This is a genomic window from Paraburkholderia silviterrae (assembly GCF_004353915.1).
GTDB classification, from domain to species: Bacteria; Pseudomonadota; Gammaproteobacteria; order Burkholderiales; family Burkholderiaceae; genus Paraburkholderia; species Paraburkholderia silviterrae.
The window spans coordinates 317,294-374,964 of sequence record NZ_SMRP01000005.1; the positions used below are offsets into that span (position 1 = coordinate 317,294).

46 protein-coding genes (1 of these 46 cut by a window edge) are annotated in these 57,671 nt (G+C 66.5%); 31 read left to right on the top strand and 15 right to left on the bottom strand.

The features are described from left to right. Positions 1 to 355, top strand: a 355-nt coding sequence (locus tag EYW47_RS41790) for a 4Fe-4S dicluster domain-containing protein (protein WP_240763672.1), incomplete at its 5' end; no start/stop codon positions are given. Between the two features lie 87 nt (positions 356 to 442). On the opposite strand, the gene EYW47_RS13685 is transcribed toward EYW47_RS41790, so the two are convergent. The 4 genes from EYW47_RS13685 to EYW47_RS13700 form a co-directional block, all read right to left on the bottom strand. Further along, positions 443 to 1,933 carry a glycosyltransferase family 9 protein gene (locus EYW47_RS13685; RefSeq protein WP_240763673.1) on the bottom strand — a complete coding sequence of 497 codons (1,491 nt, stop codon included), beginning with the start codon at positions 1,931 to 1,933 and terminating at the stop codon, positions 443 to 445. A gap of 23 nt (positions 1,934 to 1,956) precedes the next feature. Continuing rightward, a complete protein-coding gene (gene aroC / locus EYW47_RS13690; protein ID WP_133195359.1) occupies positions 1,957 to 3,057 on the bottom strand; it encodes a chorismate synthase in 1,101 nt (366 codons plus the stop codon). Positions 3,058 to 3,151: 94 nt separating this feature from the next. Continuing rightward, positions 3,152 to 5,128 carry an MFS transporter gene (locus EYW47_RS13695; protein WP_133195360.1) on the bottom strand — a complete coding sequence of 659 codons (1,977 nt, stop codon included), beginning with the start codon at positions 5,126 to 5,128 and terminating at the stop codon, positions 3,152 to 3,154. Between the two features lie 142 nt (positions 5,129 to 5,270). Continuing rightward, the gene (locus EYW47_RS13700) at positions 5,271 to 5,726 is read right to left on the bottom strand and encodes a CBS domain-containing protein (RefSeq protein ID WP_133195361.1); all 456 of its coding nucleotides are present in this window, start codon (positions 5,724 to 5,726) and stop codon (positions 5,271 to 5,273) included. Positions 5,727 to 6,159: 433 nt separating this feature from the next. Between EYW47_RS13700 and EYW47_RS13705 the strand changes: the two genes are divergently transcribed. The 3 genes from EYW47_RS13705 to EYW47_RS13715 all read left to right on the top strand — a co-directional run bounded on the left by EYW47_RS13705 (position 6,160) and on the right by EYW47_RS13715 (position 8,853). Beyond that, entirely contained in the window at positions 6,160 to 7,485 is a 1,326-nt protein-coding gene (locus EYW47_RS13705; protein WP_133195362.1) for an O-acetylhomoserine aminocarboxypropyltransferase, read from the top strand. Beyond that, the gene (locus tag EYW47_RS13710; protein WP_133195363.1) at positions 7,482 to 8,321 is read left to right on the top strand and encodes an alpha/beta fold hydrolase; all 840 of its coding nucleotides are present in this window, start codon (positions 7,482 to 7,484) and stop codon (positions 8,319 to 8,321) included. The genes EYW47_RS13705 and EYW47_RS13710 overlap by 4 nt, the downstream gene beginning before the upstream one ends. Positions 8,322 to 8,532: 211 nt before the next feature. After that, positions 8,533 to 8,853: an Mpo1-like protein gene (locus tag EYW47_RS13715; RefSeq protein ID WP_133195364.1), complete on the top strand. Its 321-nt coding sequence runs from the start codon at positions 8,533 to 8,535 to the stop codon at positions 8,851 to 8,853. A gap of 59 nt (positions 8,854 to 8,912) precedes the next feature. On the opposite strand, the gene EYW47_RS13720 is transcribed toward EYW47_RS13715, so the two are convergent. After that, complete coding sequence (locus EYW47_RS13720; RefSeq protein ID WP_205710068.1) at positions 8,913 to 10,220, bottom strand: YihY family inner membrane protein; 1,308 nt, start codon at positions 10,218 to 10,220, stop codon at positions 8,913 to 8,915. A gap of 102 nt (positions 10,221 to 10,322) precedes the next feature. On the opposite strand from EYW47_RS13720, the gene wrbA reads away from it, so the two are divergent. From wrbA to EYW47_RS13740, 4 genes are all read left to right on the top strand, one after another. Further along, positions 10,323 to 10,931 carry an NAD(P)H:quinone oxidoreductase gene (wrbA, locus tag EYW47_RS13725; protein WP_133195365.1) on the top strand — a complete coding sequence of 203 codons (609 nt, stop codon included), beginning with the start codon at positions 10,323 to 10,325 and terminating at the stop codon, positions 10,929 to 10,931. Positions 10,932 to 11,149: 218 nt separating this feature from the next. After that, positions 11,150 to 11,533 (top strand): DUF2069 domain-containing protein, encoded by a 384-nt coding sequence (locus EYW47_RS13730; protein ID WP_133195366.1) that lies wholly within the window; start codon positions 11,150 to 11,152, stop codon positions 11,531 to 11,533. Between the two features lie 343 nt (positions 11,534 to 11,876). Beyond that, the gene (locus EYW47_RS13735) at positions 11,877 to 13,313 is read left to right on the top strand and encodes an FAD-binding oxidoreductase (RefSeq protein WP_133195367.1); all 1,437 of its coding nucleotides are present in this window, start codon (positions 11,877 to 11,879) and stop codon (positions 13,311 to 13,313) included. A gap of 17 nt (positions 13,314 to 13,330) precedes the next feature. Next, a complete protein-coding gene (locus tag EYW47_RS13740) occupies positions 13,331 to 14,137 on the top strand; it encodes a metallophosphoesterase (RefSeq protein WP_133195368.1) in 807 nt (268 codons plus the stop codon). 86 nt (positions 14,138 to 14,223) lie between these two features. Here EYW47_RS13740 and EYW47_RS40855 read toward each other — a convergent pair whose 3' ends face one another. Further along, positions 14,224 to 14,376 (bottom strand): hypothetical protein, encoded by a 153-nt coding sequence (locus EYW47_RS40855; RefSeq protein WP_165976550.1) that lies wholly within the window; start codon positions 14,374 to 14,376, stop codon positions 14,224 to 14,226. Positions 14,377 to 14,521: 145 nt separating this feature from the next. Continuing rightward, on the bottom strand, positions 14,522 to 15,460 hold the full coding sequence (locus tag EYW47_RS13745; protein ID WP_133195369.1) for a LysR family transcriptional regulator: 939 nt from the start codon (positions 15,458 to 15,460) through the stop codon (positions 14,522 to 14,524). 155 nt (positions 15,461 to 15,615) lie between these two features. Here EYW47_RS13745 and EYW47_RS13750 point away from each other — a divergent pair, with 155 nt between their 5' ends. The 6 genes from EYW47_RS13750 (at position 15,616) to EYW47_RS13775 (ending at position 23,758) form a co-directional block, all read left to right on the top strand. Continuing rightward, positions 15,616 to 17,292 (top strand): efflux transporter outer membrane subunit, encoded by a 1,677-nt coding sequence (locus EYW47_RS13750; protein WP_133195370.1) that lies wholly within the window; start codon positions 15,616 to 15,618, stop codon positions 17,290 to 17,292. 11 nt (positions 17,293 to 17,303) lie between these two features. Further along, positions 17,304 to 19,634 (top strand): FUSC family protein, encoded by a 2,331-nt coding sequence (locus tag EYW47_RS13755; RefSeq protein WP_133195371.1) that lies wholly within the window; start codon positions 17,304 to 17,306, stop codon positions 19,632 to 19,634. Then, positions 19,624 to 19,824: a DUF1656 domain-containing protein gene (locus EYW47_RS13760; RefSeq protein ID WP_133195372.1), complete on the top strand. Its 201-nt coding sequence runs from the start codon at positions 19,624 to 19,626 to the stop codon at positions 19,822 to 19,824. The genes EYW47_RS13755 and EYW47_RS13760 overlap by 11 nt, the downstream gene beginning before the upstream one ends. 50 nt (positions 19,825 to 19,874) lie before the next feature. Further along, the gene (locus tag EYW47_RS13765; protein WP_133195373.1) at positions 19,875 to 20,738 is read left to right on the top strand and encodes an efflux RND transporter periplasmic adaptor subunit; all 864 of its coding nucleotides are present in this window, start codon (positions 19,875 to 19,877) and stop codon (positions 20,736 to 20,738) included. 302 nt (positions 20,739 to 21,040) lie between these two features. Further along, a complete protein-coding gene (locus tag EYW47_RS13770) occupies positions 21,041 to 21,676 on the top strand; it encodes a HyaD/HybD family hydrogenase maturation endopeptidase (protein ID WP_240763674.1) in 636 nt (211 codons plus the stop codon). 177 nt (positions 21,677 to 21,853) lie between these two features. Beyond that, on the top strand, positions 21,854 to 23,758 hold the full coding sequence (locus tag EYW47_RS13775) for a propionate--CoA ligase (RefSeq protein WP_133195374.1): 1,905 nt from the start codon (positions 21,854 to 21,856) through the stop codon (positions 23,756 to 23,758). A gap of 61 nt (positions 23,759 to 23,819) precedes the next feature. Here EYW47_RS13775 and EYW47_RS13780 read toward each other — a convergent pair whose 3' ends face one another. From EYW47_RS13780 to EYW47_RS13790, 3 genes are all read right to left on the bottom strand, one after another. Continuing rightward, complete coding sequence (locus tag EYW47_RS13780) at positions 23,820 to 25,256, bottom strand: MFS transporter (RefSeq protein ID WP_205710069.1); 1,437 nt, start codon at positions 25,254 to 25,256, stop codon at positions 23,820 to 23,822. 267 nt (positions 25,257 to 25,523) lie between these two features. Continuing rightward, a complete protein-coding gene (locus EYW47_RS13785) occupies positions 25,524 to 26,354 on the bottom strand; it encodes a 5'-methylthioadenosine/adenosylhomocysteine nucleosidase (RefSeq protein WP_133195375.1) in 831 nt (276 codons plus the stop codon). A 115-nt stretch (positions 26,355 to 26,469) separates the two neighbouring features. Continuing rightward, complete coding sequence (locus EYW47_RS13790; RefSeq protein WP_133195376.1) at positions 26,470 to 28,848, bottom strand: UvrD-helicase domain-containing protein; 2,379 nt, start codon at positions 28,846 to 28,848, stop codon at positions 26,470 to 26,472. 182 nt (positions 28,849 to 29,030) lie between these two features. Between EYW47_RS13790 and EYW47_RS13795 the strand changes: the two genes are divergently transcribed. Both EYW47_RS13795 and galU read left to right on the top strand, forming a co-directional pair. Beyond that, on the top strand, positions 29,031 to 31,898 hold the full coding sequence (locus EYW47_RS13795) for a valine--tRNA ligase (protein WP_133195377.1): 2,868 nt from the start codon (positions 29,031 to 29,033) through the stop codon (positions 31,896 to 31,898). Positions 31,899 to 31,956: 58 nt separating this feature from the next. Continuing rightward, positions 31,957 to 32,838: a UTP--glucose-1-phosphate uridylyltransferase GalU gene (gene galU, locus EYW47_RS13800; protein WP_133195378.1), complete on the top strand. Its 882-nt coding sequence runs from the start codon at positions 31,957 to 31,959 to the stop codon at positions 32,836 to 32,838. 153 nt (positions 32,839 to 32,991) lie between these two features. On the opposite strand, the gene EYW47_RS13805 is transcribed toward galU, so the two are convergent. The 4 genes from EYW47_RS13805 to EYW47_RS13820 form a co-directional block, all read right to left on the bottom strand. Continuing rightward, positions 32,992 to 33,219 carry a sulfurtransferase TusA family protein gene (locus EYW47_RS13805; protein ID WP_028208042.1) on the bottom strand — a complete coding sequence of 76 codons (228 nt, stop codon included), beginning with the start codon at positions 33,217 to 33,219 and terminating at the stop codon, positions 32,992 to 32,994. Between the two features lie 170 nt (positions 33,220 to 33,389). Further along, positions 33,390 to 34,454, bottom strand: coding sequence for a Gfo/Idh/MocA family oxidoreductase (locus tag EYW47_RS13810; protein ID WP_133195379.1), 1,065 nt, complete (start codon positions 34,452 to 34,454; stop codon positions 33,390 to 33,392). Positions 34,455 to 34,549: 95 nt separating this feature from the next. Further along, a complete protein-coding gene (iolG, locus tag EYW47_RS13815; RefSeq protein ID WP_133195380.1) occupies positions 34,550 to 35,557 on the bottom strand; it encodes an inositol 2-dehydrogenase in 1,008 nt (335 codons plus the stop codon). Then, entirely contained in the window at positions 35,550 to 36,440 is an 891-nt protein-coding gene (locus EYW47_RS13820; protein ID WP_133195381.1) for a MurR/RpiR family transcriptional regulator, read from the bottom strand. Before EYW47_RS13820 ends, iolG begins: the two co-directional genes overlap by 8 nt. A 271-nt stretch (positions 36,441 to 36,711) precedes the next feature. Here EYW47_RS13820 and EYW47_RS13825 point away from each other — a divergent pair, with 271 nt between their 5' ends. From EYW47_RS13825 to iolB, 7 genes are all read left to right on the top strand, one after another. Beyond that, on the top strand, positions 36,712 to 37,773 hold the full coding sequence (locus EYW47_RS13825; RefSeq protein WP_133195382.1) for a sugar ABC transporter substrate-binding protein: 1,062 nt from the start codon (positions 36,712 to 36,714) through the stop codon (positions 37,771 to 37,773). Positions 37,774 to 37,927: 154 nt separating this feature from the next. Then, positions 37,928 to 39,103, top strand: coding sequence for an ABC transporter permease (locus EYW47_RS13830; RefSeq protein WP_133195383.1), 1,176 nt, complete (start codon positions 37,928 to 37,930; stop codon positions 39,101 to 39,103). A 13-nt stretch (positions 39,104 to 39,116) separates the two neighbouring features. Then, positions 39,117 to 39,977: an ATP-binding cassette domain-containing protein gene (locus EYW47_RS13835; RefSeq protein ID WP_377784910.1), complete on the top strand. Its 861-nt coding sequence runs from the start codon at positions 39,117 to 39,119 to the stop codon at positions 39,975 to 39,977. Positions 39,978 to 40,058: 81 nt separating this feature from the next. Then, entirely contained in the window at positions 40,059 to 42,074 is a 2,016-nt protein-coding gene (locus EYW47_RS13840) for a bifunctional 5-dehydro-2-deoxygluconokinase/5-dehydro-2-deoxyphosphogluconate aldolase (protein WP_240763675.1), read from the top strand. Continuing rightward, positions 42,071 to 44,110, top strand: a complete 2,040-nt coding sequence (iolD, locus tag EYW47_RS13845; protein WP_133195385.1) for a 3D-(3,5/4)-trihydroxycyclohexane-1,2-dione acylhydrolase (decyclizing) — start codon at positions 42,071 to 42,073, stop codon at positions 44,108 to 44,110. The genes EYW47_RS13840 and iolD overlap by 4 nt, the downstream gene beginning before the upstream one ends. A 34-nt stretch (positions 44,111 to 44,144) precedes the next feature. Further along, complete coding sequence (gene iolE, locus EYW47_RS13850; protein WP_133195386.1) at positions 44,145 to 45,068, top strand: myo-inosose-2 dehydratase; 924 nt, start codon at positions 44,145 to 44,147, stop codon at positions 45,066 to 45,068. Continuing rightward, complete coding sequence (gene iolB / locus EYW47_RS13855; protein WP_133195387.1) at positions 45,065 to 45,868, top strand: 5-deoxy-glucuronate isomerase; 804 nt, start codon at positions 45,065 to 45,067, stop codon at positions 45,866 to 45,868. Before iolE ends, iolB begins: the two co-directional genes overlap by 4 nt. A gap of 81 nt (positions 45,869 to 45,949) precedes the next feature. Here iolB and EYW47_RS13860 read toward each other — a convergent pair whose 3' ends face one another. Next, a complete protein-coding gene (locus EYW47_RS13860; RefSeq protein ID WP_133195388.1) occupies positions 45,950 to 47,632 on the bottom strand; it encodes a methyl-accepting chemotaxis protein in 1,683 nt (560 codons plus the stop codon). Positions 47,633 to 48,254: 622 nt separating this feature from the next. On the opposite strand from EYW47_RS13860, the gene tssA reads away from it, so the two are divergent. The 8 genes from tssA to EYW47_RS13900 all read left to right on the top strand — a co-directional run. After that, entirely contained in the window at positions 48,255 to 49,331 is a 1,077-nt protein-coding gene (gene tssA, locus EYW47_RS13865) for a type VI secretion system protein TssA (protein WP_133195389.1), read from the top strand. Between the two features lie 60 nt (positions 49,332 to 49,391). Then, positions 49,392 to 49,943: a type VI secretion system contractile sheath small subunit gene (gene tssB, locus EYW47_RS13870; protein ID WP_133195390.1), complete on the top strand. Its 552-nt coding sequence runs from the start codon at positions 49,392 to 49,394 to the stop codon at positions 49,941 to 49,943. Positions 49,944 to 49,993: 50 nt separating this feature from the next. Continuing rightward, a complete protein-coding gene (tssC, locus tag EYW47_RS13875) occupies positions 49,994 to 51,496 on the top strand; it encodes a type VI secretion system contractile sheath large subunit (protein WP_133195391.1) in 1,503 nt (500 codons plus the stop codon). 41 nt (positions 51,497 to 51,537) lie between these two features. Further along, the gene (locus EYW47_RS13880) at positions 51,538 to 52,020 is read left to right on the top strand and encodes an Hcp family type VI secretion system effector (protein ID WP_133195392.1); all 483 of its coding nucleotides are present in this window, start codon (positions 51,538 to 51,540) and stop codon (positions 52,018 to 52,020) included. A 92-nt stretch (positions 52,021 to 52,112) separates the two neighbouring features. Then, complete coding sequence (gene tssE / locus EYW47_RS13885; RefSeq protein ID WP_133195393.1) at positions 52,113 to 52,634, top strand: type VI secretion system baseplate subunit TssE; 522 nt, start codon at positions 52,113 to 52,115, stop codon at positions 52,632 to 52,634. Then, entirely contained in the window at positions 52,631 to 54,508 is a 1,878-nt protein-coding gene (gene tssF, locus EYW47_RS13890; RefSeq protein ID WP_133195394.1) for a type VI secretion system baseplate subunit TssF, read from the top strand. Before tssE ends, tssF begins: the two co-directional genes overlap by 4 nt. Continuing rightward, entirely contained in the window at positions 54,505 to 55,620 is a 1,116-nt protein-coding gene (gene tssG / locus EYW47_RS13895; protein ID WP_133195395.1) for a type VI secretion system baseplate subunit TssG, read from the top strand. Before tssF ends, tssG begins: the two co-directional genes overlap by 4 nt. A 36-nt stretch (positions 55,621 to 55,656) precedes the next feature. Next, positions 55,657 to 57,671 carry the 5' portion of a type VI secretion system Vgr family protein gene (locus EYW47_RS13900; protein ID WP_133195396.1) on the top strand. The gene runs 25 nt beyond the window's last position, so the window shows 2,015 of its 2,040 coding nt (coding positions 1-2,015); it begins with the start codon at positions 55,657 to 55,659; its stop codon lies beyond the right edge, outside the window.

The window sequence follows — 57,671 nt, forward strand, 5'->3', positions numbered from 1 at the left end:
CTCGCAGTGCAAGCCGATCGAGTATCCGAAGCCCGACGGCAAGCTCACGTTCGACCGCCTCTCTTCCGTGTTCATTTCCAATACGAATCACGAAGAGAACCAGCCCGCGCATCTGACGCTGAAAGACGAAAGCGTGCCGGTAAACGTGAATCTGCGCACCTATGCAGGCCCTGAAGGGCGCTTCTGCCCTGCCGCCGTCTACGAATTCGTGAAGAACGACGACGGCAGCGATCGCTTGCAGATCAACGCGCAGAACTGCGTGCACTGCAAGACCTGCGACATCAAGGACCCGACGCAGAACATCGTGTGGGTCACGCCGGAAGGTGGCGGCGGGCCGAACTATCCGAACATGTAAGCCCGGAAATCGACAAAAAACCGCCCCTCGGGGCGGTTTTTCCGTTTCATGCGTCCGTGATACGCACTGCGCAAGGCAGGCGTGCGATCAGCTTGCAGCCAACGCCTCCAGCCGCGCCCTCACGCGCGCGAGAGCCGGCCCCCAGTCGCCCACCGCCGGCTGCCGGAACAGTTCGATCGAATCGTACCAGGGCGTACGCGCCATTTCGCTGCCCCAGAACCACGCGGAAACACGGTCGATGAGCAGACTCGTCGGCGCCCCGAGCGCACCGGCCAGATGCGCCGGGCCGCTGTCGATCGTCACCACGTGGTCGACGCTCGCGATCAACGCCGCCACGTCGTCGAAACCGGCGTCGAACTGCCCGGTCGGGTCGACGAAATTCGCGCCGCGCGCGCGCCATGCCTCGACGGCCGCGCCGCGCCCCGGCGACAACGCGAAGAATGTGACGCCCGGCACCGAAAGCAGCGCGCCGAGTTCGGCGTCCGGAATCGAGCGGCGCGCGTCGCGCACATGCGCTGGATTGCCGTTCCAGACCAGCGCGACCGAGCGCGCGCCAGCGGGCGTGGCTTGCGCGACGCGCGCACGCCAGGTTTGAACGCGCGCCGGGTCGGCGCGCAAATACGGCGCGCCCCACCCCGCCGGATCGAACACGCCCAGCCGCAACGGCAGGCTCATCAGGCCGCAGTGGTAGTCGGGATGCGTGATCAGCGCGGCTTCCAGCGCCACATCCGGCGGCAGCATGCGCTCGAACAGATGCCGCATCGGCCCGGCATAGCCGAGAACCACGCGCCCGCCTTCGCGGCGCGCGCGTTCGGCAAGCGGCGCGAGGAAACGGAACGCCCACAGGCAATCGCCGTTGCCCTGCTCGCCGTAGACCACGAGCGTGCGGCCCGCCAGCGACTCTCCCCGCCACGGCGCGCCAATCGAGGCAAGCGCGGTGCGTGCGCCGTTGCCGTCGCCCTCGAGTTCGAGGCGCGCCTCGTAGTGCTCCCAGCCTTGGGCATAACGCCCCGAGCGCATCTCCAGCTCCGATAGATCGAAGCGCGCGTGCGAACTCTCTGGCTTGAGCGCGAGCACCTCGCGCAACAGCGCCTCGCCTTCGGCAAAGCGCGTCTGCTCCTTCACGCAGAGCGCGAGCTTGTGCAGGACGACGGGATGATTCGGCACGATGCGCGCCGCGGCGCGCAATAGTTGCTCGGCAGCCGCAAAGTCGTTGCGCGCCTGCGCGGCCGCCGAGCGCCAGACGAGCGCATTCACGTCGTGCGGATCGCGCTTGAGCAGCACCGCGCACGACGCCTCCGCGAGCGGCCACTCGCGCGTGACGAAAGCCGTCTGCGCGAGCTCATGCATGAGTTTCGGATCGACAAAGGGGTCGAGTTGCGCGGCGCGCGTGAGGGCCAGCAGCGCCGCGCGCATGCCGTCGATAGCGCCGCCGGCCCGCGCATGCAAGGCGCGGCCGAGCGCGAGCCAATCGGTTGCGCGCGCATCGGCCCGCGCAACGCGGGCTAGTAGCGGCGCGAGCGGATCGTCGGCCGAAGCCGGCGACGGCAGCCTCACACCCGCGGGAAGCGCAAGCACCGGGTTTGCCTCCCGCGCGGCAATCAGACGTCGCTGGCCGGAATTTTCGGCGTCGTCACGACAACGTCGCCGTTCTGCGCGCGATGGCGCAGCGCATGGTCGATCAGCACGAGCGCGAGCATCGCCTCGGCGATGGGCGTCGCGCGGATGCCCACGCATGGGTCGTGGCGGCCAAAGGTCTCGACCGTCGCCGGCTCGCCCGTCTTGTCGATCGAGCGGCGCGCCGTGCGGATGCTCGACGTCGGCTTGATGGCGATCGAAACGGTGATGTCCTGCCCCGTCGAAATGCCGCCGAGCACACCGCCCGCGTGATTGCTGTGAAAGCCGCCGGGCGTGAGCTCGTCGCCGTGCTCCGAGCCGCGCTGCGCCACGCTGGCGAAGCCCGCGCCGATCTCGACGCCCTTTACGGCATTGATGCCCATCATGGCGTGCGCGATGTCGGCGTCGAGGCGGTCGAACAGCGGTTCGCCCCAGCCCACCGGCACGCCGCTTGCCACCACGTCGATGCGCGCACCGATCGAGTCGCCGTCCTTACGCAGCGCGTCCATATAGGTTTCGAGCTGCGGCACGACATCTGCATTCGGGGCAAAGAACGGGTTTTCGGGCACGTGCTTCCAGTCGACGAACGGCACGTCGATCTCGCCGAGCGCGCTCATGCAGCCGCGCACCTCCACGCCAAAGCGCTCGCGCAGCCACTTCTTCGCGACGGCACCCGCCGCGACCGTGGGCGCCGTCAGACGCGCCGACGAACGGCCGCCGCCGCGATAGTCGCGGATGCCGTACTTCTGCCAGTAGGTGTAGTCGGCGTGGCCCGGACGGAAAGTCTCTACGATATTGCCGTAGTCCTTGCTGCGCTGGTCGGTGTTGCGGATCAGGAGCGCGATGGGCGTGCCCGTCGTCACGCCCTCGAACACGCCCGAGAGAATCTCGACCTTGTCCTCCTCCTGGCGCTGCGTGACGTGGCGCGAGGTGCCCGGACGGCGGCGGTCCAGGTCGATCTGGATGTCGGCTTCGGTGAGCGCCATGCCGGGCGGGCAGCCGTCGATGACACAGCCGATGGCCGGGCCGTGGGATTCGCCGAAGGTGGTGACGGTGAAAAGCGTACCGAGCGTGTTGCCGGACATGGCGGTCGTCCAAAGTGAATCGGGGAATCCAGCATTATGCCAGCCCGCGCAGCGGCCCGCCCGGCTCGACCGTGCGCGGCACGTCCCGCTGCGCTCAGCGCCGCGCGCCCCGCAGCTCGGCCACCGTCCGCTGCAACTCGTCGACCTTCACGTCGCCGGGCGCCACCGGCTCGCCCACCGCCAGCGTGAGCCGGCTCGTCAGCCCGCGCCGCACCGGCCGCTCCTGGCCCGAGGCCGCATGCCGCGAGAACACGCTGCCCCACAGGCCGCGCAGTGCCATCGGCACGACCGGCGCGGGGTGGCGCTCGAGGATCTGCGTCACGCCGTGGCGGAACGGATTCATGTCGCCGGTTTTCGTCAGCTTGCCTTCGGGAAAGATGCAAACGAGATCGCCCTCGGCGAGCGCTTCGGCGCAACTGTCGTAGGCCGCCGCGAGCATCGCCGCGTCCTCGTGCGCGGGCGCGATCGGGATCGCCTTCGCGTGCCGGAACAACCAGCCGAGCAGCGGCGAGCGGAAGATCTGGTGATCCATCACGAAGCGGATCGGCCGCGGGCTCTCGGCCATGATGACCACGGCATCGACGTAGCTCACGTGATTGCAGACCAGCACCGCCGCGCCCTCGGCCGGAATGCGCTCGGCATGGACGAGCCGCACGCGATAGACGGTATGCACGAGCACCCACGCCGCGAAGCGCAGCAGAAACTCGGGCACCAGCGTGTAGATGTAGGCGGCCACGACGATGTTGAGCAGCGCGGTCGTGAGAAAGATGCCTGGAATGCCGACGCCCGCGGCCGTCAGCGCCATCGCCATGAGCGCCGAGACGATCATGAAGAGCGAGTTGAGAATGTTGTTCGCGGCGATGATGCGCGCGCGATGACTAGGCGCGCTGCGGCTCTGGATCAGCGCGTAGAGCGGCACGCTGTAGAAGCCGCCGAACATCGCGAGCAAGAACAGATCGGCCAGCACGCGCCAGTGAGCGGGCGTGCGCACGAACTCGCCCACCGAAAGCAGATGCGGCGCCGTGGGCAGCGCATGGCTCGCGAAGAACAGGTCGATGCCAAACACGCTCATGCCGATCGAGCCGAGCGGCACGAGACCGATCTCGATGCGCCGCCGCGAAAGCCGCTCGCATAGCAGCGAGCCGAAGCCGATGCCGAGCGAGAACATGGCGAGCAGCAAGGTCACGACGTCGGGATCGGCCGACAGCACGTCCTTCGCGAAGTTGAAGAACGAGGCCAGAAAGGTCGCGCCGACGAACCACAGCCACGAAATCCCTAGCAGACTCAGGAACACGGTGCGGTTGCCATGCGCGAGGCGCAGGTTGCGCCAGGTCTCGGAAAACGGATTCCAGTTGATCTGCAGCTCCGGCTGCGGCGGCGCGCAGGGCGGCACGAACGCGCTGGCCACGCGGCCGATCAGCGCGATGCCGATGCACATGCCGCCGAGCCACCACGCGCCCACCGGCGGCCCGGCCAGGGCCTGAGCGGAAGCGCCATCGGACGCACCGATGCCGGCCGCGATGCCACCCACGATCGTCCCGATCAGGATCGCCACGAAGGTGCCCATCTCCACGAGCCCGTTGCCGCCGACGAGTTCGTCTTCCGCGAGTTTTTGCGGCAGATACGCGTATTTGACGGGCCCGAACACGGTGGAATGCACGCCCATCAGGAAGGTGCACAGATAGAGCAGCGGCGCGCTGTGCATCCAGAAGCCCGCAGCGCCGATCAGCATCACCGCGATCTCGAAGGTCTTGACCCAGCGCGTGAGCACGGCCTTGTCGAACTTGTCGGCGATCTGCCCCGACGTGGCGGAAAAGAGCACGAACGGCGCGATAAAGATGGCCGAGATCAGGAACGCCACCGTCTTCGGATCGACGCCCGAAAAGCGTGCCGCCTGATAGGTCACGAGCGACGTGAAGCCGATCTTGAAGAGGTTGTCGTTCATCGCGCCGAGGAACTGCGTCCAGAAGAACGGCGCGAAGCGGCGCTGGCGCAGCAGCGCGAACTGCGAGCCATGACTGCTCGCTTCACGGGCCGCGCGCTGCGCGACGGGCATCGGACTTTCGCTCATTGAATCGGATTTATGCCGTAGGAATTGGATGCCAGACGTGAAAAAGCGCGCTTCACGCGCGCTTTTCAAGCGGGTTTATGCGGGCTCGTGCGGCTGTGCCTCGCTGTGCGCCTCGCGCGTGATTGCGCGCGCAGCACCGGGATCAACGCCCCGAATGTTGTTCCTCTTCGGGCCAGTCGCGAATATAGGCCTTGAGCAGCTTGTTTTCGAAGCCCTGTGCCTCCACCACCGCCTTCGCGACGTCGTAGAACGAGATCACGCCCATGAGCGAGCGGCTTTCCATGACGGGCAGATAGCGCACGTGATGCTCGAGCATCATGCGGCGCACTTCGTCGACCTCGGTTTCGGGCGTGCAGGTAATGGGATGGTCGTCCATGACCTTGCGGATCGTGGTGGTGCCGACGCTGCCGCCGTTCGTGCGCAGCGTGAGAATGATTTCGCGGAACGTGAGCATGCCGACGAGGTCGCCATACTCCATGACCACGAGCGAGCCGATATCGTGCTCGGCCATGGTGTTCACCGCGTCATGCAGCGACGTGTCGGGCGTAACGGTGTAGAGCGTATTGCCCTTGACTTTGAGAATGTCGCTCACACGCATGATGTGTCTCCTGTGCCGATGGGCCCGGTAGTTAAGTGCCGGACCTCATCGCATGCAAAAAATGTTGTCGGCGATATCGCCAATCGTTGGGGGACATGCTGAAAAGAAATTCCTGCCTCTTTTCGATGCTATCGGAAAGGCCTGCAAAAGGAAAGACGCGCCAAAGCCGGCCGAAAGGCGCAAATCCGGCCAGAAACGCCCTGCTCCAGTGCTCAAACTGGCGGAATTTTCGCGAACCGGGCAGTGTCTTGCCGGCCATTTACCCTATGTCTTGTGGCCAGCAAGCGACGCTCCCGAGCGCCCGCGCGCCGCGGCCGGCAAGCCGGCGCCCCCCGCCGCCCGCCCTCGCGATGCGTCCCCGGCGGGCACTGGCCGATGTTACGATGCCAGCACCTTTCACCCGACGCCGGTTCGCGCCGGCCGTGCTGCCACGATGTCCGACCCACGCTTCGACACGCTCGCGCTGCATGCCGGCGCCGCGCCCGACCCCGTTACCGGCGCCCGCGCGACGCCGATTTATCAGACCACGTCGTTCGCGTTTCGCGACACCGACCACGCCGCGGCGCTCTTCAACATGGAGCGCGCGGGCCACGTGTACTCGCGCATCTCGAACCCCACGGTCGCCGTGTTCGAAGAGCGCGTCGCCGCGCTCGAAGGCGGCGCGGGCGCGATCGGCACCGCGAGCGGCCAGGCGGCGCTGCATCTGGCGATCGCCACGCTGATGGGCGCGGGCGCGCATATCGTGGCGTCCACGGCGCTCTACGGCGGCTCGCACAACCTGCTCGACTACACGCTGCGCCGCTTCGGCATCGAAACGACCTTCGTGAAGCCAGGCGACCTGGACGCCTGGCGCGCTGCGCTGCGCCCCAACACGCGCCTGCTGTTCGGCGAGACGCTGGGCAATCCGGGGCTCGATGTGCTCGATATCGCCCGCGTCGCGCAAATCGCTCACGAGCACCGCGTCCCGCTGCTCGTCGACTCGACCTTCACGACGCCGTATCTGCTGCGCCCGTTCGAGCACGGCGCCGATTTCGTCTACCACTCGGCCACGAAATTCCTGGGCGGCCACGGCACGACCATCGGCGGCGTGCTGGTGGACGGCGGCACCTTCGACTTCGAAGCCTCCGGCCGCTTTCCCGAATTCACCGAGCCCTACGCGGGCTTTCACGGCATGGTGTTCAGCGAGGAAAGCAGCGTCGCGCCGCTCCTCCTGCGCGCGCGCCGCGAAGGCCTGCGCGACTTCGGCGCGTGCCTGCATCCGCAGGCCGCGTGGCAGCTCCTGCAAGGCATCGAGACGCTGCCGCTGCGCATGGAGCGGCATGTGGCGAACACGCGGCGCATCGTCGAATTTCTCGATGCACACGACGCCGTACAGTCGGTGGCCTGGCCCGAGCTGCCGCAGCATCCCGACCACGCGCTCGCCAAGCGCCTGCTGCCGCGCGGCGCGGGCGCCGTGTTCAGTTTCGACCTGGCGGGCGGCCGCGCGGCGGGCAAGCGCTTCATCGAGTCGCTCTCGCTCTTCTCGCATCTGGCGAACGTGGGCGACGCGCGCTCGCTCGTGATCCACCCCGCCTCCACCACGCACTTCCACATGGACGAGGCCGCACTCGCCGCGGCGGGCATTGGCGCGGGCACGATCCGCCTTTCGATCGGCCTCGAAGACCCCGACGACCTGATCGACGATCTCAAGCGCGCGCTCAAGGCGTCGCAGAAAGCGGCCACCGCCGCCAAAGCCGCAGCGGGCAAGGAGGCGTCATGATCGTCGACGTAGCGGGCCTTGCCGTCTACGCCTACACGGGCGGGCGCCCATTCGATCCGGCCCGGCCGGTGGCGGTGTTCGTCCACGGGGCGCAGCACGATCACAGCGTGTGGGCGCTGCAGTCGCGCTATTTCGCCCATCACGGCTTCAGCGTGCTGGCCGTTGACTTGCCGGGCCATATGCGCAGCGCGGGTCCGGCGCTCACGAGCATCGGCGCACTCGCCGACTGGCTCGACGCCTTGCTTGCGGCGCTGAAGGTCGATGCGGCGTTCGTCGCCGGGCACAGCATGGGCTCGCTCGTGGCGCTCGAATTCGCCGCGCGCCACCCCGAGCGCGCCGCGGCCATCGCGCTGCTCGCCACCGCCATTCCGATGGCCGTCTCTCCCGCGCTGCTCGAGGCCGCGCGCGAGCGCGAGCCGGAAGCCATTGCGCTCGTGAACGCGTGGTCCCATTCGACGCTCGCGGCCAAGCCTTCGAACCCCGGCCCCGGCTTCTGGCTGCGCGGCATGAACCGGCGGCTGATGGAGCGCGTCGCGGCGTCAGGCGAGCCACAGCTCTTTCATACCGACTTCGCGGCCTGCAACGCCTACGAGGACGGCCTCGCGAGCGCGGCCAAGGTGCGTTGCCCGGTGCGCCTGATTGTCGGCCAGCGCGACATGATGACCCCGCCGCGCGCGGCCGGCGCGCTCGCGAAGGCGCTCGCGCAGGCGGGCGTCGCGGTCGATACGGTCACGCTGGACGCAGGGCACGCGCTGATGACGGAGCAACCCGACGCAACGCTCGACGCGCTCTACGGTTTTGCTGTGCAACAAGGGCCACGGGTGGGGAACGGCTGACTGGACTATTGCAGAGCCGGCCGGCAAGCGCCGCACGCATGAGCACCTGATTCTGCCGCCCAAGCCGGCGGGTCTGTCCTGCGGCCCGGCTGGCGACAACGCGATTGCCCCCACCCGTGTCGGCCCGGGTTGCACGGTCGTTCGGAACGCCGCAGAATAGGCCGATGAGCGACCCTTGCGCAGCAGCACGCACCGCGCAAAGGAGGAGACGATGAGTCACCCCACCCATACCGAGCACTTCGCGAATTTCGCGCAGTTCTATCCGTTCTATCTGAGCGAGCACAGCAACCTCATGTCGCGGCGGCTGCATTTCATCGGCTCGCTGGGCGTGATCGGCTGTGTCGCCATGGCGATCGCCACGGGCGACTGGCTCTGGCTGCCCGCCGCCGTGCTATGCGGCTATGGGTTTGCCTGGATTGGCCATTTCGCGTTCGAGAAGAACCGCCCGGCCACCTTCCGCCATCCCATCTACAGCCTGATGGGCGACTGGGTCATGTTCTCGGATATCTGCCGCGGCAAGATAACGATCTAGCCGATCGTTACGTCTAATGGCCGCCGCCCGGCTGGATGACGGGCGGCGCCCGATTCCCTTCAAGCCGCCGGGTGTGGCAGCGCCGGCGATTCGCCACCCGCCTCTGCACGACGAACCAGCTCGCGCCGCGCCGCCAGCAGCGAGGCGAGCGAGATCGAGAGTTTGTCGTTTTCGAGCGCGCCGAGCAGCGTGGCCGCGTCGATATCGCTCGATTTGAGTTGATACGCCAGCTCCTTGCGATCGATCACGAAGCGCGCGTAAATGCGCTCCACCGAGATCCGTGCGGGGTTTGCAACGAGCACGTAGTGCGGCTTCTCGCCGTCCTTTTCCAGCCGCCCGATCAGTTCGTCCTCTTCCAGATCCGCCACGATCCGCGTGACGGTCGCGAGCTCGCGCCGCAGCAGTTGCGCGAGCTGCTCGGCGGTGCTGCCCGGCTGGCCCGCATCGCGCGCATCCGCGAGCCCCGCGAGCAACTCGAGCGCGTCGAGCAGATCGCTGCCCGGAAAGCGCGGCCGGTTGAAGCGTCCGGTGCGGATCTCAGGCAACGCCGAGGTGATCATCGCGCCCACGAGCGTGATGAACCAGCTCAGATACATCCATAACAGGAACATGGGCGCCGCCGCGAACGCGCCGTACACCGCCGTATAAGTGGGGATGCGCCGCACGTACAGGCCGAAGCCCCGCTTGGCCAGCTCGAACGCGACAGCCGCCGCAACGCCGCCCACCACCGCGTCGCGCCACTCCACGCGGCAGTTGGGCAGATAGACGTAGAGCATCGTGAACGCGAGCGCCGTAAGCGGCACCGAAGCGCTGATGAGCAGCCAGTCGAACAACATCGACACATGCTGCTCGGTGGCAAGCGCGGCCGAGCGCGTGAACAGGTACGACGAGATCGAGAGGCTCACGCCGATCAGGATCGGCCCGAGCGTGAGAATGGCCCAGTACACCAGCACGCGCTGCGCGAACGGGCGCGCCTTGCGCACGCGCCAGATCACGTTGAAGGCCGACTCGACCGTCATCATGGTCATGACGGAGGTGACGAACAACACGATCATGCCCATCGTCGTGAGGCCCTTGGCCTTCGACGCGAACTGATTGAGGTACATGAAGATCTGGCTGTTGATCTGCGCCGGCATCAGGTGGTCGGCGAGAAAGCCCTGCAGCGAGTTCTGGAACGACGCGAAGATGGGAAATGCGGTGAACAGCGCGAACGCGACCGTGGCGAGCGGCACGAGCGAGAGCAAGGTGGTGAACGTGAGGCTGCCCGCCACTTGCGGAATGCGGTCTTCGCGGCTGCGCCGCGCGGCGAAGCGCGCGAGCCGCTTCACGATATCCAGATCGATCCGTAGTGTCGACAACACGTCCATTGGCCTGCCTTCTCCAGACGGCGCGCCACATTTCCGGCAAAACTCGCGGAAAACTGGCGGCGAACCCAACCCCTATAATATCCCGTCCACCGACGAGGCCCGATGAAACCGATTCTTGTGCTCTACTACAGCCGCCATGGCGCCACCCGCGAGCTCGCACGCGCCATCGCCCAGGGCATCGACAGCGTGCCGGGCTCCGAAGCGCGCGTGCGCACGGTGCCGCCCGTATCCACGGTCTGCGAGTCCAGCGCGCCCGACATCCCCGACGACGGCCCGCCCTACGTGGAGCTGCGCGATCTCGAGGAGTGCGCCGGCCTCGCGCTCGGCTCGCCCACGCGCTTCGGCAACATGGCCGCGCCGCTGAAGTATTTCCTCGACGGCACCACGCCGCAATGGCTCTCGGGCGCGCTCGCCGGCAAGCCCGCTTGCGTCTTCACGTCCACCGGCAGCCTGCATGGCGGCCAGGAAAGCACGCTGCTCTCGATGATGCTGCCGCTCCTGCATCACGGCATGTTGCTCGTGGGCATTCCCTACACCGAAAGCGCACTCACCTCGACGCAAAGCGGCGGCACGCCCTACGGCGCGTCGCATCACGCGCGCGCGGACGGCCGCAGCCACGGCCTCACCGCCGACGAAAAGACGCTTGCCGTAGCGCTCGGGGTACGGCTCGCGCGTGCCTCGCTGGCGCTCTCGCAAAGCGAGCGGCCGTGACGGACAGCCCGCGCGACGCGCACAGCGAAACCCGCGGCGCGGGCGCCGGGCGTATGGGTCCGGTGTCGCACGCATCGAGTGCGCCGCACGTAGTGCACCCTGCGCGCGGCGCACGGCCGCGCACTTTACCGCCATCGGGACATTTGCGGCACGAAAACGCGCCCGACAACGCCACCGAGCCGCCAATGCCAACGTCAACATCAACTTCGCCGGCACGCATGCCAGCCGACATCGCCGGGCGCCGCCCCGCCGCTTTAGGCGCGTTCGTCACGCTCGCCGCGCTCACGCTCCTGTGCATCGCGTGGGAATGGCGGCTCGCGCCGCTGCGTCCCGGCGGCAGCGCGCTGATACTCAAGGCGCTGCCGCTTGCCGCCGCGCTGCCCGGCGTGCTGCGGCGCCGCCTCTACACGCTGCAATGGGCGTCGATGCTGGTGCTGCTCTACTTCGCCGAAGGCATCGTGCGCGGCATGACCGACCCCGCGCCCGGCAACCTGCTCGGCTGGATCGAAGTCGCGCTGGCACTCGGGTTCTTCGGATGCGCGCTCGCCTATGTCGCGCCCTTCAAGCGCGCCGCACGGCGCGCCAGGCGCGAAGGCGCATGACACGTTGATGCAAGCGCCGCGCGAAAGCGCTTCGCCGCACGGTTCGACTTGGGGTCATTTGTGCCCGACTTGGGGTCTGGCGTTGGCGTTCGACTTGGGGTCTGCCGCTCGTGTTCGATTCAGGGTCTGCCGCTTGTTCCAGCAAATCGAGTCGACTCGAATCGGCAACGCATCACCGGCCTGGCCGCCCGCGCCCACCCGCAGCCCCTGCCCGCGTCTGCCCCACCCCTTTCCCCCGGCGTGTCAAACTAACTGTTTAGCCAGAAATCCTGTCCGCGTCCCGGCTGCCGAGTGCAGGCACGCTCTCGCACCGCCGCCTCGCCCCGGAGACGACTCACCCGCCATGACCGCAAGCACCGCACTCGCCCCGCAAATCTTCCTCGACGCCTGCGCCGCCGCCATCGGCGCGCAGCACGTGCTGACCGACGCCCACGACACCGCGCCCTACCTTGCCGACTGGCGCAAGCGCTACCAGGGCGCCGCGTGCGCCGTGCTATGTCCCGCGAGTGCCGAAGAAGTCGCCGCCATCGTGAAGCTCGCGCACGAACATCGCATCGCGCTCGTGCCGCAGGGCGGCAACACCGGCCTCGCGGGCGGCGCGACGCCCGACACGAGCGGCCGCGAGGCGGTGCTCAGCCTGCGCCGCCTGAACCGCGTGCGCGAGATCGATGCGCACAACAACACGATCACCGTCGAAGCGGGCGTGATTCTCGCGGAGATCCAGGCGCGCGCCGCCGAGGCCGGGCGCCTGTTCCCGCTCTCGCTCGCCGCCGAAGGCAGTTGCACGATCGGCGGCAATCTCTCGACCAATGCGGGCGGCACCGGCGTGCTGCGCTACGGCAACACGCGCGAGCTATGCCTCGGCCTCGAAGTCGTGACGCCGCAAGGCGAGCTCTGGGACGGGCTGCGCGGCCTGCGCAAGGACAACACGGGCTACGATCTGCGCGACCTCTTTATCGGCGCGGAGGGCACGCTCGGCATCATCACCGCCGCCGTCATGAAGCTGCATCCGCAGCCGGCCGCGCGCGTCACGGCGCTCGCGGGACTCGCATCCGCCCACGCCGCGCTCGACTTCCTCGCGCTTGCGCAGCGCTTTGCCGGCCCGCTCCTCACCGGCTTCGAGCTGATGTCGGACTTCTGCATGCAACTGGTCGGCCGGCATTTCCCGCAGCTGCGCTACCCGTTCCAGCAGCGCCACGCACAAGTCGTGCTGCTCGAACTTTCCGATAACGAGAGCGAGGAACACGGGCGCGCGCTCTTCGAGCGCCTCATGGAAGCGGCGCTCGAAGAAGGCCTCGTGGAGGACGCCGTCGTCGCGGAAAGCCTCGCTCAGTCGCAGGCGTTCTGGAACATCCGTGAGCACATTCCGCTCGCGCAGGCGCAGGAGGGGTTGAACATCAAGCACGACATCGGCGTGCCGATCTCGCGCATCGGCCATTTCATCGAGGAAACCGACGCCGAGATCGCGCACACGGTGCCGGGCGCCCGCATGGTCACGTTCGGCCACCTCGGCGACGGCAATCTGCACTACAACGTGCAGGCGCCCGAGGGTGGCGACCCGCAGCGTTTTCTCGCGGAACACGAGAAGACCCTGAACCGCATCGTCTACGACAGCGTCGCGCGCCACCGCGGCACGATCAGCGCGGAGCACGGCCTCGGCCAATTGAAGGTCGACGAGAGCGCGCACTACAAGAGCGAAGTCGAGCTCGCGCTGATGCGCGCGGTGAAGACCGCGCTCGATCCGCTGAATCTGATGAATCCGGGCAAGGTATTGCGCTGAACGCGCGGGGAGGCGAAGTGAAGGTCCGTGTGCTATCCGACCTGCATCTGGAATACGACGAGCCGGACACGATCCCGCACGCGCAGGCCGACCTCGTCGTGCTCGCGGGCGACATCCACAATCACGGGCTCGGCTTGCGCTGGGCGGCTGAAACGTTCGACCCGCAGGTGCCCGTGATCTATGTGCCGGGCAATCACGAGTACTACGACGGCGAACTCGGCGCGCTCGAAGCGGCCATGCGCGACGCCGCCGCGACGCTCGACAACGTGCACTACCTGAACAACGGGACTTATGTCGATCCGGCGGGCCGCTTTCGTGTGCTCGGCACGACGCTGTGGGCGGATTTCACGCTCTTCGGCGCCGACGATCCGGCGCGCGATGCTGCGATCGAGGCGGCGAGGCGCGTGATGCTCGACTTTCGCGGGCTGATTCAGGTCTCGTGGCCCGCGAGCCCCGAGGCCGCCGCGCGCGACTTCACGCCCGCGGACTCGATCGCCCTGTACGCGCAGGCACGGGCATGGCTCGAAGCGGAGCTGGCGAGGCCGTTTGCCGGCAAGACGGTCGTCGTCACGCATCATGCGCCGCATCGGCTGAGCCTCGCGGCGCGCTATGCGGACGATCTGGTGTCGGCGGGTTTCGTGAGCGATCTGGGCGCGCTGATGGGCCCACCCGCCGCGCTCTGGGTGCACGGCCACACGCATACGTGCTTCGACTACACAGTGGGCGGCACACGCGTGGTGTGCAACCCGCGCGGCTATCGCGACCGGCGTACCGGCCAGCCGGAGAATCCGGCCTTCGCGTGGGACAAGGTCGTGGAAATTTGAGCGCCGCGCCGCCCGGTGGAAACGGGCCTGGCAGGCGCAGCGGGCACGGCCGGTGGCAGCGCCCGCTCGAGACTTTCAGCGGACGATCAGCGCTGGCCGCGCGCGCGGTCGGCGGCGCGCTGGGCGCGCAGTGTGACGGGCTGAAGCTGGGCGCGGCGCATGCGCAGCAAGTCGCGTGATGCGGCGATGCCGATCAGGCCAATCATCACGGCGATGCCGAACATCAGATGCGTATCCATGGAAAACCTCGGGTTCTGGCGGATTGACGTTTCAGATCCGCTACCTTATCAAGCCGTCGCGTTGGCGTGCGTAAGGAAGTGTTGCCATAACCCGAAGCTGTAACAGGCTGTCACCGCGCGCTGTCAGCCTTGCATTCGCCGTCGATCAGGTCCGCGCGAACTGCCGCAATTCGGCCTGATCTTCGGCCAGCGTCGCGGGCAGTTTCTCGCGCAGCAACTCGACCCATGTGCGGATCTTCGCGTCGAGATACTGGCGCGACGGATACATCGCGTAGACATTCATCTCCTGCGATTTGTATTCGGGCAGGATCCACACGAGCTCGCCGCTGCGCAGCCCGCTGATGGCCGAATAGATCGGCAGCAGCCCGACGCCCATCCCCTCGCGCACCGCCACTGCCAGCGCTTCGGCGACATTCACCTTGAACGTGGCGGCGCCGAGGTCGATCGTTTCGTCGCCGCCTGGCCCCGTGAAATCCCATTGCGACGCCGGAAACACCGGCGTCACCATCTGCAGGCAGCGATGCTTCGCGAGGTCGCGCGGCGTCTGCGGCACGCCGTGGCGCTCGAGGTAGGCCGGCGACGCGCACGCAATGCTGAACGCGCTCGTCAAGCGCTGCGAGACGAAGCCCGAATCCGGCAGATCGGTGGCCAGCACGAGCGCGACGTCGTAGCCCTCGTCGAGGAGGTCCGGCATGCGCTGGGCGAGCGTGAGGTCTACGTACACGTCCGGATACCGCTGTTGATACTGCCCCACTGCCGGCACCACGTAGTGCTGGCCGAAGCTCGTCATGGCATGGACCTTGAGCTTGCCGGAGGGACGCGCATGCGCGTCGCCAGCTTCGGCCTCGGCCTGGTCCACATAGGCCAGGATCTGCTCGCAACGCTGCAGATAGCGCTCGCCGGCCTCGGTCAGCGCGATGCGGCGCGTCGTGCGGTTCAGGAGCCGCGTGCGCAGATGAGCCTCCAGATCGGAGACCGCGCGCGACGCGTAAGCCGTGGTCGTATTCAGGTACTGGGCGGCGCCGGTGAAGCTGCCGGCCTCGACCACCCGCACGAATACCCGCATGTTCTGAAGCGTATCCATAACAATCCTTTAGCTGACTGACGAATTGTTACACATTTCGCAAAGGCTATTATCTCATATCTCGTAAGAATGCCTTGCATCCTTACCGGTTATTCGCCAATCAAGCAAAAAATATAATGTCGTACGTCAATCTACGCATGGAAAAGGAGTAAATCGTGCAGTCTCCGGTACCGAAAGGACTAGTCGCACTCACGGTTCTTACGTTCTCGTTGATAATCGCGGGCTGCGCCAGTACCGGGGGAATCGCACCGCAAGCGAAGCACACGGATGCCTCCGAGCTCGACGCCGGCTCGGCCATCCGCGCCGCCAACACGGACGCGCAATGGCCCGCCAGCGACTGGTGGCGCGGCTACAACGACCCGCAGCTGAACGCATGGATCGAAACCTCGATCGCAGGTAACCCGTCGCTCGCGGCCGCGCAGGCACGCGTGCGCGAAGCGCGTTCGATGGCCGGTGTGGCGCAAGCGGGGCTCCTGCCCCAGATTAACGGCAGCATGTCCGTGCAGCGCCAGCAATGGGCCGACAACGTCTATTACGGGCCGGGCCCGCTCGCCGGCGCGAACACGTGGAACAACACGGCCACGCTCGGCCTCTCGTACCACCTCGACCTCTGGGGCCAGGACAAGAACAACGCCGAGCGCGCGCTCGACATGGCGCATGCGAGCGCTGCCGATGCGCGCGCCGCGCAACTCGAGCTCGAAGTGAACGTGACGCGCGCGTATATCGACCTCTCGATGAACTACGCGCTGCTCGATATCGCCAAACAGACGCTCGGCGAGCAGCAGAAGATTCTGGCGCTCGCGCAAAAGCGCCTCGCGGGCGGTATCGGCACGCAGCTCGAAGTGAGCCAGGCCGAAACGCCGCTGCCGGAATACGAGCGCCAGATCGACGCGCTCGAAGAAGCCATCGCGCTCGGCAAGAACCAGCTCGCGGCGCTCGCGGGCATGGGCCCCGGCGCGGGCGAGTCGATCCAGCGCCCGGCGCTCTCGCTCGCCGCTCCTGCGGGCCTGCCCTCGGCGCTGCCGGCCGAGCTGATCGGCCATCGCCCCGACGTGGTCGCGGCGCGCTGGACCGTCGCCGCGCAGGCGCGCGGCATCGACGTCGCGAAGGCCGACTTCTACCCGAACATCAATCTGCTCGTCTCGATGGGCGGCTATGCGGCGGGCGGCCCGCTGTTCCAGTTCCTCAAGTCGATGAGCGGCAGCTACGCGGGCGGCCCCGCCGTCTCGCTGCCGATCTTCGACGGCGGGCGCCTGCGCGCGCAGCTCGGCGCGCAATCGGCCGCCTACGACATCGCCGTCGAGCAGTACAACCAGACGCTCGTGACCGCGCTCAAGGAAATCGCCGACCAGGTCGTGCGCATGCGCTCGCTCGCCACCCAGGAGGACGACGCGCATCGCTCGGTCGCGGCCGCGCAGCGCAACTACGACCTCTCCGAGGCCGGCTTTCGCCGCGGGCTCACCGATTACGTCAACGTGCTGATTGCGCAGACCCAGCTTCTGCGCGCGCAGGAAGGTGTCGCGCACATCCAGGCCGAGCGCCTCGTCGCCCATGCGACGCTGGAAGCGGCGCTGGGCGGAGGCATGATCGACCCGGCGGGCGATCCCGCAACGGCGGGACCGACGCCAGCCGAGCAACTGCCCGCGCACGGCAAGAAGACGCGCGACGTGCCGCTCATGCCCGCCGCGCTGCTCGCGCCGAAGTTGCCTGATGTGGATGCGGCCGTGGATGCGTCCAAGGCGGTCAATGCTGCCAACGCGCCGCAAGCTGGCGCGGATCGCGCAGCGGCCGGCACAGGCGCCCCGGCCACCGCCGCGGCCACCGCGCACTGAGGCACGCGAAGATGCAAGCGTCCTCTCCCCCCTCAGCGCAATCGGGCGCACAACGCCTGTTTCAGGCGTTCGCCGACTGGGCGCGCACCGACGGCCTCGTCTGGATCTATCTCATCAAGACGATCGCTGCCGCTTTGCTCGCGCTCGGCGTTGCGATGAAGCTCGATCTGCCCGGGCCGCGCACGGCCATGACGACCGTGTTCATCGTGATGCAGCCGCAAAGCGGCCCGGTGTTTGCGAAGAGCTTCTACCGGCTCTGCGGCACGCTGGTCGGCCTCGTGGTCATGCTCGCGCTGATCGGCCTGTTCGCCCAGCAGCCCGAGCTCTTCATCGCCAGCACGGCGCTGTGGGTCGGCATCTGCACGGCGGGTGCCGCGCGCAACCGCAACTTCCGCTCGTACGGCTTCGTGCTCGCGGGCTATACGGCGGCGCTGATCGGCATTCCGGCCTCGCAGCACCCCGACGGCGCCTTCATGTCGGCCATGACGCGCGTGGCCGAGATCTCGATCGGCATCCTCGCCTCGGGCTTCGTGAGCGCCGTGGCGTTTCCTCAATTCACCGGCGAGGTGCTGCGCTCGACCGTGCGCCGCCGCTTCTCGTCGTTCGTCGACTACGTGTCGGCGGCACTCGGTGGCCGCGTCGATCGTTCGCAGATCGAAGCGACCAACGCGCGCTTCGTGGTCGATATCGTCGGCCTCGAGGCAAGCCGCAGCAACGCCGTGTTCGAGACGCCCGACTCGCGCATGCGCTCGGGGCGTGTCGCGCGCCTGAACACCGAGTTCATGGCCGCATCGACACGCTTTCACGCGCTGCATCAGTTGATGAACCGCCTGCGCGACCATGGCTCGACGGTCACGGTCGACGCGCTCGAACCGTACTTCCGGGAGATCGCGCCGCTCTTCGACAAGGCAGGCGAGCCCGTGCTCACCGCAGCCGATGCGGCGCATGTTTCGAAGCAGCTCGAGGACTATCGCGCGACGCTCCCGAAGCGCGTGCGCGAGACGCGCGTGCAGCTCGAAGCCGATCTCGACAGGCAAGGCAAAGACGCGGTCATCCGCGCCGCGCGCCTGCTCGACTTCGACACGGCCACCGAGCTCCTTTACCGCTTCGTGGCGGATATGAACGAGTACACGGCGACCTACGCCTCGCTCGCCGTCGACACGCATGCGCGCGAGAAGTGGGTCGCGCGCTACGTGCCGAAGACCGACCTGATCGCGGCCGGCGTGGCGGGCCTGCGCGCGGCTATCGTCATCGGCCTGCTCGGCGCGTTCTGGATCGCCACCGCGTGGCCGAGCGGCACGACACTCGTGCTCACCGCCGCGGCCACCTGCGCGCTCGCCTCCTCCTCGCCGCAACCCGCGCGCATGGCGGCCCAGATGGCGGGCGGCACGGCGCTCGCGACGCTCGTCGGCCTGCTCCTCACGTTCGGCGTGTTCCCGCACATCGACGGCTTCCCGCTGCTGTGCGTCGCGCTCGCCCCGGCGCTGGCGTTCGGCGTGTTCCTCACGACGCGCCCCGCGTACGCGGGCTACGGCCTGGGCTACTGCATCTTCCTGTGCTTTCTCGCAGGCCCGGACAACGTCGTGCAGTACAACCCGATCAGCTTCATGAATGATGCGCTCGCGCTCGTGCTCTCGATGATCGTCACGGCACTCGCGTTCGCCGCGCTGCTGCCGCCGTCTGCGCCGTGGCTGCGCAAGCGCCTGCTCGCGAGTCTGCGCGGCCAGGCCGTGCACGCATGCCGCGCTCGCCTCACCGGCCTCGCGGGCCTGCGCAACCGCTTCGAGAGCGGCGCGCGCGACCTGGTGTTCCAGTTGCACGCGCTCGCCGGCAACGATCAGGCCATGCGCCAGGACACGCTGCGCTGGATGTTCGCGACGCTCGAGATCGGCAATGCCGCGATCGATCTGCGCGAAGAGCTTGCCGCGGTATCGGCAGAAGCGGCACATGCGGCACAAGCGGCACGACCCGCCGCGCATGCACGCACGACGGACCCGCTCGCGGCGAGCACGCCATGGCGCGACGCCACCACGGCGACGCTCACGGCCGTAAGCGCGCTGTTCGCGCGCCCCGACGCGAACCGCTACACCACCGCGCTCGCCGCGACTCGCGCGGCCATCGCGGCCTGCCAGCGCGTGCTCGAACAGATCGTGCACGACGACGCGCCGCGCGAAACGCGCCATCGGCTGCAGCGCATCCTGAGCCATCTGCATTTCATCCGCACCGCGCTGATCGACCCGCAATCGCCGTTCGCGGCGTATGTGGACCCGCGCGCGGGCCACGATGCCAACAACCATCCCGGCCATCCCGACAACACGCAAGGAGCGAACCATGCCGCGTGACGTTGCGTTTCTCGACGCCTACATTCCGGCGATCGTCCTGCTCTTCATCCTGGGCGCGGCGCTCACCTGGGTGCTCGATTCCGTGCTGGCCCGCACCGGCCTCTACCGGATCGTGTGGCACCCTTCCCTCTTTCGCGTGAGCCTGCTCGTGGTCGTGTGCTGCGTGCTGGGGCTCGCCATATACCGCTGAAACACGCTGACATAGCGCTGAAAAAACGCTGAACCGGATTCAAACGAATCATGACTATCCGAAACATCATTGGCTTTATCGCGACGGCCATCATCTTCGTCGTCGCCATTCTGGTCGGTCGCGTCCTGTGGGTGCACTACATGGACGAGCCGTGGACCCGCGACGGCCGCGTGCGCGCCGAAGTGGTGAACATCGCGCCCGATGTCTCGGGCGCCGTGGTCGAGCTGCCCGTGCATGACAACCAGTTCGTGCACAAGGGCGACCTGCTGATGCAGATCGACCCGTCGCACTACCAGATCGCCGTGGAGCAGGCGCAAGCGGCCGTGGCCGCGCGCAAGGCCGAGCTGACCATGCGCCAGGACGACGCGCGCCGCCGCGCCGACCTGGACAGCCAGGTCGTTTCGCAGGAAAGCCGCGAAAACGCCTCGCACACCGCGAATTCGGCACAGGCGCAGTACGAGCAGGCGCAAGCCGCGCTCGACGCCGCGAAGCTCAACCTCGAGCGCACCCGCGTGATCTCGCCGGTGGACGGCTACATCACCAACCTGCAGGTTTTCCAGGGCGACTACGCGACGGCGGGCCAGGCCAAGCTCGCGGTGGTGGACAGCCACTCGTTCTGGGTCTACGGCTACTTCGAGGAGACCAAGCTGCCGCGCGTGAAGGTGGGCAACAAGGCCGACATCAAGCTGATGAGCGGCGGCACGCTCGAAGGCCATGTGGAAAGCATCTCGCGCGGCATCTACGACCGCGACAATCCGCAAAGCCGCGAACTGCTCGCCGACGTGAACCCCACCTTCAACTGGGTGCGGCTCGCGCAACGCGTGCCGGTGCGCATTCACATCGACAAGGTGCCGGACGGCATGATCCTCTCGGCGGGCACGACCTGCACCGTGGTCGTGAAGCCGGGCGCATGAGGCCCACAAGGTCCATAAGGCCGGCCGTTTGGCGGGACTACAGACCGCTGCGCCGACGACTGGCTCAAAGGCAAACGTGACTGAGAAAGAGCGCCCAGGTGGCGCTCTTTCTCATTGGCGCGTCTAAACATCGCTTGAGACTTTTAACCCTATACCAGGCATTGCCCGACAGCGAATCTCTTGAACCTGCAAAGCTTATCCCTGCGCCAGGACAAATTCCTACTACATTGACACACCTCAACACAAAAATGCGCAACACCTAAGAGTATTCTGAGTTTTGTCTCCTTCACAAAGTCATTCGCGTGAGCTTTCTCTACGAACATGTCCCGTTTATCTTCGCGCGCTCCCATGCAGTGCCGACTCATGCCGCCGCGCGCACACCCGTGCCGCCGCGCATCGTCGTACTGGGAATTGGCAACGTGCAATGGGGCGACGCTGGCTTCGGCATGCGCGCAATCGAGCGGCTCAAAGCCGGCTGGCAGTGTGCGTCGCATGTGGAGCTCGTGGCGGGCGGCATGCAGGGGCTCGCGCTCCTGCCGCTCGTGGAATCGGCGCAACGCATGATCGTCTTCAACTCGGCCGACTTTGGACGCGAGCCCGGCACGCTGTGCGTGCGCGAAGGCGACGATGCCGCAAAGCATCTGCATACGCGCCCCGTGAGTCTGCATCAGATGGATCTCGCCGACGCGCTCGCCTGCGCGCAGCTCAAAGGCCACTATCCGCGCGAGCTGGTGCTGATCGGCGTGCAGCCGCTCGCGCGCGACGATTACGGCACGGGTCTCGGCCCCGCGGTGAGCGCGCAGCTCGACCCCGCGGTCGCAATCGCATGCCGCTGGCTGCGGCGCTGGCATGCGCAACCGCGTCCGCTCGCGCAGCCCGATGCCGAGCACGAAGCGCCGGTGCGCTCCGGCTCGCACACGGACGTCCCGCGCGGTTGATGCGCCCGATGCGCCCGATGCGCCTGCCCCGCGGGCGCGCCGGCGCATAGTGGTGAACCCGCGTTGCCCGCGCCCGTTGCGCTGCACTATCCTCGACCCTTCAGAGCCGGATCCGGCCGCCACGCAGGCCCTGCCCAACGCGCAGCGCCCGCGACACCGCACGGGAGGATGGACGTCATGCGCCGTTACCGCGAGTTCCACCGCGAGTCGATCGATCGACCCGAAGACTTCTGGAGACGCGAAGCCACGCGCATCCATTGGGAGACGCCGTTCACCGAGGTGCTCGACCGCTCGAATCCGCCCTTCGCGCGCTGGTTCGCGGGCGGGCGCACGAACCTGTGCTTCAACGCCGTCGACCGGCATCTCGCCACCCGCGCCCAGCAAAACGCGCTCGTCTACGTGTCGACCGAAACCGGCATCGAGCGGCGCTACACCTATGCCGATCTGCACGCCGAAGTGAACCGCATGGCCGCTGTGATGCGCTCGCTCGGCGTGAAGCGTGGCGATCGGGTGCTGATCTATCTGCCGATGATTCCCGAGGCCGTGTTCGCGGTGCTCGCCTGCGCGCGCCTGGGCGCGATTCATTCGGTCGTGTTCGGCGGGTTCGCGGCGCCCAGCCTCGCCGCCCGCATCGACGACGCCAGGCCCGCGCTAATCGTGAGCGCCGACGCCGGCGCGCGCGGCGGCAAGGTGATCGACTACACGCCGCTCGTCGACGAGGCCATGGCGCGCGCCGAACATGCGCCGCCGCGCGTGCTGCTGATCGACCGCCAGCTCGCGCCCGAGCGCCTGAACGCGCCATATCTGGTCGACTACAAACCGTTGCGCGAGCAGCATTACGACGCGCAAGTGCCCTGCGAATGGCTCGAATCGAACGAGCCCTCGTACGTCCTCTACACCTCGGGCACGACCGGCAAGCCCAAAGGCGTGCAGCGCGACGTGGGCGGCTACGCCGTCGCGCTCGCCGCCTCGATGGACTACATCTTCGAGGGCCGCGCCGGCGACACCATGTTCACGGCGTCGGATATCGGCTGGGTCGTGGGCCACAGCTACATCATCTACGCGCCGCTCATCGCGGGCATGACCACGGTGATGTACGAAGGCACGCCCGTGCGGCCCGACGCAGGCATCTGGTGGCGCCTCGTCGAGCAGCACCGCATCAATCTCATGTTCACCGCGCCCACTGCGATCCGCGTGCTCAAGAAGCAGGACCCGGCGCTGCTGCGCGCCGCCGACCTTTCGAGCCTGCGCACGCTCTTTCTCGCGGGCGAGCCGCTCGACGAGCCCACGGCCGTCTGGATCGCGGACGCGCTCGGCAAGCCCGTGGTCGACAACTACTGGCAGACCGAGACCGGCTGGCCGATGCTCGCGATCCAGCGCGGGGTGGAAGCGCTGCCGCAGAAGGTCGGCTCGCCTGGCGTGCCGTGCTACGGCTACGATCTCGTGCTGCGCAACGAGCACACGGGCGAGCCATGCGCGCAAGGCGAGAAAGGCGTGATCACGCTCTCCTGGCCGCTGCCGCCGGGCTGCATGCAGACGGTCTGGGGCGACGACGCGCGTTTCGTGAAGACGTACTGGGAGAGCGTGCCGGGCCACCAGGTGTATTCGACCTTCGACTGGGGCGTGCAGGACGAGAACGGCTACGTGACGATCCTCGGCCGCACCGACGACGTCATCAACGTGGCGGGCCACCGGCTCGGCACGCGAGAAATCGAAGAGGCGATCTCGTCGCACGCGGCGGTCGCTGAAGTGGCCGTCGTAGGCGTGAACGACGCGGTGAAGGGGCAGGCCGCGCTCGCGTTCGTGGTGCTGCGCGACGCAGCCGCGGCAGCGGACCCCGCCGCGGCGGACAAGCTCGCCGCCGCGATCGCCGCGACCGTGGATCGCCAGCTAGGCGCGATCGGGCGGCCCGCGCGCGTGCACTTCGTCTCGATGCTGCCGAAGACGCGCTCGGGCAAGCTGCTGCGCCGCGCGATCGCGGCGCTCGCCGAAGGGCGCGATCCGGGCGAGCTGCCGACCATCGAGGACGCGGCGGCGCTGCAGCAGATCCGCGAAGCGGTGGCGCTGGCCGGCAAGGCGTGACGCGGCGACGTCTATCGGATCAGGGCGCAGCGCTGCGATCGGCGGCGCGAGCCCACCGCCTTCAGGAAAGCTGGGCGCCGCGATCGGTGGCGTCGCGCGCCCGGGCGTAGTCCTGGTCCTGGTCCTGGTCCTGGTCCTGGTCCTGGTCCTGGTCCTGGTCCTGGTCCTGGGCCTGGGCCGCCCCGCCGCCCTCGCCCGCCTCAATGTCCGCCTCGACGCGCGCACGCGAGGGCAATGCCGCGACCGCCAGCGCCGCCACGAGCCCCGTCACCGCAAAGGCCACGAAATTCCACGACCAGTCCGCGCCGACGCTCGCGATATAGCCGCCCATGAGCGGCCCGCACATCGCCCCGAAACGCGCGAAGGACAGCGCCCAGCCCGTGGCCGCGCCGCGCGCATGCGCCGGGTAGAAGTGCGTCAGATGCCCGGTGAGGATCAGCGAAGCAGAGATGCTGCCGATGCCCGCGAGCGCCACGAGCGCATAGCTCACGAAGAGCGCGTTGCGCGTCATCAGCGCGGCGATCGCGAGCGCACCGATGGCATAGGCCAGCACGACCGTTGCGCGCACGCCGAAGCGGTCGGCGAGCTTGCCGAGCAGCACGCCGCCGCACGCGGAAGTCAGGCTGAACACGAACAGGAAGGCGAGGCTCGAGCCGAGGGCGTAACCTTGCTTGCGCATGATCATCGGCAGCCAGGTGTTCAGGCCGTAGACCAGCAACATGCCGCAGAACAGCGCGATCCAGAAGCAGGCCGTCGCGCGCAGGCGCCGCCGCGCGAAGATCGCCGTCACGACGTCGCGCAGGCTGGCCCGTTGGTGGGACCCGGAGCCCTGAGCTACGGTGAGTTCGCCCGTCACGCCGAGCCGGGCGGCGAGCGCCCTCGCCTCGTCGACGCGCCCGCGCGCGGCCAGATATTCGAGCGACTCGGGCAAGGCGCGCGCCATCGGCACCAGCGCGAGGAACGGCAGCGCGCCCACCGCCATCACGCCGCGCCAGCCCCATGCGGGCAAGAGCGCCATCGCCACGAGCGCCGCGCACAGGATGCCGAGCGAGTAGCCCGAGTACATCATCCCGTAGTTGAAGCTGCGCCGCGCCGGCGGCGAATACTCGATGGTGAGCGCGGCGGCCACCGGAATCACGCCGCCGAGTCCAAGGCCGCCGAGGAAGCGGCACAGGCCGAACCAGAACGGCGTGGGCGCGAGCGCGGCGCCGGCCATCGTAAGCGAGAACAGCGCCACGCAGCCCAGCAGCATGCGCCGCCGCCCGAGCAGGTCGCCGAGCGTGCCGATCGCCAGGCCACCGAAGAACATGCCCGCGAGCGCGTAGCTGCCGAGCGCGCCGAGCTCCATCGGCGTGAGGCTCCAGTGGCGGTCGGCGGCGAGCGCGGGCAGCACCGCGCCGAGGCTGCCGACGTCGTAGCCTTCAAAGAGCACGGACAAGCCGCAGATGAACAGGACGGCGCGCGTCGTGCGCGCGGGGATGGAGCGGGCATCGGACATGGGCAGGCACGGCGCCTTCCCGCCCTGGCATGTCCAGACGCCAGGTGTCTTAAGGCGCAGGCACGGGCTTTCGGGCGCGGTCGGTCAAGGGTGGTTGAACGGCTTTGCGGTCGAACGGCTCGCGCCAGATTACTTTAGATGTAAATAATTTCACAGTCATTGTTAACCCGTGCCCGCGGGTTGCTTGCCGCTTGACTGCCTGCTTGGCTGCCTGCTTGATTGCCTATTACCCGCCGCTCGACCGCGGGCAGGCCGGACTGGCGCCGCTCAACGCTGCGCCGGCGTCCAGGACGCAAGAAAACGCCGCAGAATGCCCGTCGAATACGTCCCGGCAATCTCGGTGAGGAACGACGAGAACGAAGTGCTCGCGTGCTCGTCGGCGGTATCGGAGATGGTGCGCACGACGGCGCACGGCACGTCGTACTCGTAGCAGACCTGGGCAATCGCGGCGCCTTCCATCTCCACCGCGAGCGCGTCGGGCAAGGCCGCGCGCAAGTCGCCCACGGCCGCGGCGCTCGCCACGAACTGGTCGCCACTGATCACGAGCCCGCGATGCACGCGCGGCAGCGCGGTTTCGAAGCGCGGCAACGCGGCGCTGAAGCGCTCGGCCAGCGCCGTGCCCTCTTCCTCGATGAAGCGTTCGCACGCGGCGGCCAGCGCGGCGGCCAGCGCACGGTCGGCGTCGAAGCGCGAGCGCGCGAGCAGCGGGATCTCGTGGCGCGGGAACAGCGGCTCGGCGTTCATGTCGTGCTGGAGCAGCGTCTCGCCGACCACCACGTCGCCGACATGCACGTCCGGTCCCACACCGCCCGCGACGCCCGTGAACACCACCGCTTCCACGTCGAATACGTGGATCAGCGCGCTGACCGTGGCCGCCGCGGCCACCTTGCCGACGCGCGCGAGCGTCACCACGCAGGGCACGCCGTGCACCGTGCCGATGTGATAGTCGCGCCGCCCGAGCGTGCGCGTCGTCACGCCCGATTCGGCCTGCATCGCGGCGATCAGGTCGCCGAGTTCCTGGGGAAGCGCGGCGAGCACGCCAAGCGGGCGCGCCGCGGTTTGGCCGGCGGCGCCGGACTGAAGGGACGATGAGTTCATGGCTTCGATGGCTTGCCGAGTTGCGTCGAGGGATTACGTTGCGGTGCTGCGTTCACAAGTTGCGTCGATGAGGTCCATCAACGCGTTGCGTCGATTCGTGGGGGCGTTACGGCCTTCAGTCCACCGCCTGCAGCTTCGCCACCGCCAGCGCGAGCCACTTCTCGCCGTGGCGCTTGAAGCGCACCTGCGCCTTGGCGTCGGTGCCGCTGCCTTCGAGCGCCGTGACCGTGCCTTCGCCGAACTTCGTGTGGAACACGGCCTGGCCCACGCGGAAGCCCGCCTCGGCCGCGCGCTGCTCGTTGGCGAACGCGGGCGCCGGGCTCTTGTCCGCGATATAGGCATCGCGCTCGCGGCGGCCACCGCCACCGTTGCCCTCGCCACCGCCCGGACGCGAGAACCAGTCGCGGCCCCAGGCGGCGTTGTCGGAACGGCCGCCCCAGCGCGAGCCCGCTTCGACTTTGGGCGTGAGCCACTTGAGCGATTCCTGCGGCAGCTCGTCGAAGAAGCGCGAGCGCACGTTGTAGCGCGTCTGGCCGTGCAGCAAACGGCTTTGCGCAAACGAGATATAGAGCCGCTCCTTCGCGCGCGTGATCGCCACGTACATCAGGCGCCGCTCTTCTTCGAGGCCATCGGCCTCCATCGCGCTGTTCTCGTGCGGGAACAGCCCCTCTTCGAGGCCGGTGATGAACACCGCCGTGAATTCGAGGCCCTTCGCGGCGTGCACGGTCATCAGTTGCACGGCGTCCTGACCGGCCTGCGCCTGGTTGTCGCCCGCCTCGAGCGACGCGTGCGAGAGGAAACCGGCGAGCGGCGTCATGACGTCGGGGTTCTGCGCGGGATCCGTGATCGCGGGCGCGTCCAGCACTTCGATCTCCCCGTCCTGCGAAACGATCTCCGGCGCCTTGCTCGCGCCCGGACGCAGCGGAATCGAGCGCGCGGGCGTGTCCATGCCGTAGCCTTCCTCGCTCACGAACGCGGTGGCCGCGGTCACGAGTTCCTGCAAGTTCTCCAGGCGGTCCTGGCCCTCGCGCTCGTTCTGATAGAACTCGGCCAGACCGCTCATGCGCACCGTATATTCGACGGTTTCAGGCAGGCTCATCTGCGCGGTTTCGGCGCGCATCTTCGCGACCAGATTCGCAAACGAACCGAGGCTCGTGCCCGCCTTGCCCGTGACGTACGGAATCGCCGCCGCCATCGAGCAGTTGTAGAGGCGCGCCGCATCCGCGAGCTGCTCGATCGAGCGCGCGCCGATGCCGCGTGTCGGGAAGTTCACGACGCGCGCGAACGCGGTGTCGTCGTTCGGATTGTCGATCAGGCGCAGATACGCGAGCGCGTGCTTCACTTCCTGGCGCTCGAAGAAGCGCAGGCCGCCATACACCTTGTACGGCACGCCCGCGTTCACGAGCGTGTGCTCGATCGTGCGCGACTGCGCGTTGCTGCGGTAGAGAATCGCGATCTCGTTGCGCGCGAGGCCCTGATTGATGAGCGCGCGCACTTCCTCGACGATCCAGCCCGCTTCCTGCGAGTCCGTGGCCGCCTCGTAGACGCGCACCGGCTCGCCGTGGCCCGCATCGGTGCGCAGGTTCTTGCCGAGGCGACGCGAGTTATGCGCAATCAGATAGTTCGCGGCATCGAGAATATGCCCGTGCGAGCGGTAGTTCTGCTCGAGCTTGATCATGTGCTTCACGCGGAATTCGTTCTCGAAGTCGCGCATGTTGCCCACGTTCGCGCCGCGGAACGCATAGATCGACTGGTCGTCGTCGCCCACGGCGAAGATCGCGTTGCCCGCACCCGCGAGCAGCTTGAGCCACGCGTACTGGAGCTTGTTGGTGTCCTGGAACTCGTCGACGAGGATGTCGCGAAAGCGCGCCTGATAATGCGCGCGCAGCGGCGGGTTGTACGCGAGCAGCTCGTAGCAGCGCAGCAGCAGCTCGGCGAAGTCGACCACGCCTTCGCGCTGGCATTGCTGGTCGTAGGCTTCGTAGAGCTCGACGAACTTGCGGTTGAAGTTGTCCGTGACATCGACGTCCTTCGGCCGCAGGCCCTGCTCCTTCGCGTTGTTGATGAAGTACTGCAGGTTCTTCGGCGGGTACTTCTCGTCGTCGATGTTCAGGCCCTTCATCAGACGCTTGATGGCCGAGAGCTGGTCGGCCGTGTCGAGGATCTGGAAGGTCTGCGGCAGGCCGGCGTCGCGGTAATGCGCGCGCAGCATGCGGTTGCACAGGCCGTGGAACGTGCCGATCCACATGCCGCGCGTGTCGATGGGCAGCATCGCCTGAAGGCGGCTCATCATTTCGCGCGCGGCCTTGTTCGTGAAGGTCACGGCGAGGATCGTCATCGGCGAGGCGAGGCCCTGCTGGATCAGCCACGCAATGCGCGTGATCAGCACGCGCGTCTTGCCGCTGCCGGCCCCGGCCAGAATGAGCGCCGGTTCGTTCGGCAACGTGACGGCGGCGTGTTGTTCGGGGTTCAGGTTGGCGAGCAGTTCGGGCATGAGATGAGGGGCGCAAAGAAGGCCGCAAACATGGGCACAGCAGGGCCACAGGCGCGGCGGGCTTCGAGGTAGACCGTCATTATAAAGGCCATGCCGGCCATAGACGGGCGGGCGCCCCGGCCTGACGGCGCTTCCCCTTATAATCGAAGGTTTTCAGCATCTTTTTTCGGCAGATTCCACCCATGAGCGACAGCACGCTAGCGAAAAGCTTCGAGCCGCAGACGATCGAAGCCCACTGGGGCCCCGAATGGGAGCGCCGCGGCTACGCCGCCGCGACCTTCACGCCCGGCCGCGCCAACTTCTCGATCCAGTTGCCGCCGCCCAACGTCACCGGCACGTTGCACATGGGGCACGCGTTCAACCAGACGATCATGGACGGCTTGACGCGCTACCACCGCATGCTCGGCGAGAACACCCTGTGGGTGCCGGGCACGGACCACGCGGGCATCGCCACGCAGATCGTGGTCGAGCGCCAGCTCGACGCGCAGAAGATCTCGCGCCACGACCTCGGCCGCGAGAAGTTCGTCGAGCGCGTGTGGGAATGGAAGCAGCAGTCGGGCTCGACCATCACGGGCCAGGTGCGCCGTCTGGGCGCCTCGATCGACTGGTCGCGCGAATACTTCACGATGGACGACAAGATGTCGGCCGCCGTGCGCGACGTGTTCGTGCGCCTCTATGAACAGGGCCTGATCTATCGCGGCAAGCGCCTCGTGAACTGGGATCCGGTGCTGCTCACCGCCGTTTCGGACCTCGAAGTGGCGAGCGAAGAGGAAAGCGGCCATCTCTGGCACCTGAGCTACCCGCTCGCGGACGGCTCGGGCCACCTCACGGTCGCCACCACGCGCCCGGAAACCATGCTCGGCGACACCGCCGTGATGGTCCACCCGGAAGACGAGCGCTACGCGCACCTGATTGGCAAGATGGTGAAGCTGCCGCTCACGGAGCGCGAGATCCCCATCATCGCCGACGAATACGTGGACCGCGAGTTCGGCACGGGCGTCGTGAAGGTCACGCCCGCGCACGACTTCAACGACTACCAGGTGGGCCAGCGCCACGGCCTGCCGATGATCGAGATCCTCACGCTCGACGCGAAGATCAACGAGAACGCGCCTGAAAAGTACCGCGGCCTCGACCGTTTCGAGGCGCGCAAGCAAGTGGTGGCCGACTTCGAGGCGCTGGGCCTGCTCGAATCGGTGCAGCCGCACAAGCTCATGGTGCCGCGCGGCGACCGCACGGGCGTCGTGATCGAGCCGATGCTCACCGACCAGTGGTTCGTGGCCATGAGCAAGCCGGCCCCGGAAGGCACGTTCAACCCCGGCAAGTCGATCACCGAAGTCGCGCTCGAAGTGGTGCGCAACGGCCAGATCAAGCTCGTGCCGGAAAACTGGACGACCACGTACAACCAGTGGCTCGAAAACATTCAGGACTGGTGCATTTCGCGCCAGCTCTGGTGGGGCCATCAGATCCCGGCCTGGTACGGCGAGAGCGGCGAGATCTTCGTCGCGAAGAGCGAGGAAGAGGCGCGCGCGCAAGCCGACGCCCAGGGCTACAAGGGCGCACTCAAGCGCGACGAGGACGTGCTCGACACGTGGTTCTCCTCGGCGCTCGTGCCGTTCTCGTCGCTCGGCTGGCCTGCCGAGACGCCTGAGCTCAAGGCCTTCCTGCCCTCCTCGGTGCTGGTGACGGGCTTCGACATCATCTTCTTCTGGGTGGCGCGCATGGTCATGATGACCACGCACTTCACCGGCAAGGTGCCCTTCGACACGGTCTACGTGCACGGCCTCGTGCGCGACGCCGAAGGCCAGAAGATGTCCAAGAGCAAGGGCAATACGCTCGACCCGATCGACATCGTCGACGGCATCGAGCTCGAGGCGCTCGTTGCCAAGCGCACGACGGGCCTCATGAATCCCAAGCAGGCCGCGAGCATCGAGAAGAAGACGCGCAAGGAGTTCCCGGACGGCATTCCCGCCTTCGGCACCGACGCGCTGCGCTTCACGATGGCCTCGATGGCCACGCTCGGGCGCAACGTGAACTTCGACCTCGCGCGCTGCGAGGGCTACCGCAACTTCTGCAACAAGCTCTGGAACGCCACGCGTTTCGTGCTGATGAACTGCGAAGGCCACGATTGCGGCTTCTCGAAGCCGGGCGCATGCCAGCCCGGCGATTGCGGCCCGGGCGGCTACACCGACTTCTCGCAGGCCGACCGCTGGATCGTCTCGCTGTTGCAGCGCGTGGAAGCCGAGGTCGCGAAGGGCTTCGCCGACTATCGCTTCGACAATGTGGCCAATGCCCTGTACAAGTTCGTCTGGGATGAATACTGTGACTGGTATCTGGAGCTCGCGAAGGTTCAGATCCAGCACGGCACGCCCGAGCAGCAGCGCGCCACGCGGCGCACGCTCTTGCGCGTGCTGGAGACGGTGCTGCGCCTCGCGCACCCGGTGATTCCGTTCATCACCGAAGCGCTCTGGCAGAAGGTCGCGCCGCTCACCGACGCGTACCCCCAGGGCGCGGCCGAGGGCGAGGCATCGATCATGATGCAGGGCTACCCGCTGGCCGAGCCGAAGAAGATTGACGAGGCCGCCGAGCAATGGGCCGCCGACCTGAAGGCCGTGATCGATGCATGCCGCAACCTGCGCGGCGAGATGAGCCTCTCGCCCGCCACGAAGGTGCCGCTGCTGGTGACGGGCAACGCCGAACGCCTCGCGTCGTTCGCGCCTTATGCGCAGGCGCTGGCCAAGCTCTCGGAGGTCCAGATCATCGCCGACGAAGCGACGCTCGACGCCGCCTCGGCGGGCGCGCCAGTTGCTATCGTTGGGACCGACAAGCTCGTGCTGAAGGTGGAGATCGACGTGGCAGCCGAGCGCGAGCGCCTCTCGAAGGAAATCGCACGCCTGACGAACGAAGTGACGAAGTGCAATGCCAAGCTGGGAAATGACAGTTTTGTTGCAAAAGCCCCTCCGGCGGTAGTTGAGCAGGAGCAGAAGAGGCTGGCAGAATTCCAGGCAACACTGGGCAAGCTGACCGCGCAACTCGCGCGGCTGCCGGCCTGAATCGGCTAAGGTGTGCTCTGGCGGCAACGCCAGGGCCATCAGGACCAGGACCATAGACATGCTAAAAGTTACTAAAGCGGTATTCCCGGTGGCGGGCCTCGGCACGCGCTTCCTTCCGGCCACGAAGGCCAGCCCGAAGGAAATGCTGCCGGTCGTCGACAAGCCGCTGATCCAGTACGCGGTCGAGGAGGCCGTCGCGGCTGGCATTACCGAAATGATCTTCGTGACGGGCCGCAGCAAGCGCGCGATCGAAGACCATTTCGACAAATCCTACGAGATCGAGGCCGAGCTCGAGGCGCGCGGCAAGGACAAGCTGCTCGAGCTGGTGCGCAGCATTAAGCCGAACAACGTCGACTGCTTCTATGTGCGCCAGCCCGAAGCGCTGGGCCTCGGTCACGCCGTGCTGTGCGCGGAAAAGCTCGTGGGCGACAACCCGTTCGCCGTGATCCTCGCCGACGACCTGCTCTACGGCACGCCGCCGGTCATGAAGCAGATGGTCGACGTGTTCGACCACTACCATAGCTCGGTGCTCGGCGTGGAAGAGATCCCGCCCTCGGAGACGCGCTCGTACGGCATCGTCGATGGCAAGGAATGGGAAGACGCGATCGTCAAGCTCTCGGGCATCGTCGAGAAGCCTGCGCCCGAAGTCGCGCCGTCGAACCTCGGCGTGGTGGGCCGCTACGTGCTCAAGCCGCGCATTTTCGAGCACCTTCGCTCGATCAAGCCGGGCGCGGGCGGCGAGCTTCAGCTCACCGACGCGATCCAGTCGCTGCTGGCCGACGAACAAGTGCTCGCGTACAAGTATCACGGCACGCGCTTCGACTGCGGCAGCAAGCTCGGCTACCTGAAGGCGACCGTGGAGTTCGCGCTGCGCCACCCGGAAGTGGCCGAGGACTTCACGGAATATCTGCGCACGCGCAAGCCGGAGCTGGAAGGCTAAGCGCGAGCGGCTAAGCCCCTCCGGCCAGGCGCCCTCTCGCGGGGGCAACTGGCCGCACGCCGGTGCGTGGCGCCGGCAACGAAAATGGCCCGCAATCTCACGATCGCGGGCCATTTTTTATGCGTTGCGCTTAAGCGTGCCGCGCGGGCCGCTTCAGCGGCGGCGCATCAGAAACACAAAAGTCTTGTCCTGCTGCGAGCTTTCGACAATCTCGTTGCCGGTCTGCTTGGCGAAGGCGGCGAAATCGCGTTGCGAGCCGGGATCGGTCGCGAGAACCTTGAGAATCTGGCCGCTTTCCATGTCGGCGAGCGCCTTCTTGGCGCGCAGGATCGGCAGCGGGCAGTTCAGCCCACGCGCATCCACTTCCTTGTGAACCTGAATTTGCATCGGGTTGGATCCTTCGTTGGCGCGCCGCCTCTCTCGGATGGCGCTGGGTACGTCACGGATAGCAGCGATTTTACCGCAGCCGCATACAAGCACGCTTGCGCCCTCTTTGCGGCCGCCTTGCACCCACTTCGTTCGTTCGCTGCACGCCGGCGACGCCCCCCGCCTTAGAGCGTCACCGCCTGCCCCGTGCGCAACGATTCGCGCAGCGCGAAGCCGATTCGCGTGGCCTCCAGCGCGTCCTCCAGCGTCGCGCCCTGCTGCGCGTGCTCCACCGCACCGGCCTCGCCGCCATGGCGCGCCCGCACCGCCGCGACAAACGCCTGAGCCTCGATGAGGAAGGCCTCCTCGAAGCGGTCGAAGAAGGTCGGCGTGCAAACGCTGCGCACGCCGTGCGCGTCGTAGATCTCCACGCGGTTCGCGCGCGGCAGATGGCCGATCGCGAGCGCGCCGGCCGTGCCGAAGACCTCGCTCGACGTATCGTTGCCATGCGCCATGGTGCGCGACGCATAGAACATCGCGAGCTTGCCACCCTGGAATTCGCAGATCGCGACGCCGTTGTCGACGTCGCCGTACTCGCGCAGGCCTTCGTGCAGCGCGACCGCGCCCGCCGCAAAGACGCGCGTGGCACGCGGCTTGCCGAGGAGCCAGCGCGCGACGTCGATATCGTGCACCGTGCAATCGAGAAAGATGCCGCCCGAGCCCGGCGCGAAGCGCACGAAGAAGCCATCGGGGTCGTTGAGATCGCAGGTTTGCGAACGCACGAGAAACGGCCGGCCGATCGCACCCGCGCGCACCTGCTCAAACGCGTCGTGATAGCTCGGGTCGAAACGGCGCATGAAGCCGATCGTCACCTGTCGGTCCGGAAAGCGGCGCGCCTCTTCCACCACGCGCTCGCATTCGGCCACATCGAGCGAGAGCGGCTTCTCGCAGAACACGTGCTTGCCCGCGCGCAATGCATCGACGATTTGCTGCGCGTGCAGCGCCGAAGGCGTCACGAGCCATACCGCGTCCACCGACGTGTCGACGAGCAATTCAGCGTAGTCGCGGTAAAGCCGCGCCTCGGGCAGCGCATCGCGCGCCCAGGCGAGGTCGTCTTCCAGCGGGCTGCATGCCGCCGCCAGCGTCGCGCCCGGCACGCGATACGCGAGATTGCCCGCATGCCGCCGGCCAAGCCGCCCAAGCCCCGCCACGCCCACGCGCAACGGCTGGGCACGTTCATTCGCCTGCATTGTCTGCCTCCTCTGATCTTACTTCGGCATCCTGCTTATTTGGCAAGCGCCGCTTCGCGCGCATCGCCACCACGATCTTCACCTGCGAGGCCGGATCACGCTCCTAACTTCACCACGCGGCCTTCGCGCCACGAGAGCGCGGCCGCTTCCGCAAGCTCGAGCGCCTTGAGGCCGTCGGCCACGCTCGTGCGCACCGGCGTGCCCTGCGTCACAGCCTCGTAAAAATGCGCCATCTCGCGCGCGTACGCCGCCCGATAGCGCTCAAGAAAGAACGCCTCGGGCACGTCCTGCGCCACCGCATGTTTCGTCCACGCCACCACTTCCGTGGGCTTCATGTTGCCCGCCTGCAGCATGCCGTCGCTGCCGAGAATCTCGAAGCGCTGGTCGTAGCCATAGGCCGCGCGCCGCGCCGTATTGATCTGGCAAAGGCGGCCGCGCTTCGTGCGGATCGTGACGGCGGTCGAGTCGATGTCGCCCGCATCGGCAATGGCCGGGTCGGAAAGGCAGCTGCCCGTGGCGTGCACGGTGTCGGCTTCGTCGTCGAGAATCCAGCGGAAGATGTCGAAGTCGTGGATCAGCATGTCCTTGAAGATGCCGCCCGAGTGCTTGATGTACTCGACCGGCGGCGCGCCCGGATCGCGGCTCGTCACGATCAGCATCTCGGGCGTGCCGATCTCGCCCGCGTCGAGGCGCGCCTTGAGCGCGGCAAAAGTGGGATCGTAGCGGCGCTGAAAGCCGATCATGGCCACCACGCCCGCGCGCGCCACGGCCTCGGCGCACTCGCGCGCACGCCCGATGGCGAGATCGACCGGCTTCTCGCAGAAGATATGCTTGCCCGCCGCCGCCGATTTCAATATCAGTTCGGAATGCGTATCGGTGGAGGAGCAGATCACCGTCGCATCGATCGAAGCATCACCGAACGCGCCGTCCACGTCGGCCACCTGCGCGCCGTGCTGCGCCGCGAGCGCGGCAGCGGCCTCGCGGTTCACGTCGATCACATACTTCAGACGCACGCCGCTCTGGCGCGCGAGGTTCGCCGCATGAATGCGGCCGATACGGCCCGCGCCGAATACCGCCACGTTCAGCGTCCTTGCTTCAGTCATCGTATCCTCCAGGGTCGGTCGATTCTTCCACGTTGAGTTCGAGCCGGTAGGCAAGCGCCACGAACAGCGCCTGGCACAGGCAAAACGTGCTGGTCAGCGAGCGGAACGCGAAGGCGCTCCCCTCCTTCACATAGAGCTGCGCGTCGGCGTGACGCGCGAGCGGCGAGAGCTGGCTGTCGGTGATGACGAGCGTCTTCGCCTGGTGCTGCTGCGCGACACGCAGGCAGTACTGTGTCTCCTTGCCATACGGTGCGAAGCTGATGGCGATCACCACGTCGCCCTTCTTCACGCTGCGGATCTGCTCGTGGTACATGCCGCCGAGACCCGAGACCAGATGCACGCGCTTTCTCGTGTGCTGCAGCGCATAGACGATATAGCTCGCCACCGCAAACGAGCGCCGTACGCCGATCACATAGATGTTGTCCGCGTGCTCGAGCATCTTCACCGCTGCGTCGAACTGCGCGTCGTCGAGCCCGGCCTCGAGCTCATCCAGGCCGCTGCGGCACGCGCCGATGAACTCGCGCGCCACCGCGCCGCCGAGATCCGGGCTCGCGTTGCCGTCCTTCGCCTCGATCAGCTGGCGAATGCGCTGCTGATAGCTGGTGGCCGACGCGCCCTGTCCCGCGTAGGCCTGGCGGAACACGGCCTGCAGATCGGAGAAACCCGAAAAGCCGAAGCGCTGCGCGAAGCGCACCACCGCCGACGGGTGCACCCCGCAACTCGCGGCGATGTCGCTCGTGCGAGCCATCATCACGCTCGCGCGGTTCTGCTCGATATAGGTCGCGACGTTCTTTAACTGCCGTGGCAGCGCCTCGTACTCGTGTGCGATGCGCTGCATCAATTCGTCTACGCCTGCTACAGCGTCGCTTGTTTCATCCGCCATGATGGTTTTTCCCTGATGCTTGCCGCAGTGCCGCAAACCCTTGCTGGGCCTGCCCTGCACGACGTGTCGACGGAACCGATTATAGGTAGCGCCGCACACGATTGGAACAGATTTTCCATTTTTATTTGCAATGAAATTTTTGTTGCAACTGGCCAGGCGATCGCCTACTCTTGTCGATGAGCGAAGGTGCAAAGCAGGCTGTCATGCGCTGGCCAGAACGCGCGCCGCGCTCGCCCCAAGAACGAACGACAGACCGAGAAAGGTGGAGACTATGACGCAACGCAAGGGCAAGACCATGCTCCGAAGGTTGGCCGCGGCGCTCGCGCTGGCAGCGGGACTGAGCGGCTTGAGCGTGCTGGGCGCGCAGACGGCGCAGGCCGCCGACGCGCACTTCGTGTTGATCAGCCACGCGCCGGATTCGGACTCGTGGTGGAACACCATCAAGAACGCCATCAAGCAAGCGGACGAGGACTTCAACGTCGAGACCGACTACCGCAATCCGCCCAACGGCGACATCGCCGACATGGCGCGCCTGATCGAGCAAGCCGCCGCGCGCAACTACGACGGCGTCATCGTCACCATCGCCGACTACGACGTGCTGAAGAACTCCATCGGCAAGGTCACGGAAAAGAAGATCCCGCTTGTCACGATCAATTCCGGCACCGAGGAGCAGAGCGCGCAGCTCGGCGCGATCATGCATGTGGGCCAGCCCGAGTACGTGGCGGGCCACGCGGCCGGCGAAAAGGCCAAGGCCGCCGGCGTGAAGTCGTTCCTCTGCGTGAATCACTTCGCGACCAACGCCGTCTCGTTCGAACGCTGCCGCGGCTTCGCGGACGCGCTGGGCGTGGACTACAAGAGCTCGACGATCGACTCGGGCCAGGACCCGACCGAGATCCAGTCGAAGGTGAGCGCGTATCTGCGCAACCATCCGAACACCGGCGCGATCCTCACGCTCGGTCCGGTGCCGGCCGCGGCCACGCTCAAGGCGGTTCAGCAGATGGGCCTCGCGGGCAAGATCTACTTCTGCACCTTCGACTTCTCCGACGAGATCGCCAAGGCGATCCGCGCGGGCACGATCCAGTTCGCCATCGACCAGCAGCCGTATCTGCAGGGCTATATCCCGGTGGCCGTGCTGGCGATCGTGAAGAAAGACCATACGACCGATCCGGCGAAGATCCGCCAGATCCTCGAAGCCAATCCCAAGTTCAAGCAGCGCCTCGAGACCTACGGTCTGCAACCGTCCTATGGCCCGAAGAACATCCGCTCGGGTCCGGGCTTCATCACCAAGGAGAATCTCGACAAGGTTGTGAAGTACGCGGGTCAGTACCGCTGATCCCGCTGGGTTAAAGCGTCTTTTCGTCAGCCACGCGCGGCGACGGCTCGCTTCGAGCGACACCGACTCGCCTCACGCCTACCGCGCCGCGCATCAACTACCGGGCACGACACGCCGCTTGCGGCACACGCGCACTGGTTATTCTGGAGACATCATGGGTGTAGCCGGCAAACACTTCCCCTCGCATGCAACGGACGGCGCGCAAGATCCACGCGAAGGCCAGCCGTCGCCGGCGGGGCCTCGCGCCACCGACGAGCGCGTGCGGCGCGAATCGTGGTTCGGGCATCTGCTCGGCCGCCCCGAATTTGCCGCGATTTCCGGCACCGTGCTCGTGTTCGCCGTGTTCGCAATCGGCGCGGGCGGCTCCGGCATGTTCGACCTCGACGGCGTAATGAACTGGTCGCAGGTTGCCGCTTACTTAGGCATCCTTTCCGTTGGCGCTTGCCTGCTCATGATCGCGGGCGAGTTCGACCTTTCGATCGGCTCCATGATCGGCTTCGCCGGCATGATGGTGGCCATCCCCACCATGTACTTCCACTGGCCCATCGCGCTGTCCATCCTGTTCGCGTTCGTGGGCTGCACGGCGCTCGGCGCCTTGAACGGCTACCTCGTGATGCGCACGCGGCTGCCCTCGTTTATCGTCACGCTCGCGTTCCTGTTCATCCTGCGCGGCCTCACGCTCGCGCTCTCGATCATGTTCGCCGACCGCACGATCGTCTCGGGCGTGGGCGACGTCGCGAAAGCCGACTATGTGACCAACCTGCTCTTTCACGGCACGGCGTTCAAGGGCCACTTCGTGGCGCTCGCGCACATCGGCATCGGCAAGATGCTCGACAACGGCCAGCCGCTCGTGCCGGGTGTGCCGAAGGTGATCCTCTGGTGGTTCGCGCTCGTGGCCATCGGCGCGTTCACGCTCGCCAAGACGCGCTACGGCAACTGGATCCTCGCCGTGGGCGGCGACGCCAACGCCGCGAAGAATGTGGGTGTGCCGGTCAAGCGCGTCAAGATCTCGCTCTTCATGCTGACCGCGTTCTGCTCGTGTCTGTTTGCCGTGCTGCAAGTGTGCGACATCGGCTCGGCCGCCGCCGACCGCGGCCTGCAAAAGGAATTCGAGGCGATCATCGCCGCGGTGATCGGCGGCACGCTGCTGACAGGCGGCTACGGCTCGGTGATCGGCGCGGCGTTCGGCGCGCTCATCTTCGGCGTCGTGCAGATCGGCATCACCTATACGAACATCGATTCGGACTGGTTCCGCGTCTTCCTCGGCATGATGCTGCTGATCGCCGTGCTCTTTAACCACTATGTGCGCCGCCGCGTCGCGCAATCGTAAGCCGGAGGCCGACATGACCCCATCGCAAAACAGCGCGCAAAACGGCGCACAAGACACCGTGCAAGACAGCGCCGTGCACGAGACCGCGAGTGGCGACACGATCCTCGCTCTCGAAAACGTCAGCAAGTACTTCGGCAAGGTGATCGCGCTCAACGGCGTCACGCTGCGCTTGAAGCGCGGCGAAGTGCACTGCCTGCTCGGCGACAACGGCGCGGGCAAGTCCACGCTAATCAAGACGCTGGCTGGCGTGCACGCGCCCACCTCGGGCCAGTATTTCGTGGACGGCAAGCCCGTCCACTTCGAATCGCCGAGAGACGCGCTCGACCTCGGCATCGCGACCGTCTACCAGGATCTCGCGCTGGTGCCGCTGCTCTCGGTGGCGCGCAACTTCTTCATGGGCCGCGAGCCGCAGAAGAAATTGTTCGGCCTCCTCAATGTCATGGATCTCGATTCGAGCGCCCAGATCGCCAAGGAGCGCCTCGCGGAAATGGGCATCAACGTGCGCGACCCGCATCAGGCCATCGGCACGATGTCGGGCGGCGAGCGCCAGTGCCTCGCGATCGCGCGTGCGATCCACTTCGGCGCGCGCGTGCTGATTCTCGACGAGCCGACCGCCGCGCTCGGCGTGAAGCAGAGCTTCAACGTGCTCAGGTTGATCCATAGCGCCCGCGCAAAAGGCATCTCGGTGATCTTCATCACGCACAACGTGCACCACGCCTACCCGATTGGCGATTCGTTCACGCTGCTCAATCGCGGCCGCTCGCTCGGCACGTACACGAAGGACACCATCAGCAAGAACGAGGTGCTCGACATGATGGCCGGCGGCGCGGAGATGCAGAAGATGATTGCCGAGCTCGACGGCGCGACCATTTGAGGCGCGCGCGTCGACTCCGGATCGAGTCTGAATTGAGACCGAACTGAGACCGAACTGAGACCGCATACGACAGGAATGCTCATGGCCCTCCCCCGCACCAACCCTTCACGCTTCGCATCCGGACGCAGCCGCGATATCGTCTGCCTCGGCCGGCTCGGCGTCGATCTCTACGCTCAGCAAGTCGGCGCGCGGCTCGAAGACGTCTCCACCTTCGCCAAGTATCTCGGCGGCTCGTCGGCGAACATCGCGTTCGGCTGCGCGCGGCTCGGCCTGAGCTCGGCCATGCTCACGCGCGTCGGCGACGACCACATGGGCCGCTTTCTCACCGAAACGCTCGCGAAAGAAGGCTGCGACACGAGCCACGTGCGCGTCGACCCCGAGCGGCTGACCGCACTCGTGCTGCTCGGCCTGAAAGACCGCGACACGTTTCCGCTCATTTTCTATCGCGAGAACTGCGCCGACATGGCCGTCGATGCGGGCGACTTCGACGAGGCGTTCATTGCCTCGTCCAAGGCGCTGCTCATCACCGGCACGCACTTCTCGACCGGGCAGGTGAACCGCGCAAGTCTTCAGGCGCTCGACTACGCGCGCCGCAACGACGTGCGCACCGTGCTCGACATCGACTATCGCCCGGTGCTCTGGGGGCTGACCGGCAAGGCCGACGGCGAGACGCGCTTTATCGCGAGCGCAGGCGTGAGCGAGCATCTGCAGCGCATCCTGCCCCTCTTCGATCTCGTGATCGGCACCGAAGAGGAATTGCGCATCGCGGGCGGCCAAGAGACGCTCGTCGATGCGCTCAAGCGCGTGCGCGAAGTCACGCCCGCCACGCTGCTCGTGAAGCGGGGGCCGCTCGGCTGCCAGATCGTCGAGGGAGCGGTGCCCGATTCGCTCGACGAGGTGCCGCTGCAACGCGGCGTGGAGGTCGAAGTGCTCAACGTGCTCGGCGCGGGCGATGCGTTCGCCTCGGGCTTTCTGTCGGGCTGGCTGCGCGATGCGCCGCTCGAAGACTGCGCGCGCGCGGCCAATGCGTGCGGCGCGCTCGTGGTCTCGCGCCACGGCTGCGCGCCCGCGATGCCCACGCCCGCGGAGCTCGACTATTTCCTGCGCGAAGCCGCGGCGAACCCCGTGCGCATGCGCCGCCCCGATCGCGACGCCACGCTCGCCCGCCTGCACCGCGTGACCCCTGCGCGCAAGCACTACGACGAGGTGCTGGGCTTCGCGTTCGACCATCGCAACCAGTTCTTCGACCTCGCCCAGCAGACTGGCGCCAGCGAGACGCGCATCTCGTACCTGAAAAACCTGTTCGTCGATGCCGTGGCGCAGACGGAAAGCGCGCTCGGTCTGCAAGGCTGCATCGGTGTCCTGATCGACGATCGCTATGGCCAGGACGCGCTCAACGCCGCGACCGGTCGCGACTGGTGGATCGGCCGCCCGGTCGAGCTGCCGGGCTCGGTGCCGCTCGTGTTCGACCATGGCCGCTCGATCGGCACGACGCTCGCAGCCTGGCCCATCGGGCACACGGTCAAGTGTCTCGTGCAGTTCCATCCCGACGAGCCGATGGAGCAGCGCCTCGAACAGGAAGCGCAACTGCGCGCGCTCTACGACGCCGTGCAGGCGAGCGGCCACGAACTGCTGCTCGAAGTGATTCCGCCGAAGCTCGGCGGCCGGCCGAACGCACCCGACACGGTCTATCGCGCGCTCAAGCGGCTCTACAATATCGGCCTCTACCCCGAGTGGTGGAAGCTCGAGCCGATGGACGCGGCGCAGTGGCGCGACATAGACGCGCTGATCGCCGAGCGCGACCCGCATTGCCGCGGCGTCGTGCTGCTCGGCCTCTCCGCGCCCATCGAGCAGTTGACCAGCGGTTTTCGCGCGGCAGCGGCTTCGCAGACGTGCCGCGGCTTCACGGTGGGCCGCACCATCTTCTACGAGCCGAGCTTCGCCTGGCTCGCAGGTGAAATCGACGACCAGGAATTGATCGCGCGCGTGCGCCGCGCCTTCGAGACGCTGATCGCGGCATGGCGCGCCGCGCGCGGCCAGGCGCCAGGCCAGCCAGATCACGATGCCCATGCCACGCGCGAGGAGAAAGCAGCATGAATCAGCGCATCGCTCCTATTTCCGGTGCTTCGCACGAGGGACAACCGAACGCCGTGCCGGGTTCGGCCGCCGCCACGGTGCGCCTCACCGCGGCGCAGGCACTGGTGCGCTTTCTCGCCGCCCAGCGTGTGGCCTGCGAAGACGGCTCGGGCCGCACCGAGCCGCTCTTCGGCGGCGTGTTCGCCATCTTCGGGCACGGCAACGTGGCGGGCCTCGGCGAGGCGCTCTATCACTATCGCCACGAACTGCCCACGCTGCGCGCGCACAACGAGCAAGCGATGGCGCACAGCGCGATCGCCTACGCGAAGGCGCATTTCCGCCGCCGCATGATGGCCGTGACCACCTCGATCGGCCCCGGCGCCACCAACCTCGTGACGGCCGCCGCGCTCGCGCACGTGAACCGGCTGCCACTCTTGCTCCTGCCCGGCGACATCTTCGTCTCGCGCGAACCCGACCCGGTGCTGCAGCAGATCGAAGATCCCCATGATGGCGGCCTTTCCGCCAACGATGCGCTCAAGCCCGTATCGCGCTACTTCGACCGAATCGTGCATCCCGCGCAATTGCTCACCGCGTTGCCGCGCGCGCTGCGCGTGCTCACCGACGCCGCGCTGTGCGGCCCGGTCACGCTCGCGCTGCCGCAGGACGTGCAGGCCATGGCGTGGGACTATCCCGCGAGTTTCTTCACACCGCGCCTCGTGAGCTTTCACGCCCCCGCACCCGTGCAGAGCGAGATCGACGCGGCGCTCGCGCAACTGCATCGCGCGAAGCGTCCGCTCATCGTCGCGGGCGGCGGCGTGCTCTACTCGCGCGCCGCGCCTCAATTGCAGGCACTCGCCGCGGCGCGCGGCATTCCGGTGGCGGAAACCCAGGCCGGCAAAGGCGCGCTCGCCTGGGACGATCCGCTCAATGTGGGCGCGATCGGCGTGACGGGCTCGCCCGCCGCGAACGCACTCGCACGCGACGCCGACTGCATTGTTGCGGTGGGCACCCGTCTGCAGGACTTCACGACCGGCTCGAATTCGCTGTTCGCGCACGCGCACGTGATCGGCGTGAATACAAACGGCTTCGATGCGCTCAAGCACAACGGGCTTGCCGTGGAAGCCGACGCGAAGCTCGCACTCGCGGCGCTGAGCGACGAGCTGATCAACTGGCGTGCCGACGCGAACTGGAGCGCGCATGCACGACGCCTCGCCGACGAATGGCGCGCGAGCGTCGAAGCGCTCACGCACGCGCCACAGGAACGCCACAGCCTGCCCTACGACGCCGACGTGATCGGCGCCGTGCAGCGCTCGTCGAGCCGTTCGTACACCGAAGATATCGTCGTGTGCGCGGCCGGCACGCTGCCCGCCGAGTTGCACAAGCTCTGGCGTGCCGGCCAGCCGGGCGCCTACCACGTCGAATACGGCTACTCGTGCATGGGCTATGAGATCGCGGGCGGGCTCGGCGCGAAGCTCGCGCGGCCCGAGCGCGAAGTCATCGTCATGGTGGGCGATGGCAGCTACCTGATGATGAACAGCGAAATCGCCACCTCGGTGATGCTCGGCGCGAAGCTCATCATCGTCGTGCTCGACAACCGCGGCTACGGCTGCATCAACCGGCTCCAGCAGGCCTGCGGCAGTGCACCGTTCAACAACCTCTTCGAGGACTGCGCGCAAGGGCCGCTTGGCGCGCCGCGCATCGACTTCGCCTCGCACGCGCGCTCGCTGGGCGCGCAGGCCGAGCACGTCGCCAACGTCGCGGAACTCGAAACCGCGCTGCAACGCGCGCGCGCCGCGTCGCGCACCTACCTCATCAGCATCGACACCGATCCCGCGCGCACGACCGAGGACGGCGGATGGTGGTGGGAAGTCGCCGTGCCCGAGGTTTCGACGCGCGCCACCGTGCGCGAGGCGCGCCAGCGCTACGACGCGCATCTCGCCCAACGCGGCCAGCGCGAGCGCGGTGGCGACGCGCCGCCCGCGACGAAGCCAGCGTCCGGCAGTGAAAATGAAAGCGCCAAGGAAAGCGGTAGCGCAGCCGATCCAACCCAGGCATGACGAGACTCACGTTTGCAGAGAACGAGGAACGCACATGAGCGCATTTGAAGTACGCATCGGCATCAATCCGCTATCGTGGATGAACGACGACCTGCCCTCGCTCGGCGGCGAAATACCGCTCTCCCAGGCGCTCACCGAGGGGCGCGAGATCGGCTACGAAGGCTTCGAGCTCGGCAACAAGTTTCCGCGCGAGCCGCAAGCGCTCAAGGCATTGCTCGCGCAATACGACCTCTCGCTCGTGTCCGGCTGGTACTCGGGCATGCTCGCGCGGCGCAGCGTGGCTGAAGAGATCGCGGCCGTCGACAAGCATCTCGACCTGCTCGCGCAGAACGGCGCTACGGTGATGGTCTACGGCGAAGTGGCTGACTCGATCCAGGGCGCGCCGCGCCCGCTCTATCAGCGGCCGCGCTTTTTCAGCGAGCAGCAGTGGGACGAATACGCCGCGCGCGTGGATGCCTTCGCGCGTCATGCGCTCTCGCGTGGCGTGCGGCTCGCCTATCACCATCACATGGGCGCCTATGTGGAAACGCCCGCCGACATCGACAAGCTCATGGCGCGCACCAGCGAAGCTGTGGGCCTGCTGTTCGACGCGGGCCATATCACGTTCGCGGGCGGCGACCCCGTAGTGGAGCTCGACAAGCACATCGCACGCGTATGCCATGTGCACTGCAAGGACGTGCGCCCCGCCGTGGTGAAGCTCGCGCGCAACCGCAACTGGAGTTTCCTCGACGCGGTGCTCGCGGGCGCGTTCACGGTGCCCGGCGACGGCGCCGTCGATTTTCCGGCGATCATCGCGCGTCTGAAGCGGCACGGCTACCGCGGCTGGCTAGTGGTGGAAGCCGAGCAGGACCCCGTGATCGCGCCGTCGTACGCGTACGCGCAGAAGGGCTATCGCACGCTGCGCTCGCTCGTCGATTCGGAGAGCGTATCAAGCAACACCAGCAAGGAGGCAGCATGAGCCTGCTAGTCAAGGCCGCGCGCGAAGGCCAGACGATCGCGCGCGTCACGCCCGCCACGGCGGGCTGGCGCTATGTCGGCTTCGCCGCGTACCGCATGGACGCCGACGATATCGTCTACGTACACGAAACGGACCGCGAGAGCTGCATCGTCGTGCTCTCGGGCGCCGTGGACATCGAGGCAGACGGCAAGCGTCATTCGGGCCTCGGCTCGCGTGACAGTGTATTCGAAGACGCCGCGCCCTATGCGCTCTACGTGCCGCCCGGTGTGAAGGCGGTGGTGCGCGCCACGCGCGAAGCCGAGTTGGGCGTGGCGAGCGCGCCAGCGCTCGGCACACTGCCCGTGCGGCTCATCGAGCCCGCGCAAATGAAGCGCTCCACGCGCGGCAAAGGCGCGAATACGCGCTACGTCTGCGATATTCTTGCGCAGACCGAGCCGGCGGAATCGTTGCTCGTGGTGGAAGTGCGCACGCCTTCGGGTCATTCGTCGAGCTATCCGCCGCACAAGCACGATGCCGACCGCCTGCCGCACGAAAGCGCGCTGGAAGAGACCTATTACCACCGGCTCAATCCGCAGCAAGGCTTCGCCTTCCAGCGTGTCTATACCGACCTGCGCGACCTCGACGAGACCATGGCCGTGGAGGACCACGACGTCGTGATGGTGCCGCGCGGCTATCATCCGGTGGTCGTGCCGTACGGCTACGACTCGTATTACCTGAACGTGATGGCGGGCCCCACGCGCGAGTGGCACTTCCACAACGATCCCGCGCACGAGTGGATCATCGAGCGCGACGCGAAGTAAGGCAACACGATTCGCACCACGTAAAACGCCGCGCTGCCTGATCAAGCAGCGCGGCGTTTTTGCGTGCAGCGTGGTCGAAAATCAAGCGAGCTGGAACTTGCCCACGAGGCGCTTGAGCACCTTCGCCTGGTCGTCGAGCGATTGCGCCGCCGCCGTGGCCTCTTCCACCAGCGCCGCGTTCTGCTGCGTGCCCGCATCCATCTGCGTGACCGCGCGGCTGATCTCCTCGATGCCGGCGCGCTGCTCGCTCGATGCCGCGGAGATCTCGCCGATGATGTCGTTCACGCGCTTCACGGCCTTCACGACTTCTTCCATGGTCTGACCCGCGTCGGTGGCGAGCGTCGATCCGTTCGCCACGCGCGCCACCGACGCGGAGATCAACGTCTTGATCTCCTTGGCCGCCGCGGCGCTGCGCTGCGCTAGATTGCGTACCTCGCCCGCGACCACCGAGAAGCCACGCCCCTCTTCGCCCGCGCGCGCAGCCTCGACCGCCGCATTCAGCGCCAGGATATTGGTCTGGAACGCGATGCCTTCGATCACGCCGATGATGTCGGCGATACTCTTCGCGCTGTCGTTGATCTCGTTCATCGTGGCCACTACGCGGCCCACCACGGCGCCGCCCTTCTGCGCGATCTGCGAGGCGTTGCCGGCCAGCGTGCTCGCCTGCTGCGCGTTTTCCGCGTTCAGCCGCACGGTGGACGTCAATTGCTCCATGCTGCTCGCGGTGCGTTCGAGCGCGACGGCCTGCTCTTCCGTGCGGTGCGAGAGATCGAGATTGCCCGTCGAAATCTGGCCCGATGCGGCGGCAATCGCCTCGGCGCTCGCGGCGATCTCGGCCACCGTCGTCGACAGTCCGCTCTGCATGTCGCGCAACGCGCCGAGCATGCTGGACGCGTCGCGCGCATGCACCTCGACCGGCTGCGCGAGATCGCCCGCGGCAATGCGCGCGGCAATGGCCTTCGCATGCGCGGGCTCGCCGCCGAGCTGGTGCGCGAGGCGCCGCACGACCCACTCGCTCACCACGAACGCGAGCACGAACAGCGCGAGCGTTGCCGCGGCGATCATCACGAACGACGACTTGTAGATGAACGCCGAAGCCGCGATCGTCGCCTTGGCGGCGGCGCCGCGCTGCGCGACGAGCTGATCGACGAGCTTCTCGAGCTTGCCCGTTTCCACGAGCAACGAGACGTCCTGCATGCTGACCTGCCAGCTCATCTGCGAAAGATCGAGCGGCTGCGCCTTCATGAGCGTGACGAAGTCGCGCAAATGGCCGCTCCATGTTTGTGCTTGTGCGGCGAACTGCTTTTGCTGCGCGAGCGCGTCGCCGCCCGACTGCGACGAATATTGTCCGAGCACTTTCATCTGGAGCACGAGCGCCGCGAGGTCCTTCTCGATGCCCTCACCCAGCTCGTCACGTTCCTTCGCCGTAGTCGCGGTGAGCAGCATTTTTTGCCCGCGGCTCGCACGCAGCACATGGCCACGCACTTCCTCCGCGGCGCGGCTGGCGATGTGGCCCTGCTCGTAGATCGACTCCGTGGAATCGTTCAGGCGACTGATCTGTGCGAGCGAGAAGGCGCCGATGGCCAGCGTGCCGACCAGCACTACCGCGAAAGCGACGCGCAGCATCGTCTTCACCGAGAGCGTCCTGCCCTCGCGCGCACGCACGGCCCTGGCCGTGGCGCGCTGGGCGTCCGGCGAATCCGCGACCTGCGCATCTTGCGGCACGAAACCGGCGCGCCGGCTCCCCTGCAATGCAGCTTTCATGTCTTGACGGTCTCCTTCTTGTTGTCAGGCCGCCCGAAGGAGTCCCCCGGGTCCGCCACAACCCGGTTTACGGCGGATTCACCAGCGAACTTTAGCGCTCGCGGCATCGAGTGCTCGCGCTAGCTTCACGCGAGTCGAAAGGCCACCAATCCGCGATTGGAGCTTAAGCAAAAGGCTGGAAACGCAATCGCAGCCGATCACATATTCGATCGTGGATTAATGCCAATTGCATTTAATACGAATTGCATATTCATCGCGATAGCGAATTTCTAGCCTGATTCAGATATTTAGTTATCCCAATCCATCGCCATCTTTAATAATTTGATAATCGTCATGAACTTTGTCAATTGCCATCCTTCAATTGACAATCGAGTTTATCCTTTCACCACTATTACTTGGCCATACAAGAAGCGATGAATTTTGTCGAAACACCCAACGTCGGGGATTACCGCCACCCACCTTCCGCACGCGTGCTCACCAGTCTGTATAAAGCGGATTCCTGCTCGCCGAAGCGAAAATCCGCAATATCCCGTCCGCGAAATATTTAGCCCGCCACTAGCTGAATATTTTCATTGCCATCCAATATCTGCCAATACACCTCCGAATTTAGAGGAAATATCGCGTGAATGCCGATCAGGATTATCCGCGTAGCGACCCGCTCATCGCGCCCGAATCTCCGCGCGCGGTCGAATCGACGGGTGACTGCGGCGAAAATCTCGAGTACGACGAGGCGTTCATCGAACTCGAACGCACCGTCGCCGGCGTTGGCGACCAGCAATATGGCGACACACTCATTGCCGCTGTCGCGCCGGACTGGCAACGCGTCAAACAGCAGGCCGAAGCCCTGCTGCAGCGCTCGAAGGATCTGCGCGTCGTTGCATGGCTCACCCGGGCGTGGATGGAATTCACCGGGTTGGCGGGATACGCGAAAGGTTTGGCGCTGGTTGCCGAATTGCTCGACAGCCGTTGGGACGACGTGCATCCGCGTATCGAAATCGACGATGACGGGCAACCCGACCCGTTCTCCCGCACGAACGCGCTGCAGGCTTTCTTCTCGCTGGAGGCACTCGGTGCCCGCGCTCGCGCGGCTACCCTGCTGCAAGTACGCAGTGTCGATTTTCCGCTGCGTAAAGTCGCGGCACTGCTCGACGGCTCCGCGGAGCACGAAGGTGGCATCACACGGCAAGAACTGTGCGTCGCGCTCAACGCGCAACGCGCCTCGCTCGACATCGTCGGCCGATTGCTCACCCACATCGAGCACCTTCGGCGCACGGTGTCGGAGCGCCTGGACGAGGCATGGGTACCCGACATTAGCGCGGTGGAAAAGCCCTTGCTCGCGGTGTCCTCGCTGCTAACGCAAAGCGCGGTGCCTGACGCTGCGGCATCGACGCACGCGTCTGCCATCGCATCGGCGCAATCAGCTAAATCAGCGCTATCGGCACAGTCGGCAGCCGCAAAAGGCGCGGCATCCGCAAGCCCGAGCCATTCGGGCGAGGTGCGTTCGCGCGAAGACGCGAACCTCTTGCTCGAAAAGGTCTGCATCTATCTCGAGTCCTGCGAGCCCGCCCACCCCTCGTCGTTGCTGATCCGCCGCGCCCAGCGCCTGCTGCACATGACGTTCTACGAAATCATTCGCGACATGTCGCCAGAGGCCATCCCGCATATCGACCTGCTAGCCGGTCTCGGCGGCAACGCCTGACGCAGCCTTGCTACCGGTTTTCATGACTCAGCCCTCCCTTTCATATATAGGACTCCGAAAATGAGCGATTCAAAATCGACGGGACAGAAATTCATTGGGCGTAATCGCGCACCACGGGTTCAAATCGAATACGACGTAGAGACATACGGCAGCAACCAGAGCGTCGACATTCCGTTTGTCATGGGCGTTTTGTCCGATCTGGCGGGCAAGTCCAATCAGCAGCAGCCGAGCCTCGAACAACGCAAGTTCCTGGAAATCGACGTCGACAACTTCGACGACCGGCTCAAGTCGGTGCAGCCGCGCGCGGCCTTCCATGTGCCCAACGAAGTTTCCGGCAACGGCATGTTGGCCGTCGACCTCAGCTTCGAGTCGATCGAAGACTTCTCGCCGGCTAGCGTCGCGCGCATGGTGCCCGAGCTGAACCAGTTGCTGATGGCCCGGCGCCAGCTCTCGAACCTGCTCTCCTATATGGACGGCAAGAGCAATGCCGAGGCGATGCTCATGCAGGCGCTAAAGAGCCGCCCGTTGCTCGAATCGATCGCCCGTCTCACTGACCAGACTCACAACCAGCCGACGGGCTCGCCGTCGGACGGCGACGAACCCGAAGCATGACGGCACCGCCCGCCTTGCAGCCCAACCAACTGCCTCCCGGTGAAACTTTCATGAAGACTGCCGAAGCCATATTGCAGACGACGACCATCGACTTCCCGTCGAACGATGCGTTCGCTGTCGCGCTCGTCGACGAGCTCAATCCGCGCAGCGACCGCGCGCGTGACGCCATCGACACAGCGGTCAAGACACTCGCGCTCCAGGCGCTCGAGAACGCAGTCGTCGTATCGGACGACGCCTACCAGACGATTCAGACGATCATTGCGGAGATCGATCGCAAGCTATCGAATCAGGTCAACAAGATCATCCACCATGCCGAATTCCAGCAGCTCGAATCAGCATGGCGCGGCCTGCATTACCTCGTGACGAACAGCGAGACGAACGAGCAGTTGAAGATCCGCTATATGCCTGTCACGAAGACGGAGTTAAACCGCTCGTTGAAACGTTACAAAGGCGTCGCGTGGGACCAGAGCCCGATCTTCAAGAAGATCTACGAAGAGGAGTATGGCCAGTTCGGCGGCGAGCCGCTCGGCTGTCTCGTGGGCGACTATTACTTCGACCACGGGCCACAAGACGTGGAAATGCTCGGTGAGATCGCGAAAATCTCAGCCGCAGCACACTGCCCGTTCATTAGCGGCGCCTCGCCGGCCGTGATGCAGATGGAGTCCTGGCAGGAACTGTCGAATCCACGCGATCTGACCAAGATTTTCCAGAACAGCGAATACGCGGCATGGACGCATCTGCGCAAATCCGACGACGCACGCTATCTCGGCTTGACGATGCCGCGCTTTCTTGCCCGCCTGCCCTACGGCGCGCGCACGAACCCCGTGGAAGCGTTCGATTTCGAAGAAGACGTCGACGGCGCAACACATGATCGCTATGCGTGGATCAATGCCGCCTACGCCATGGCGACCAATATCAACCGCTCGTTCCGCCATTTTGGCTGGTGCACGTCGATTCGCGGCGTCGAATCGGGCGGTGCGGTGGAAGATTTGCCCGCACATACGTTCCCGACCGACGACGGCGGCATCGACATGAAATGCCCGACCGAAATCGCCATCAGCGACCGCCGCGAGGCCGAGCTCGCGAAGAACGGCTTCATGCCATTCGTGCACCGGAAGAACTCCACGGTTGCGGCGTTCCTTGGCGCGCAGTCGCTGCAAAAGCCCGCCGAGTACCACGATGCGCTCGCCACCGAGAACGCCAAGCTCGCTGCGCGTCTGCCTTATATCTTCGCCTGCAGCCGGTTCGCTCACTACCTGAAATGCATCGTGCGCGACAAGGTGGGTTCCTTCAAGGAGCGCGACGAGATGCAAGCGTGGCTCAACGACTGGATCATGCATTACGTCGACGGCGATCCCCAGAATTCCTCGCAGGAAACCAAGGCGCGCAAGCCGTTGGCCGCTGCGCGGGTCGTGCTCGAAGAGCTGGAGGACAACCCGGGTTATTACAGCGCCAAATTCTTCCTGCGCCCGCACTATCAGCTCGAAGGTCTCACCGTATCCCTACGGCTTGTCTCGAAGGTTCCCGCACTCAATGGGGCCGCCTCGGGCTAAGCCACTTCCTGACGTCCCTTATCAACCCATAGGAGAACGTAATGTCTGTAGATATGTATATGCTCGTGGACGGCGCCAGCGGCGAATCGAAGGATGCCAACCATAAAGGCTGGACCGACATCCTGTCGTATTCGTGGGGCGCGAACCAGCCCGGCTCGATGTCGACCGGCGGCGGCGGCGGCATCGGCAAGGTCAGCTTCGACGACCTCACGGTGCAAGCCTATGCCGACAAGGCCACCCCCGCGATCCTCAAGTACTGCGCAAACGGCAAGCACCTCCCGCAGATCCAGCTGTCGATCTGCAAGGCGGGTGGCTCGCAGGTCGAATACAAGCGCGTCACGCTCACGGATGTGCTCGTCGTCGCGGTGCAGCAGAACGCCGACCAGAACTCCGAAGCCGTGAAGATCACCTACCGCTTCCAGGCGGCCAAGGTCAAGCAGCAATACTGGGAGCAGACCGATCAGGGCGGCAAGGGCAGCGAAAGCGTGCTCTCCTGGAACATCAAGGAAAACCGCGAGATGTAACGCGCCTTTAGTTTTTCGACAGCACATTTAGTTATACAGAATGTACAGGCGGCCGGCCGCCTGTACATTCCTGCTTTCACGTATCGCCAGCCATGAGTCACGTCACGATGCCGCCCTCCGCAGTGCTCGAAGATGTCCAGCGCCGCTACCCGCCCTGCCTGTTCGATCGCCTGATCGCGGGCCGTGAGCCGGTGCGCGCGGCCAACGACGTCCGACGCAAGTCGCTCCACGAAGCCGTGCTGCGCGACCTCGCGTGGCTGCTCGGCAGCATCAACACGCGCGGCGTGAACAATTTGCGCGAGTTCCCGCATATCGCCGCCTCGGTCCTCAATTTCGGCATTCCCGCGCTGGAGCACGTGACGTTGCAAGCCGAGGCTGCGCGGCTTCTCGAAGTCGAGGTGCGCGAGGCGATTGTGCGCTTCGAGCCGCGCCTCGCGCGCGAATCGCTCGACGTCCAATGCCGGCCGGCCACCACGCCGGGCGGACAGCCTTGTCTCGAACTGCGCATCGAAGGGGACTTGATCGCGCTGCCTACCTCCACCCGGATCGTCGTGGTCGCGGATTTCGTCGAGGCGGGTGAAGGACTCGTATTCAGGGCGCGAGGCACCTCATGACCCACACGCGTCTGCTCGATTACTACAACCGGGAACTCGCCTACCTGCGCGAGCTCGGCTCCGAATTCGCCTCGGCATTTCCCGGCGCCGCCGCCCAGCTCGGCATGCGCGACACCCAGACTGCCGACCCGTTCGTCGAGCGCCTGCTCGAAGGCTTCGCGTTTCTGGCCGCACGCATCCACCTGAAGATGGATGCCGAGTTCCCGCGCTTTTCCGAGCGCCTGCTGGACGTCGTCTATCCGCATTACCTCTCGCCCACGCCCTCGATGGCGATCGTGGCGCTGCAACCCAATCTGCTTGCGGGCTCGATGCACTCGGGCTACACGCTGCCGGCCGGCTCCGCGCTGAAGGCGCAGCTCGCCGAGGGCGAACAGACGGCCTGTGAATTTCGTACTGCGCACGAAGTGACGCTATGGCCGCTCGAAGTTGTCGACGTCAAGTTGCGCGCCGACGCCAGCGCATTGCCGCTTTCGCGCTGGCCGCTCGGCGGCAGGCAGGTGGGCGGCGCGCTACACATCACACTGCGCGCGCATGGCGTCACCGATATTCGCGAGCTGCCAATCGGCAAGCTCACGTTCTTTGCGAGCGCGCAGGACGCGATCGCCCATCCCTTGATCGAGCGCGTGCTGGCACACAGCGTCGGCGTGTGCTGCCACAGCGAAGACGATGGAGCGCAGCGCGCCGTATGGCTCGGCACGGATGCGATCCGTCACGAAGGCTTCGACGCCGGGCAAGCCATGTTGCCCTCGCGGCAAAGTGCCTTCGAGGGATATCGGCTATTGCAGGAGTATTTCGCGTTCCCGGAGCGCCTCGCGTTTTTCAGCCTCAACAAGCTGGACCAGGCGCTGCCCGGCCTGCGCGGCCGCATGTTCACATTGACGGTCCTGCTCGACCGGAGCGCGCCCGAGCTCGAGCGCGCGGTCGACGCACGCAGCCTCGCGCTCCATTGCACGCCGGTCGTCAATCTCTTCGAGCGGCGCACGGATCACATCGCCATTTCGCCAGCGCGCCACGAGCATCATCTGGTCGTCGACCGAATGCAGCCCACCGATTTCGAGATTTTCTCCATCCGCAAAATCACGGGTCAATCGCAAGCCGGCACGGCCAATGTCGACTTCTTCCCGTTCTATGGCGGCCCTGACAATGCGTCGATGCAGCGCGGCCGCTACTTCTCCGTGCGCCGCGAACCCCGGCCCATTGCGCCCAACGCCGCGCGCTCGGCAACCCGCGCGACCTACCCGGGCAGCGAGGTGTACGTGTCGCTCGTCGACCAGCACGATGCGCCCTGGCCCGAGGCGCTGCGTCACATCAGCGCCGATGCGCTCTGCACCAACCGGCATCTGCCGCTGTCGATTCCGTTGCATAACGCAACGGATTTCACCTTGCGCGCGTCGTGCCCCGTGGACACCATCAAGGTCCTGCGCGGACCGACCTCGCCTCGCGGCGCGCTGGCCGAAGGTCAATTGACATGGCGGCTCATCAGTCATCTCGGGCTCGACTATCTGGGCCTCGTGGATGCCGGCCAAAGCGATGGCTCGCAGACACTGCGCGAACTGCTGCGTCTCTACGCCGATGGCGCCCGCAGCAATCTGCTCGCCCAGATCGACGGCGTGCGCAGCGTGCGAATCACGCCCGCGTACCGGCGCCTGCCGCATCCGGGGCCGGTCATGGTGGGACGGGGGGTGTCCATCTCGCTGCTGCTCGACGAGCTGGCGTTCGCGGGCGGCAGCACGTACCTCTTCGAAGCGGTGCTGGAGCAATTCCTCGCGCGGCATGTTTCGATCAACAGCTTCAGCGAACTCGCGGTATCGACGCTGCAGCGCGGCAAGATCCGGCGCTGGCCTTCACGTATCGGCAGGCGGCCCGCCGTATGAACGCACACAGCGCCCACGCATACGAAACGCCTTCGTGGTGGCATGAGGTCGAGACCGCCCCTTACGCGCACGACCTGTTTCAATTGCTGCGCCGGCTCGACGCGCAAGCCGCACCCCATCCGCGCCTCGGGCGGGCATGGTCTCCTAGCGACGAGCCGGTGCGTATCGGCCAGCAGCCGTCACTCGCGTTTGCGCCCGCCGCGGTGGCGAGCGCGAGCACGAACGAAAACGCAGGCGGCGAACCGTTGCCTCATTTGTCGATTCACGGCTTCGGGCTGTTCGGGCCGAACGGTCCCTTGCCGCTGCATTTGACGGAGTTCGCCAGAAACCGCTTGCGCAATCACGACGACCCCGTGCTGTGCGCCTTCGCCGATCTGTTCCATCACCGGCTCACCCTGCTGTTCTATCGCGCATGGGCCGACGCGCAACCAACCGTGAGCGCCGACCGGGACGGCCATTCCTCTTTCGACCGCTACATCGCCTGCCTCGCGCATCTCGGTCTCGCGTCGTTGCCCCACGGCCACACGCCCGGCCCGCACGCGCTCTACGGCATGACCGGCCGGTTGGTGCGCAAAGCACGCGACGCACACGGCTTGCAGCAGATCCTCGCGGCGTGGCTGGGCATGCCGGTGCGCGTCGTCGAATGGGTCCCACAATGGATCGTGCTTGAGCGCCAGGACCGCGTGGTCCTGGGGCCGGCGAAACCTGGCGCGCGGCTCGGGGGCGGCGCGATGATCGGCGCGGCCGTGCGCGACGCGAGCAGCAAGTTCGAGATCCGCGTGGGTCAATTGACGCTCGAGCAGTTTCGCGCGCTGTTGCCCGGAACGACCACGATGAACGAGCTGACGTCATGGGTGCGCGCCTATGTCGGCCGCGAGTTCGCCTGGGATTTGCGGCTCGTGCTCGCCCACGACGCCATTGTGCCGATCAGTCTTGGTGACACCACGCCGCTTGGGTGGGGCAGCTGGCTCGGCGCGCGCGGCGGCGCAACCGACACGGCGCATAGCGGCGAGTCCGGTGCCGACGATTTCGTCTATTCGCCCGAGCACGTCCTTGCAGCAGGCACAAAGCGACGCAGCAAGCCGCGTTCGTCCGCAGGGGTAGCGCCTTGAGTCGCTTGCCTACCATGACCCGTTACAGATGCTGACATGATGCACAACGTTACCGCGACCTTGCCGCCCGGCTTCGAGACACTGAGCTTTCGCTCGCTCAATGGCACCGAGAGGCTCTCGACCCTTTACACCTTCGATGTGCAAATGGTCAGCCCCAGCGCCGACCTCGATCTGAACGCGCTGACCGGCAAGCCGCTCAACCTGAGCATCGCGACGCCCGATGCCCCCCCGCGCTACCTCGGCGGGCACATCGTGCGCTGCGAGTTTGCCGGCCGTGAATCCGATACCTCGCGCAGCTACGTCTACGCCCTCACCCTGCGCCCCTGGCTCTGGTATCTCACCCGGACCGTCGACTGCCGCATCTTCCAGAACCTGGCCGCCCCCGACATCGTGCGCCAGGTCCTGCAGACCTACGGCTTCGCCGTCGAGACGCGCCTCGCCGCACGCTACCGCACCTGGGACTACTGTGTGCAGTACCAGGAAAGCGACTTCGCGTTCATCAGCCGCATGATGGAGCGCGAGGGCATCTACTACTACTTCCGCCACGAGGCCGACCAGCAGGTGCTCGTGCTCATCGACGACATCGCCTCGCACGATCCGCTCGCCCTCTACCCCACGCTGCCCTGGCTCGCCTCCGACCACCTCGTGCGCCCGGACGAAGTCGGCGTGCAGGACTGGCGACCCGCCGTCGAGCTGCGCTCCGGCATCTTTGCCGTGAACGACCACGACTTCCGCAAGCCACGCGCCGATGTCTCGCAGCGCCGCGCCAACCCGCTCGGCAACGATCACGCCGGCTACGCGAAATACGACTGGCAGGCCGGCTACATCAACGCCGACGAGGGCGAGCGCTACGCCACCGTCCGGCTCGAAGAGGAGCAGGCTGGCCACGCCCAGAGCCGCGGCAGCACCCATGCGCGCACCATGGCGCCGGGCTACATCGTCACGCTCGAAGGCTGCCCGCGCAGCGCCGACAACGTCGCGAACCTGATCGTCGCGGTCACGTACCGGCTCCAGGAAGGCGGCTATGCCAGCGGCAGCAGCGAGGCGCACTACGACTTCGACTTCGTCGTGCAGCCCAGCTCGCTGCCCTGGCGCGCGCCGAGCGTCACGCCCGTGCCGAGAGCCACCGGCCCGCAGACCGCCATCGTGGTCGGTCCTGCCGGCGAGACGATCTGGACCGACGAGTACGGCCGCGTGAAGCTGCAGTTCCGCTGGGACCGCTATGGCCAGGGCGACGAGAACAGCTCGTGCTGGGTGCGCGTATCGAGCGCCTGGGCCGGCACCGAGTTCGGTGCCCTGCAGGTGCCGCGCATCGGCCAGGAAGTCGTCGTCGACTTCCTCAACGGCGAGCTCGACCGTCCCCTCGTCACAGGCCGCATCTACAACGCCGAGCAAATGCCGCCGTTCAGCTTGCCGGGTGCGGCCACGCAAAGCGGCATCGTCACGCGCACGCCCGGCGGCACCACGGCCAACGCCAACATGCTGCGCTTCGAGGACAAGGCCGGCGCCGAGCAGGTGCTGCTGCACGCCGAGCGCAATCTCGACATCGCCGTCGAGAACAATGCGACGCACACCGTCGGCGCCGATCAGAACACGGTGATCGACGGCAACTCGACTACGACCATCAACGGCAACTCGACCACGACCGTCAACGGCGACTCGACCACGACCGTCAATGGCAGAACTTACTCGACCGCCAACGGCGACGTCTCCTCGATCGTCAACGCCAACACCAGCTCGATCGTCAACGGCAACGCGGTCACGGTGAACAACGGCAACGTGGTCGGGTTAATCAACGGCACCTTGACACAGCTCGTCGTCGGCAACTCGCTGATTGGCTGTGTCGGCTCCCAGGAAATCATGGCCATCAACGGACTGCTCGCCCACGTCGTCATGGAAATGGTGACCGGCCTGCAAGCGGCGGCCACCGGCGTCGCAATCGGCGCGACGGGCACGTCCATTGACGCCATCGGCTGCGCAATGAGCCAGACCGCATTCAGGCTCAGCAACACCCACATGGCCGTCGACGCGCTGGATATGCACGTGACGCA

Bases quoted from the DNA above. Each gene is read 5' to 3' on its own strand.
- EYW47_RS13700 (WP_133195361.1), bottom strand. From the start codon at position 5,726: ATGCGTGTGAGCGACATTCTCAAAGTCAAGGGCAATACGCTCTACACC.
- EYW47_RS13840 (WP_240763675.1), top strand. From the start codon at position 40,059: ATGGCCCTCCCCCGCACCAACCCTTCACGCTTCGCATCCGGACGCAGC.
- tssG (WP_133195395.1), top strand. From the start codon at position 54,505: ATGAACGCACACAGCGCCCACGCATACGAAACGCCTTCGTGGTGGCAT.
- EYW47_RS13820 (WP_133195381.1), bottom strand. From the start codon at position 36,440: ATGGCGGATGAAACAAGCGACGCTGTAGCAGGCGTAGACGAATTGATG.
- EYW47_RS13730 (WP_133195366.1), top strand. From the start codon at position 11,150: ATGCCAGCCGACATCGCCGGGCGCCGCCCCGCCGCTTTAGGCGCGTTC.
- iolB (WP_133195387.1), top strand. From the start codon at position 45,065: ATGAGCCTGCTAGTCAAGGCCGCGCGCGAAGGCCAGACGATCGCGCGC.
- EYW47_RS13695 (WP_133195360.1), bottom strand. From the start codon at position 5,128: ATGAGCGAAAGTCCGATGCCCGTCGCGCAGCGCGCGGCCCGTGAAGCG.
- EYW47_RS13880 (WP_133195392.1), top strand. From the start codon at position 51,538: ATGTCTGTAGATATGTATATGCTCGTGGACGGCGCCAGCGGCGAATCG.
- EYW47_RS13745 (WP_133195369.1), bottom strand. From the start codon at position 15,460: ATGGATACGCTTCAGAACATGCGGGTATTCGTGCGGGTGGTCGAGGCC.
- tssB (WP_133195390.1), top strand. From the start codon at position 49,392: ATGAGCGATTCAAAATCGACGGGACAGAAATTCATTGGGCGTAATCGC.
- EYW47_RS13755 (WP_133195371.1), top strand. From the start codon at position 17,304: ATGCAAGCGTCCTCTCCCCCCTCAGCGCAATCGGGCGCACAACGCCTG.
- EYW47_RS13715 (WP_133195364.1), top strand. From the start codon at position 8,533: ATGAGTCACCCCACCCATACCGAGCACTTCGCGAATTTCGCGCAGTTC.
- iolD (WP_133195385.1), top strand. From the start codon at position 42,071: ATGAATCAGCGCATCGCTCCTATTTCCGGTGCTTCGCACGAGGGACAA.
- EYW47_RS13830 (WP_133195383.1), top strand. From the start codon at position 37,928: ATGGGTGTAGCCGGCAAACACTTCCCCTCGCATGCAACGGACGGCGCG.
- EYW47_RS13775 (WP_133195374.1), top strand. From the start codon at position 21,854: ATGCGCCGTTACCGCGAGTTCCACCGCGAGTCGATCGATCGACCCGAA.
- tssE (WP_133195393.1), top strand. From the start codon at position 52,113: ATGAGTCACGTCACGATGCCGCCCTCCGCAGTGCTCGAAGATGTCCAG.
- EYW47_RS13760 (WP_133195372.1), top strand. From the start codon at position 19,624: ATGCCGCGTGACGTTGCGTTTCTCGACGCCTACATTCCGGCGATCGTC.
- EYW47_RS13790 (WP_133195376.1), bottom strand. From the start codon at position 28,848: ATGCCCGAACTGCTCGCCAACCTGAACCCCGAACAACACGCCGCCGTC.
- EYW47_RS13785 (WP_133195375.1), bottom strand. From the start codon at position 26,354: ATGAACTCATCGTCCCTTCAGTCCGGCGCCGCCGGCCAAACCGCGGCG.
- EYW47_RS13835 (WP_377784910.1), top strand. From the start codon at position 39,117: ATGACCCCATCGCAAAACAGCGCGCAAAACGGCGCACAAGACACCGTG.
- aroC (WP_133195359.1), bottom strand. From the start codon at position 3,057: ATGTCCGGCAACACGCTCGGTACGCTTTTCACCGTCACCACCTTCGGC.
- EYW47_RS13795 (WP_133195377.1), top strand. From the start codon at position 29,031: ATGAGCGACAGCACGCTAGCGAAAAGCTTCGAGCCGCAGACGATCGAA.
- EYW47_RS13780 (WP_205710069.1), bottom strand. From the start codon at position 25,256: ATGTCCGATGCCCGCTCCATCCCCGCGCGCACGACGCGCGCCGTCCTG.
- wrbA (WP_133195365.1), top strand. From the start codon at position 10,323: ATGAAACCGATTCTTGTGCTCTACTACAGCCGCCATGGCGCCACCCGC.
- EYW47_RS13735 (WP_133195367.1), top strand. From the start codon at position 11,877: ATGACCGCAAGCACCGCACTCGCCCCGCAAATCTTCCTCGACGCCTGC.
- EYW47_RS40855 (WP_165976550.1), bottom strand. From the start codon at position 14,376: ATGGATACGCATCTGATGTTCGGCATCGCCGTGATGATTGGCCTGATC.
- EYW47_RS13765 (WP_133195373.1), top strand. From the start codon at position 19,875: ATGACTATCCGAAACATCATTGGCTTTATCGCGACGGCCATCATCTTC.
- EYW47_RS13720 (WP_205710068.1), bottom strand. From the start codon at position 10,220: ATGGACGTGTTGTCGACACTACGGATCGATCTGGATATCGTGAAGCGG.
- EYW47_RS13705 (WP_133195362.1), top strand. From the start codon at position 6,160: ATGTCCGACCCACGCTTCGACACGCTCGCGCTGCATGCCGGCGCCGCG.
- iolE (WP_133195386.1), top strand. From the start codon at position 44,145: ATGAGCGCATTTGAAGTACGCATCGGCATCAATCCGCTATCGTGGATG.
- galU (WP_133195378.1), top strand. From the start codon at position 31,957: ATGCTAAAAGTTACTAAAGCGGTATTCCCGGTGGCGGGCCTCGGCACG.
- EYW47_RS13825 (WP_133195382.1), top strand. From the start codon at position 36,712: ATGACGCAACGCAAGGGCAAGACCATGCTCCGAAGGTTGGCCGCGGCG.
- EYW47_RS13810 (WP_133195379.1), bottom strand. From the start codon at position 34,454: ATGCAGGCGAATGAACGTGCCCAGCCGTTGCGCGTGGGCGTGGCGGGG.
- tssC (WP_133195391.1), top strand. From the start codon at position 49,994: ATGAAGACTGCCGAAGCCATATTGCAGACGACGACCATCGACTTCCCG.
- iolG (WP_133195380.1), bottom strand. From the start codon at position 35,557: ATGACTGAAGCAAGGACGCTGAACGTGGCGGTATTCGGCGCGGGCCGT.
- tssF (WP_133195394.1), top strand. From the start codon at position 52,631: ATGACCCACACGCGTCTGCTCGATTACTACAACCGGGAACTCGCCTAC.
- EYW47_RS13860 (WP_133195388.1), bottom strand. From the start codon at position 47,632: ATGAAAGCTGCATTGCAGGGGAGCCGGCGCGCCGGTTTCGTGCCGCAA.
- EYW47_RS13710 (WP_133195363.1), top strand. From the start codon at position 7,482: ATGATCGTCGACGTAGCGGGCCTTGCCGTCTACGCCTACACGGGCGGG.